The organism is Blastococcus capsensis, assembly GCF_030165005.1.
In the GTDB taxonomy this organism is placed as follows: domain Bacteria; phylum Actinomycetota; class Actinomycetes; order Mycobacteriales; family Geodermatophilaceae; genus Blastococcus; species Blastococcus capsensis.
On record NZ_JASNNW010000021.1, the window covers coordinates 55,868 to 113,538 of the forward strand.

Here is a 57,671-nt window from a genome sequence, read left to right on the forward strand (position 1 = left end):
GCCAGGGCATCTTCGGTCGCTGACCTCCTGATGACCGACAACGGCACCCCGCGTCTGCCGCTGGCCGCCGAGGACGGCGCCGTCGCCGACCTCATGCGCGCTCGGCGCGGCGGGCGGCTCAGCGCACTCGACCGGCTGCTGCTGCACAGCCCGCCCGTGGCCGAGGGGTGGAACGCGCTCCTCGGCGCGCTGCGCTCCTCGACGCTGCCCGGCGACCTGCGGGAGCTGGTCATCCTGCGGGTGGCGGTCCTGAACGACGCCGACTTCGAGTGGGCGGCTCACGAGCCGATCGGCCGGCGTGCCGGTCTCACCGACGTCCAGCTCGAGCTGCTGCGCCGGCCGGACGCAGCCGGAGACGCCTGGTCCGCGATGCAGGCCGCCGTCCTCGCGTTCGCCGATGCCTCCACCCGGTCCGTGGCCGTTCCCGACGCCGTGTTCGCCGCGGTGCGCGAACACCTCGACGACCGGCAGGTCGTCGAGCTGACGGCCACCGTCGCGGGCTACGCCATGGTGTCGCGGTTCCTCGTCGCGCTCGAGATCCCGCCGCCCACCGGTGAGGTCGCCGGCTAGAGGGCCACGCCCGGCAACGTGCGCCCTCAAGACGCCTTCAGAAACAGGGCGCCGACGGAACGATGTGCGCGGACGGGCAGTTCTCAATCCAGAAACTGCCCGTCCGCGCACACTGTTCGGCTGCCGGAAGGCCGTTGCGGCCGTCGTCCCTGAATGGGCCGCTCAGGGACACCCCAAGGCCGCTGCCCGCGCCGCATCGGCAGGGGGAACGTTGGCGGCCGGGGTACTAGGTCCCCGCCCGGCCCTCACCCGTGTGGGCGGCGACACGTCCGGGGCACGGCGGGGGGCGTGGGACCATGGACGACGGCCGTGGCGCGAGGTGGCGGCCGGACCGGGAGGAGGACGCGGTGCGCAGCGAGCCTCCGAGTACCGATGCCGAGGTCCTCACGGCCTGACGAAGGATCCCCTGCCTCCGCCGCTCACATGCTCGCGGCGGGACATCCAGGGGGCCGAGACCCGGCTCAGGCGTGCGAGGACCGCTCCGGTGTCCACCGCCGTCCCCTCGCCCCGGGAGCCCGTCATGTCCGAGCGCCGTCTCGCGCCGTTGACCGCCCTCTCCGCCCTCACCCGCCGCCCGCGGGCGGAGCTGTTCCCGCCTGCCCGCCGCCCGGTCGAACCGGCACCCGAGCGGCCCTCCCCGCTCATCGACAATGCCGTCTACTCCGACGGCCGCCGGGTGGCGACCCCGGAATCGGCCGAGGAGAGCCGGCGGGAGCTGACCGAGGGCGAGGGCCGGCTGGCGTGGCTGGGGCTCTACCGGCCCGAGCCCGGCGACCTGGGATCGGTGGCGGAGCTGTTCGACCTGCCCGAGCTGGCGGTCGAGGACGCGATCAAGGCCCACCAGCGGCCGAAGTTCGAGCGCTACGGCAGCACGCTGTTCGTCGTCCTCAAGGCCGCGCGGTACGTGGACGCGCGGGAGGAAGTCGAGTTCGGCGAGCTGCACCTGTTCCTCGGGCCGGATTTCGCGATCACCGTCCGACACAGCGAGTCGCCCGACCTCTCCCGGGTGCGCCGGCGGCTGGAGAGCGACCCGGCGCTGCTGGCCAAGGGCAGCGAGGCTGTGCTCTACGCGACGCTGGATGCGGTCGTCGACGGGTACCGGCCGGTGGTCGACGGGCTGGCCAACGACATCGACGAGATCGAGACCCAGGTCTTCGGTGGCGACCCGGGGGTCTCCCGGCGCATCTACGAGCTCTCCCAGGAGGTGCTGGAGTTCCAGCGCGCCGCGCAGCCGCTGACCGGCATCCTCGCCGCCATCACCGCCGGCTTCGACAAGTACGGCGTGGATGAGGAGCTGCGCAGCTACCTGCGCGACGTGGCCGACCACGTGGTGCAGGTGAACGAGCGGGTGGAGGGGTTCCGGCTGCAGCTGCGCGACATCCTCACCGTGAACGCGACACTGGTCGCGCAGCGCCAGAACGAGGAGATCCGGGAGCTGACCGAGACGAGCATCGCCCAGGGCGAGGAGGTCAAGAAGATCTCCGCCTGGGCGGCCATCCTGTTCGCGCCCAGTCTGGTGGGCGGCGTCTACGGCATGAACTTCGACCACATGCCCGAGCTGGACGAGTGGTGGGGCTACCCGTTCGCCCTGGTGCTGATGTTCGGGGTCAGCCTGACGCTGTACCTGGTCTTCAAGCGCCGCGACTGGATCTGACCGCGCCGGCGCCGGGGTCCGTGCGCTGCACGGTTCTGTCACCGGCGTCAGGTAGACAGACCGGGTGCTGCACGTCCACCGAGCCGAACGGACGGCGCGCCTCGCGGACGGCCTGGCCGGCCTGCTGGCGACGCCGCTGTCCGACCCGTTCGCGGCCGAGGTCGTCGCGGTGCCGGCGAAGGGCGTGGAGCGGTGGCTGGCACAGCGCCTGTCGACGGTGCTGGGTGCGGGCCCCGCCGGCGACGGCATCTGCTCGGGCATCGTCTTCCCGCCGGTCGGCCGGCTGGTCGGCGAGGCGCTGGCGGCGGCCCGCGAGTCGGGCGTCGGTGACGATCCCTGGGCCGACCCCGTGTGGCCGCTGCTCGAGGTCATCGACGCCTCGCTCGGTGAGTCGTGGTGCGCGGTGCTGGCGCAGCACCTCGGGCACGGTGCCGACGACCACCGTCGCGGCCGCCGGTGGGCCGCTGCTGCCCACCTGGCCGCGCTCTTCCGCTCCTACGGGGCACACCGCCCGCACATGCTGCGCGACTGGGCCGCCGGCCGGGACACCGACGGGCAGACCCCGCTGCCGGCCGACCTGACGTGGCAGGCGGAGCTGTGGCGCCGGCTGCGCGAGCGCCTCGGTGCCAGCCCGGCGGAGCGGCTGGAGGCCGACTGCGCGGCACTGCGCGCCGACCCGGCGCTGTCCGGGCTGCCGGAGCGGATCAGCTTCTTCGGGCCCACCCGGCTGCCCGCCGACGGCCTCGCGGTCCTCGACGCCCTGGCCGCCCACCGCGACATCCACCTCTGGCTGCCGCACCCCAGCCCCGTGCTGTGGCAGCGCCTGGATGGCCGGACCGCCGGCCGGCGCCGGGACGACGACACCGTGACGCTGCCGTGCCATCCGCTGCTGCGCAGCCTCGCGCGCGACGTCCGGGAGCTGCAGCTGCGATTGCCCCAGCACCGGGGCGAGCACCACCCGGACGCCGCGCGTCCCGCGACGCTCCTGGGCCGCCTGCAGGCGGACCTGCGCGACGACGTGCTCCCGGGCGCAGCAGAGCTGGACGACAGCCTGCAGGTGCACGCCTGCCACGGCCCGGCCAGGCAGGTGGAGGTGCTCCGGGAGCTGCTGCTGCGGCTGTTCGAGGACGATCCGACCCTCGAGCCGCGGGACGTGCTCGTCATGTGCCCCGACGTCGAGACCTTCGCGCCCCTGGTGTCGGCGACCTTCGGCCTGGGTCCCGACCTGCCGCACCCCGGCGGTGCGCTGCGGGTCCGGCTGGCCGACCGGAGCCTGCGTGCGACGAACCCGCTGCTCGACACCGTCGCCGCGCTGCTCGAGCTCGCGCAGGGCCGGGTCACCGCCAGCCAGGTGCTCGACCTCGCCGCCACCCCGGGGGTGCGGCGCCGGTTCGGGTTCACCGACGAGGAGCTGGAGCGCATCCGGAGCTGGGTGGCGCAGTCGGGCGTGCGGTGGGGCATCGACCCCGGCACCCGACGGCCCTACGGGCTGGAACGGATCGTCCAGAACACCTGGCAGGCCGGCCTGGATCGCGTGCTCCTGGGGGTGACCACGTCCGAGGACGAGCCGGTGTGGCTGGACCGGGCGCTGCCGCTCGACGACGTCGACAGCAGCGACATCGACCTCGCCGGGCGGCTCGCCGAACTGCTCGACCGGCTGGCCGACGTGCTCACGGCACTGGACGGCGAGCACCCGGTCGGGCACTGGGTCGACGCGCTGGCGGCCGCGCTGGACTCGCTCACCGACACCGACCCCGCCGAGGCCTGGCAGCTGGCCCAGGCCCGCCGGGAGCTCGCCGACGCGGGAGACGGCGGAGGCGCACCGATCCGGTCGGCCGACGTCCGCGCTCTGCTCGCCGACCGCCTCCGAGGGCGGCCGACCCGGGCCAACTTCCGCACCGGCAACCTGACGGTCTGCACCCTGGTGCCGATGCGGTCGGTGCCGCACCGCGTCGTCGTGCTGCTCGGCCTGGACGACGGGGTCTTCCCGCGCACGGCGGGGATGGACGGCGACGACGTGCTGGCCCGCGACCCCCGCGTCGGGGAGCGCGACGTGCGCAGCGAGGACCGTCAGCTGCTGCTCGACGCGCTGATGGCCGCAGGCGATCGGGTGGTCGTCCTCTACACCGGTGCCGACCCGGTCAGCGGTGCCCTCCGCCCGCCCGCCGTCCCGGTCGGCGAGCTGCTCGACGTGCTCGACGCGATGGTGCCCGGCGCCCGGTCCGACGTCGTCACGCGGCACCCGCTGCAGCCCTACGACGTCCGCTGCTTCACCGGCCCCCGGCCGGCCAGCTTCGACCCGGTGAGCCTGGCCGGTGCCCGGCGTTCGGTGCAGCCGCGCGAGCCCGAGCCCGACCGCCGGCCGCTCGGCCCGCGCACCGGTCCGGTCGCCCTGGACGACCTGGTCGCGTTCGTCGAGCACCCGGTCCGGGCCTACCTGCGGCAGCGGCTCCGGATCACCCTGCCCGGCGAGGACGACGAGGTGGACGACGCCCTGGCTGCCACCCTCGACCCCCTGCAGGAATGGGCGGTGGGCGAGCGGCTGCTCGCCGCCGGGCTGCGGGGCGCCTCGCCGGAGGAGGCCCGGCGGGCCGAGTGGCTGCGCGGCACGCTGCCACCGCGCGGGCTGGGTGAGCACGTGCTGCGGCGGGTCGGCGGCCGGGTCGACGCACTCGTCGCGGCCGGGCTGCCGGCCGTCGCAGCGAGCCCCCGCACGGTCGACGTGCGCCTCGATCTGGGTGGCCGGGAGCTCTCCGGCACGGTCAACGGGGTGCGCGACGGCGCGGTCGTGACCGTGACCTACTCGAGCCTGTCGGCCAAGCACCGGGCGCGGGCGTGGGTGCTCGCGCTGGCGCTCGCGGCCGCGGAAGGCACCGGCCGGGCGGTCACCGTCGGCCGGTTGGGCAACCGGGCGCGGACGTCGACGATCACCGCCCCCGCCGACCCGGTGACGGCGCTGGCAGACCTCGTCGACCTGTACGACCGCGGGATGTGCGAGCCGCTGCCGCTCCCGGTGAAGACCTCCTGGGCCTACGCCGGGGGGCGGCTGGGCGGGAACTCCCCGGAGCAGGCACTGGACGCCGCGCGGAAGGAGTGGAACCGCGAACCCGGCGGCGAGCGGGACGACCGCTCCCACCAGCACCTGTGGGGCGACCGCCCGGCGTTCGACGGGCTGATCGCCGCGGTTCCCGCCGACGGGGAGCACCGGGCGGGGGAGACCACGCGGTTCGGCGCGCTGGCCTGCCGGCTGTGGGCCCCGGTCCGGAACGCCGAGCAGAACTCGTGAACGCCTTCGACGTCTGCGGCCCGCTGCCCACGGGCACCACCGTCCTGGAGGCCAGCGCCGGCACCGGAAAGACCTTCACCATCGCCGCGCTCACCGCGCGCTACGTGGCCGAGGGCGCGGCCGAGCTGTCGCAGATCATGCTGGTCACGTTCGGCAACGCCGCCTCCCGCGAACTGCGTGACCGGGTGCGCGAGAGGCTGGTCTCCGCGGAACGCGGCCTGCGCGACCCGGCAGCGGCGCGCGCGGACGAGCGCGACCCGGTGCTGCAGCTGCTGGCGGACGCGACCCCGGAGGAGGTGGCGCGACGCCGGGAGCGGCTGGCCCGGGCCCTGGCCGGATTCGACGAGGCGACGATCGCCACCACGCACTCGTTCTGCTCGCAGATGCTGGCCGGGCTCGGCATGGCCGCCGACTCCGACCCCACGGCCGCCTTCGTCGAGGACATCGACGACCTCGTGCGGGAAGTGGTCGACGACCTGTACGTGCGCACCTTCGCCGGCGCACCCGATCCGCCGTTCCTCACCCATGCCGAGCTGCTCGAGCTCGGCCGGCGGGCCGTGGGCAGCGACCGGCAGGCGGAGCTGTGGCCGCTGCCGGACGGCGGTGACGCCGGTCGGCGGCGCCGCGCCGCGCAGGCGGTCCGGCGCGAGGTGGAGCGGCGCAAGCGCCTGGCCGGGCTGGTCGACTACGACGACTGGCTGTCGCTGCTGCGCGACGCCCTGGCCGACCCGGCGTCGGGTGCGGTGGCCTGCGAGCGGGTGGCCGCCCGCTACCGGGTGGTCATGGTCGACGAGTTCCAGGACACCGACCCCGTGCAGTGGGAGATCCTCGACCGCGCCTTCCACGGCCGCACGACCCTCGTCCTGATCGGTGACCCCAAGCAGGCCATCTACGCCTTCCGCGGCGGTGACGTGACCACCTACCTCGCCGCGGCCGCGGAGGCGACGACCGAGGCGACCCTGGGCACCAACTGGCGCAGCGACGCCCCGCTGCTCGGGGCGCTGGACCTGGTGTTCGGCGGTGCGGCGCTCGGCCACGAGCGCATCCTCGTGCGGCCGGTCCAGGCCGCCCATCAGCGGTCGCGGCTGACCGGCGCGGGCGCGCCCCTGCGGCTGCGCCGGCTGCCGCGCACCGGTCACGGCCGGCTGTGGCGGGGGATGCCGGCGGTCGGCCGGCTGCGGGACGCCGTCGCCTGCGACGTGGCCGCGGACGTCGTCGACCTGCTGTCGGGGGCGGCCGAGTACGCGGGGCGGCCGGTCCAGCCGGGGGACGTCGCGGTCCTGGTGCGCACCAACGCCCAGGGCCACCTGGTGCGCGAGACACTCGGCCGCGCCGGGGTGCCGGCGGTGTTCGCCGGGGGCGGCAGCGTCTTCGCCACGCCGAGCGCGCGATCGTGGCTCCGGCTGCTGGAGGCCATGGAGCAGCCGCACCGCGCCGGGCGGGTGCGCTCGGCCGCGCTCTCGGTGTTCCTCGGCCACGACGAGCAGACCGTGGACGAGGCCGGTGACGAGCTCGCCGACCGGCTGGGTCCGCGGCTGCGCCGGTGGGCCGACCTGCTGGCCGACCGCGGTGTGGCGGCCTTCCTCGAGGTGCTCACCGCCGAGGAGGGCCTGCCGGAGCGGGTGCTCGCGCGACCGGACGGCGAACGGGTGCTGACCGACCTCCGGCACATCGGCCAGGTTCTGCACGCCGCCGCGCAGCGCGAGTCGCTGGGCTTGACCGCACTGGTCGAGTGGCTGCGCCGGCGCATCGCCCAGTCGTCGGTGGAGGGCACCGACGAACGCAGCCGGCGCCTGGAGTCCGACGCCGCGGCGGTGCAGATCATGACCGTGCACGTCAGCAAGGGGCTGGAGTTCCCGGTCGTCTACGTGCCCTTCGCCTGGGACCGCTGGGTGCCCGACGAGCCGCAGGTGCTCCGGCTGCACGACGAGCAGGGCCGGCGGGTGCTCGACGTCGGCGGACCGGGCGGCGCCGGGTACGCGCCGGCGCGGGCACAGCACGAGGCCGAAGAGTCCGGTGAGGACCTGCGCCTGCTCTACGTGGCGCTGACCCGAGCCCGCTGCCAGGTGGTCGCGCACTGGGCACCCAGCGGCAACACCGCCGCCGCGCCCCTGCACCGGCTGCTGTTCGGTGCCGCGGGTGCCGGCGTCGAGCCGCCCGCACGGGTGCCGCCCCCGGATGACGACGACGTGGCGGCCGCCCTCGCCGCGCTGGCCGCACGCTCGGACGGGGGGATCGAGGTCGCCGAGGTGGGCCGGCGCCCCGTGCCCCGCTGGCAGCCGCCGGCACCACCGGCGCCGGAGCTCTCGGTCAGCCGGTTCACCCGCACGCTCGACGACGACTGGCGGCGCACCTCCTACAGCGCACTCACCCGCAGCGCCCACGACGCGGCGCACGAGCAGCACCTGGCCAGCGAACCCGACGATCCCGTCACCGACGACGAGCGCGACGCGGAGGTGCCCGTCCCGGAGGCGCCGCCCGCCGACGCGCTGCCGTCGCCGTTGAGCGCCCTGCCCGGTGGCGCGGCGTTCGGCACGCTGGTGCACGCCGTCCTGGAGGACCTCGACCCCGGCGCCCTGGACGAGCGGTGCGCCGAGGCGGTCGCCCGCCACATGGTGCCCGGCGTGGCGGCCGAGGCGCTCGCCGACGGCCTGCGCCCGGTGCTCACCACCCCGCTCGGCGAGCTCGGGCTGTCGCTGTCCGCCGTGGCGGTGAGCGACCGGCTCGCCGAGCTGGACTTCGAACTGCCGCTGGCCGGTGGCGACGATGCCGTGCCGCACGCCACGCTGGCGGACGTCGTCGCGCTGCTCCGGCGGTACGACCTGGGTTCGCTCGCCGGATACCCGGACCTGCTCGCCGGCCTGGAACCGCAGGCCCTGCGCGGGTTCCTCACCGGCAGCATCGACGCCGTCCTGCGGCTCCCCGGCCCGGTCTTCGCCGTCGTCGACTACAAGACCAACCGGCTCGGCACCGAGCCGCTCAGCACCTGGCACTACCGGCCCGCGGCGATGGCCGAGGAGATGCAGCGCGCCCACTACGTGCTGCAGGCGCTGCTCTACTGCGTCGCCCTGCACCGCTACCTGCGCTGGCGGCTGCCCGGCTACGACCCCGAGCGGCACATCGGGCCGGTGCTCTACCTGTTCGTGCGCGGCATGGCCGGCCAGGCGACCCCCGCCGGGCCCGGGGTGTTCTCCTGGACGCCGCCACCCGGGCTGGTCCCGGAGCTGTCCGACCTGCTGGCAGGGCGGCCGTGATCCCGGTCCGGGCTGAAGGGCTGCTGCGGGAGTTCGCCGAGGCCGGCGTGCTGTCGGCCGCCGACGTGCACGTCGCCCTGCGGCTCGCACGGCTGGGCGGGGAGCAGCGGGAGACCGTGCTGCTGGCCGCGGCGCTGGCGGTGCGTGGCGTGCGCGCCGGCTCGGTGTGCGTGGAGCTGGCCACCGTCGCCGAGTCGGTGGTGCCCGACGAGGACGCACCTCCGGTCGACCTGGCCTGGCCGCAGGACTGGACGGCGCTCACCGACAGCCCCGTGGTCGCCGTCGGCACCGACGCGCCGTGGCGGCCGCTGCGCCTGGTCGACGGCCTGCTCTACCTGGACCGCTACTGGCAGCAGGAGCAGCTGGTCCGCCGGGAGCTCGACGAGCGCGCGGCCCGGCCGGCGCCGCCGGTGGACCTCGCCGCGCTGCCGGCGCTGTTCGGCGGCGCGGCGCCGGACCTGCAGCGGCTGGCCACCGCGGTGGCCGCCGGCCGGTGGGTCAGCGTGATCACCGGTGGCCCGGGCACCGGCAAGACGCACACCGTCGCCCGGCTGCTCAAACTGCTGCTCGACCAGCCCGGCCCGCGGCCCCGCATCGCGCTGGCCGCGCCCACCGGCAAGGCCGCCGCCCGGCTGCAGGAGTCGGTGCTGGAGCAGGCGGCCGCGGTGGGCCTGCCGCTGGACCTCACCGCGTCCACGCTGCACCGGCTGCTGGGCTGGCGGCCCGACAGCCGCAGCCGCTTCCGGCACGACGCCACCAACCGGCTGCCCTTCGACGTGGTGGTCGTGGACGAGTCGTCGATGGTCTCGCTGACCATGATGGCGCGGCTGCTGGAGGCGCTGCGGCCGACGACGCGGCTGGTGCTGGTCGGTGACCCCGACCAGCTCACCCCGGTCGACGCCGGTGCGGTCCTGAGCGACCTCGTCCACCGCCCGGCGCCAGTGGGCACCGAGGCGGTGGTCCCGCGGGAGGCGGCCGACGACGGCGCCGGGCTGGACGACCCGGCGCGCCGGCAGCTGCGCAACGGCGTCGTCCGGCTGCGGGTGTCGCAGCGCTACGGCCCCGCCATCGCGGGGCTGGCGGAGGCGGTGCGGGCAGGGGACGCCGATCGCGTCCTCGACCTGCTCGACACCGGGGAGGGGCTCGCGCTCGAGGCCGGGCCCGGCGCGCTGGAGGAGCGGATCGTCGCGGTGGCCGGTGAGATGCGCGCGGCGGCGGAGCGCGGGGATGCCGCGGAGTGCCTGGCGCTGCTCGGGCGGCACCGGCTGCTGTGCGCCCACCGGCACGGCCCGTTCGGCGTCTCGGCGTGGAACGACCGGATCGGCCGGCTGACCGGCGCGATGCCGGGGGAGTGGGCTCCGGGCCTCCCGTTGCTGGTCACCGCGAACGACCACGAGAACGAGCTGTGGAACGGCGACACGGGCGTCGTCGTCCGGACGTCCGACGGGCCCCGGGCGGCGTTCCTCCGGGGGACGGGTCCGGATCTCGTGCCGCTGTCCCGGCTGTCCGCGGTGAGCCCGGCGCACGCGCTCACCGTGCACCGGAGCCAGGGCAGCCAGTTCGAGGAGGTGGCCGTGCTGCTGCCGCCGGAGTCCTCGCCGTTGCTCACCCGGGAGCTGCTCTACACGGCGGTCACGAGGGCCCGGCGTCAGGTGCGGGTCGTGGGATCGGAGGAGTCGGTGCGGGCGGCGGTCGGCCGGCAGGTGGTGCGCGCCAGCGGTCTGCGCCGGAGGCCCGGACCCGACCGGGGGAGCGGCGGGAACACCTGAGCCCCGGATGCCGTTAGGCTGTCCGTACAACTACACAGGGGGTGAATGGTCTCGACTTCGGTCGCTTGACCAGGGGAAGCGAGCCGAGGAAGGCGACGATGATCTCGTTAACCACCCGTCGCAAACCACAAATGCCGACGCTAAGCGCGGCGACTTCGCTCTCGCTGCCTGACGGTAGCTGAGCGAGTCTGTCAGCCCGGGTTCGTCATCGACCCGGATCCTGGCATCAGCTAGATGACTCACCGTGCGTGCCGGTCGCGGGTACGCGTGGGACAACCAACAGCGGCTGGGCCCGTCACACCGAACATGTCCGCGTGGACGGTGGGGCCGAGTAGAGGCAGTAGCGGACTGCGCTCGGAGAAGCCCTGGCCATACGTCGAAGGACGCGGGTTCGATTCCCGCCACCTCCACCCCTGTGCGAGAGCCCCGGTCGGGTGTCCGACCGGGGCTCCCGTGCGTCCGGGCGCGCTGCGCCAGGTGCCTTCCGGCCCACGCCACGGGCACCGCCGCCCGTTGTGTACGGTCGTTCTTATGACTTCCCAGGTGAACGACGGCCGCACCATGCGCGAGCGCATGCTCGCCGGCGACCTGTACGTCGCCGACGACCCCGAGCTGGCAGAGGCCAGTGCGCGGGCGTTGGACCTGGCCGACGCCTACAACGCGACCACCGTTCGCCAGGGCCCGCTGCGCCGGCAGCTGCTGGAGGAGCTGCTCGGCGCGATCGGGGAGGGCACCGAGATCCGGCCGCCGTTCCGGGTCGACTACGGCAGTTCCATCCGCATCGGTGCCCGGTGCTTCGCGAACTTCGGCCTCGTCGCCCTGGACGTCGCTCCGATCACCATCGGCGACGACGTCCAGATCGGACCGAACGTCCAGCTGCTCACCCCGACCCACCCGGTCGCGCCGGAGCCGCGGCGGGACAAGTGGGAGGCGGCCGAGCCGATCACGATCGGCGACAACGTCTGGCTCGGCGGTGGCGCCATCGTGCTGCCCGGCGTGACGATCGGCGCGAACACCGTCGTGGGCGCCGGCGCGGTGGTCACCCGCGACCTACCGGCGGACGTGGTGGCGGTGGGGAATCCGGCCCGCGTCGTCCGGACGCTGGACGAGCCCGGCCGGTGAGCGCCGCTCCCGCCCCGGCGCGGCGGGCTCGCCGCTACGACCCCGAGCGCCGGGACCGGCTGGTGGACACCACCCTCGACGTCATCGCCGCCCACGGCGTCGCCGCCGCCTCGCACCGCTCGATCGCGCGCGCGGCCGACGTCCCGCTCGGGTCGCTGACCTATCACTTCGGCTCGCTGACCGACCTGCTCGCCGCGGCGTTCACCCGGCACGTCGACACCGTCGCGGCCCGCTTCGACGAGCGCATGGCCGGCGCACCCGATCGCGCCGCCGCACTCGAGGTGCTGGTCGAGCACCTCACCGGCGACCTGCTCGGTTCCCCGCGCGACCTGGTGCTGGCCGTCGAGCTGTACGTCGCCGCAGCCCGCGACCCGGCGCTGCGCGCGGTGACCCAGGACTGGATGTCCCGCAGCCGGCGCAGCCTCGAGCGCCACCTCGACCCGGTGACGGCGCGTGAGGTCGACGCGCTGGTGGAGGGGCTGGTCCTGCACAGCGCGCTGTCCACCGACCCGATGGACGCCGCCGCGATCCGTTCCGCCCTCTCCCGGCTCGCCGGCTGAAGAGCAGCACCGGCCCATGTCCTCCGCTCTCGCTGCCCTCGACCCCGCGCGGCTGCGCCGTGCCCGGTCCTCGGTGGCCGCCTGCTTCTTCCTCAACGCCGTGTTCTACGCCGGCCTGGTGCCCCGGCTACCGACGGTCAAGGCCGATCTGGAGCTGAGCAGCACCGCGCTGGGCGCCGCACTGGCGGCCGTGCCGCTGGGGGCCCTGCTCGCTGGGCTGTCGTCGGCGGCGCTCAACCGCCGGTTCGGCTCGGGCCGGGTCGCCTCCTACGGTCTGGCGCTGCTCGGCATGACCGTGTGGACGGTCTCCGTGGCGCCGAACTGGCTGGGCCTGGCCGCCGCCTTCCTGGTGGTCGGCGCGCTGGACGCGATCATCGACGTCGCGCAGAACGCGCACGGCCTGCGCGTGCAGCGGCTCTACGGCCGCTCGATCATCAACTCGCTGCACGGGATCTGGAGCATCGGCGCGGTCACCGGTGGGCTGCTCGGCTCCGCCGCGGCCGGGCTCGGCATTCCGCTGACCGTGCACCTCGGCGCCTCGGCTGTCGTGTTCGGAGCGGTCGCCCTGGTCATCTCCCGCAGGATGCTGCCCGGCCCCGACGAGCCGGAACCGGTCGTCGAGGAGGTGCCGCAGGAGCGCCCGCGCCGTCGGGCCGCCGTCCCGGCGCTCGCGGTGCTCGGGCTGCTGGCCGGCTGCGGCGCGCTGATCGAGGACGCCGGCGCCTCGTGGAGCGCGCTCTACCTGCGCACCGAGCTCGGGGCGGGCGCGGCCACCGCCGGACTGGGCTTCGTCGCGCTGTCGGCGGCGATGACCGTGGGCCGGCTGACCGGTGACCGCGTCGTCGACCGGTTCGGCGGGCGCCGGGTCGCGCGGGCCGGGGGTGCGCTCGCCGCGGCGGGCCTCGGCCTGGCTCTGGCCCTGCCGTCGGTGCCCAGCACCCTGGCCGGGTTCGCCCTCGCCGGGCTCGGCGTCGCCACTCTCATCCCGGCCGTCTACCACGCCGCCGACCAGCTGCCCGGCCTGCCGCACGGTCAGGGACTGATGGTGATCAACTGGCTGCTCCGGATCGGCTTCCTGGTCTCCCCCCTCGTGATCGGGGTCGTGGCCGATGCCCTGAGCCTGCGGGCCGCGCTGATCGGGGTGGTGCTCGCCGGCATCGGCGCGCTGGTGCTCGGGCGAGCACTGCCGGGGCGGCCGCCCGCCGGGCTGCGTCCGGCGCCCGGCGGGTGACCGGACGGCGCGCACCTGCGGGTGGCGGCGCGCGGCCCGGGTGACGATCCTGGCCCGGACGTCGCCGCGCACCCGACCAGACGTGCGGCACCTCCACCGCCGTCCGCCGAAGGGAAGCCGATGCCCGACCGCACCGCGCAGGACGTGGCCGAACGATCCGTCCGGGAGTTCCTCGTTGCCGACACCGCGGCGCGGGCGCTGGGCATCACCGTGTCCCACGTCGCCCCCGGTGCGGTGACCGCGCACATGGCGATCGCTCCGGAGATGCTCAACGGCCACGGCAGCGCGCACGGCGCCGCGCTGTTCGCGGTCGCCGACATCGCCTTCGCGATGGCGTGCAACTCGCACGGCGCGCCGGCGGTCGGGCGCTCCTGCAACATCGAGTACCTGGCCCCCGCCTTCGCCGGCGAAGCCGTCACCGCGACCGCGACCGAGCGCGCCGTCGTCGGCAGGGGCGGCATCTACGACGTCGCCGTCACCGGGGATGCCGACGGCCGGCTGCTCGCGGAGCTGCGCGGGCACAGCCGGCTCCTCCCGAGCGCGCCCGCGACCGCCTGAGCGGCGGACTCCTACCCGGGCGGGCGGGCGACCACGGCCCGGCACGAGCAGGTGATCATGTCCGGGTGAACCGCACCGACGCCCGATCGGACGAACGGCCGTCTCCGGTCCCCGGTGCGCTCGTTGAGCCGAGCGTGACCACGGCCAGCACCGGAGGGGGCGTCCGCCGGCCGGCCGGCTGGGCGGAGTGGGCGCCGAGCGGTCGGCTGGCGGTGCCGGTCATCGTGCTGCTGGTCATCGGGGCCAACCTCGTCGGCGTGGGCACCGTCGTCCTGCTGCTCATCGGGGTCGACGACGGCAGTGGGCGCGCCGGCCGCGCGGACGTGCTGGGGGCCGCCGCCGCCTACCTCGCGATCGCACTGCCGGTGGCCACGGTCGCCGGACTGCGCCGGCAGCGGATCACCAACCGGTGGCTGATTGCGGGCCGCCACCCCACCCGCGACGAGGCGGCCCACGCGCTGCGGCTCCCGCTGGACACCGCGCTGATCGCCGGGCTGGTCTGGCTGCTGGGCGCGGTGCTGATGGGGGCCGTCTCCGCCGCCGCGTTCCCCGACGCACGGGTGGGCGCCCGCGTCGGCGTCGCGGTGGTGCTCGGTGGGATCGTCACCGCCGGTGTCACCTACCTGCTCGTCGCCCGCGTGGCCCGGGCGGTCACCGCCCGCGCCCTGGCCGCACACCCGCCCGCCGGCGCGCTCGCCCTCGGCGTCCGCATCCGCCTGCTGCTCAACTGGGGTCTCACCAGCGGCGTCCCGATGCTCGGCGTCGTCCTGCTGCACCTCGACCCGAGCAACCCGCGCGGGCCGGGGAGGGCCGCCGTCGTATTCCTGGCCGTCGTCGCCCTCCTGGTCGGTGCGCTGGCCACCCTGCTCATCGCCCGCGCCGTCGGCCAGCCGCTGCGCGAGCTGCGCCGTGCGGTGCAGCAGGTCGGCTCCGGCGACTACGACGTCGACGTGGTCGTGGACGACGCCGGGGAGATCGGCCTGCTGCAGGAGGGCGTCAACTCCATGGCCGCCGGCCTGGCCGAGCGGGAGCGGCTGCGCGACCTGTTCGGCCGGCACGTCGGGACGACGGTCGCCCAGCGGGCGCTGGCCACCGGCGTCGCGCTGGGCGGGGAGGAACGCACGGTCGCTGCCCTGTTCGTCGACATCGCCGGCTCCACGTCACTGGTGCGGCGCACCGGTCCGGAGCAGATGGTCGGCCTGCTCAACCGGTTCTTCGCCGTCGTGGTCGACACGATCGAGGGCGAGGGCGGGCTGGTGAACAAGCTCCAGGGCGACGCCGCGCTATGCATCTTCGGTGCCCCCGCCGACCACCCCGATCCGGCCGGCGCCGCGCTGCGGGCCGCCCGGCGGATCTGCGACGCGGTGGCGGACGCCGGGGAGGTCGACGTCGGCGTCGGGGTGGCGTGCGGCCGGGTGTGGGCCGGCCAGGTGGGTGCGGCGAGCCGGCTGGAGTACACGGTGATCGGTGACGCGGTGAACGAGGCGGCCCGTCTCACCGAGCTCGCCAAGGAGCACCCGGGTCGCGCGGTGACCAGCGAGCCGACGGTGCTCGCCACGGACCCGGGCGAGCGGGCGCACTGGCAGACCGGCCGGCAGGTGTCGCTGCGCGGCCGCGACGAGCCGACGACCACCTGGGTCCTCGCGAAGTAGGTCGTGCCGAGCGGGGCCCGCAGGGTCCCCAGGCATGGCCTGGTCTCCGCGGAGCGGGTCCTGACGACGGGGGCCGGAGGCTCCCCGTGCCATCGCCTTGTCGTGCCGAGTGGGCCCCCGGAGGGGGTCCGCGCAGGCACGACGCAGCGGCTCAGCCCGTCAGGGGGACGGCACCTGGCCGCGGTGCGATCCGGAGGATCGCAATGTCATTGCGTCGGGGGGCGGATTGCCTTGCCCACCTCGTGCGCCTTCACCACGACGAGGACGTCCTCCGGCTGCAGCGTCCCGATCAGCGGGTCGTCGAAGCGCAGCGTGCGCCCGCCGCGGGTCACCGACAGCACGATGTCGCGCAGCTGGCGGGGACCCAGGCCCACCTCGTCGGTGGTGACGGTGCGCTGGTGCAGGTCCAGCCCCTGCCCGCCGGTGACCAGGTCCTCGACCACCGCCACCACCCGTGGGGCGTCGGTGGACAGGCCCAGCAGCCGCCCGGAGGTGGCCGACGTGGTGATGACCGTGTCGGCGCCGGACTGCCGCAGCAGGTTGGCGTTCTCCTCTTCCCGGACACTCGTGGTGATCGGCACGCTCGGGTTGAGCTGCCGCACCGTCAGGGTGATGAGCACGGAGGCGTCGTCGCGGTTGGCGGCGACGATCACCGACCGGGCCCGCTCCACGGCTGCCCGGCGCAGCACGTCCGTGCGGCCGGCGTCGCCGACGATGCCGGTGAGCCCGGCGGCGTTGGCCTCGTCGATCGCGCGGGGCTCGGGGTCGACGACGACGATCTTCTCCAGCGGCGTCCCGTTGGCCTGCAGCGAGCGGATCGCGCTGCGGCCCTTGGTTCCGTAGCCGCACACGATGACGTGCTGGCGCACGCGGGACCTCCAGCGGTTGATGCGGAACTCCTCGCGCGAGCGGGCGGTCAGCGCCTCGAGGGTCGTTCCGATGAGGACGATCAGGAACATGATGCGCAGCGGCGTGATCAGCAGGACGTTGACCAGCCGCGCCTCGGGGGTGACCGGGGTGATGTCGCCGTACCCGGTCGTGGAGAGGCTGACCGTCGCGTAGTAGGTGGCGTCGAGGACCGAGATCGGGCCGCCCTTGCTGTCCTCGTAGCCGTCCCGGTCCAGGTAGACCACGAGGACCACGATGGCCAGGACGACCGCGGCGATGAGCACCCGGCGCCACACCTGGCGGACCGGTGACTGCTCGACGTGGGCGATCCGCACGCCGGTGTGCTCGGTCTCCAGACCGTTCCGCTCCTCGTCCACCCCGCGGACGATAGTGAGCGGCGGGCAGGGTTGCGCGCCGCCGCACCCGAACGGGGTGCGGCGGCGGGCGGTCGATCAGCTCTCGACGGCCTCGCGCTCCCGCGCGGCGAGCTCCCGCTTGAGCACCTTGCCGGCCGCCGACACCGGGATCGCGTCGATGAACCGCACGTCGCGCAGCCGCTTGTACGGCGTCACCCTGTCGTTGACCGCGGCCATGACCGACCCGACGGTCAGCGCCGCGCCGTCGGCGTCGTCCTTGCGCACCACGTAGGCCACCGGCAGCTCGCCGGCCTCCTCGTCGGGCCGGCCGACCACCGCGGCGCCGCCGACGCCGGGCACGCCGAAGAGGATCTCCTCGAGCTCGCGCGGGAACACGTTGTAGCCCTTGTAGAGCAGCATGTCCTTGGTGCGGTCGACGATCGACAGGTAGCCGTCCTCGTCGAGCACGCCCACGTCGCCGGAGTGGAACCAGCCGTCGGCGTCGATCGCGTCGGCGGTGGCCTCGGGCCGGTGCGCGTAGCCCCGCATCACCTGCGGACCCCGGATGCACACCTCGCCCCGCTCGCCGGCCGGCAGCGGGTCGCCGCCGCCGAGCGGGCGGATGGTGATCTCGGTGTCGAAGATCGGCACCCCCACGGTGCCGGGCTTGCGCGTGCCCGAGCGGAACGACGGGTTGCCGGTGGCCATCATCGTCACTTCGGTGAGGCCGTAGCCCTCGCCGATCGTGGCGTTGGGCATCAGCGCCTGCATCTTCTCGATCAGCGGCACCGGCAGCGGGGCCGCGCCGCTGGAGACGCCCCGGACGTGCGAGAGATCGGCGTCGGCGAACCCGGGCACCTGCAGCAGGGCCACGAAGACCGGCGGCGCGCCGCCGATCGAGGTGACCTCGTGCTTGATCATTTCCTCGACGTACGTGGCCGGGTCGAAGCGCATGTGGATGACCGTCATGGTGCCGCCCATCACCATGCCGTTGAGGTAGCCGATGGCGCCCATCGCGTGGAACCACGGGGTGAGGTTGATGATGCGGGCCTCGCCGAGCCGGGTGGGGCACTCGTCCTCGCCCAGCCGCTGCTCCAAGGTCACGTCGCCGTGCCCGTCGAGCACCGGCAGCGAGCCCGACGTCCAGCAGCCGGACTGCAGCACGTTGGTGACCACCTGGCGGTGCGGCAGCTCCACGCCCTTGCTCACGCCGGTCGTCCCGCCGGTGTAGGCCAGGTGTGCCAGATCGGCGTCCACGTCGATGCCCGCATCCAGGTGCCGGTCGGTGGGGTCGCCGGCGAGCAGCTCGGCGAGGTCGACGTCGCTGTCCTCGAGCCTGTCCAGGCGCGCGGCGAAGTCGAGGATGTGCGCATCCCCGGTGACGACGACGGTCCGCACCGGGGTCTGGGCGAGCGCCCCTCGGACGAAGGGCAGCACCTGGTCCCAGGTGACGAGGACCTTCGCGCCGGCGTCGGAGAGCTGGGCGGCGAGGTCGGCCGCCGGGAGCAGTGGGTTGGTAGGGGAGAAGGTGGCGCCGGCCAGCATGATCCCGTAGTAGATCGACGGGTACTGGCGGCAGTTGGGGATGTGCACCGCGACGACGTCGCCCCGCCCGATGCCGTGGTCGGCCAGCCACCCGGCGACCGCGTGCGCGCGGGCGCCCAGCTCGGTGAAGGTCAGCGGCACGTCGTGGTCGAGGAACGCCGTCCGGTCACCCCACCGGCGCACGGCCGCCCGCATGATCGAGCCCACCGGCACCTGCGGGTAGTCCAGTGACCGGGGCAGCCCGGGCGGCCAGCTCGCCGTCGTGGGTGCCGGGGCGGACTGCACGGTCGTCATGCGTTTCCTCTCGTCGGTGACCTCGAGCCATAGGGTGGCCCAGCTCACAGCCCCTGTCGAGGGTTCTGTGAGGATGGGTGACATGAGCAACCAGCGCACCGCCCTCGTCCTGGGCGGCGGGGGCATCACCGGCATCGCGTGGGAGATCGGCGTGCTCGCCGGGCTGGCGGAGGCCGGGGTCGACCTGGGCGCGGCCGACCTCGTCGTCGGCACGTCGGCCGGGTCCGTCGTCGGTGCGCAGCTCACCTGCGGGGCCCCGCTGGAGGAGATGTACGCCCGCCAACTGGAGCCGCCGACACGGGAGAAGGTCGCGCGGATGACCCGCAGCAACCTGGCGCGGTACGCCTGGGCGATGCTGGTCAGCCGGGGCCGGGACGTGGAGTTCCGCCGGCGGGTGGGGGCGCTCGCGCTGGCTGCGGAGCAGGCCGGGCTCACCCCGACCGAGCAGGAGCGGCTCGAGGTCATCGGCTCGCGGCTGATCGCCCGCGAATGGCCCGACCGCGATCTCATCATCACCGCGGTGGACGCCGCCACCGGTGAGTTCCACCCCTTCGACCGGAAGTCCGGCGTCCCCCTGCTGCAGGCGGTGGCCGCCAGCTGCGCGGTGCCCGGCGTCTACCCGCCGGTCAGCATCGACGACCGCCGGTACGTCGACGGCGGCATGCGCTCGGCGGCCAACGCCGATCTCGCGCAGGGGTACGACCGGCTCGTCGTCCTCGCCCCCATCCCGCGCGGCGTGGGGCCGATGGCCAGCGTCGACGCCCAGGTCACCGGCATGCTGGCGCGGGTGGCCGTCGTCGCCCCGGACGAGGGCAGCCGGACGGCGATCGGCCGCAACGTCCTCGACCCCGCCGCCCGGGAACCCGCCGCGCGGGCCGGTCGCGCCCAGGCGGCGACGGTCGCGGAGCGGGTCGCCGAGGTCTGGAACGACTGACCTGCCTTTGCGGTGATCATGAAGTGCGGGGAGCGACACGCCGGTCCCGCGCGGCGTGTCGCTCCCGAGACTTCATGATCGCGGAGTGGTCCGGCGTCAGACGACAGGTTCGGCGCGCCAGCCGGGAGACCCGCTCGTCGAGCTGGGCGTAGCTGCGCCCCGCCCCCTCGAAGCGGAGCGCGGCAGCATCCGGCCGAGTGCGGCTCCACCGGGCGAGCTGGTCGCTCATCGTCATGCCCCGGCCGCGCAGGACGGGGATCGCGGTGCTCATGGGCGCTCCTCGGGCGGCGTTGTGACCTGCGTCATGCTGGCGGCCGTGGACATGGCGGTCAACCCTGACTGTCGAGGGCGAGCATCCGGGCGGCGACCCGCTTCCAGCGCGAGAGGTGCGGGTCGGTGGCGGCCGGGCGGTCCTCGAAGGCGTAGACCAGTGCCACGCCGCGCATGCTGGTGAACAGCAGCTCGGTCAGGTCGGCGTAGCCGGGCGCGCCCGCGATGTCCGGCCCCCAGATCTCGTCGGCCACCGCCGCGATGGCCGCGCGCAGCCGGCGTTCCTCCCCGCGCAGCGCCGTTCGCAGGTCGGGGTCGGTCCGGGCCGCCGTCCACAGCTCCATCGCCGCCCAGAAGGGCGGCTCCTGGAACGTCGTCCACATCAGGTCGATCGCGCGGTCGACGCGCTCCCGCCCGGTCGGCTCGTCGTGCATGAGGGCCGCCGCCCGGCTGCGGACCTCCGCGAGCTGCGTCGTCGACAGGTGCTCGGCGGCAGCCGCCAGGAGTTCGGCGCGGGACGGGAAGTGGTGCAGGAGCCGGCCGCGGGACACCCCGGCCCGGGCCTGGACGGCGAGCGTGGAGGCGCCCGCGTACCCGTCCTCCACCAGGCAGGCGACCGCCGCGTCCAGGATGAGCAGCCGGCTGTCGGCGGTCTTCTCCGACCGGGATCGGGCGCGCGCGACGCCGTCGGGCGAGGCAGGCTCGACGACCATCCGCCGGAGCGTAGGGCGGCTGCGGCCCCGGCGACAGTCATCGTTGACCGTTTCGGGTGACCGGTGTCACGCTGCGCCGGTCCGCTCATCGACGAGAGGTGCCGCCCGTGGACTTCGATGACAGCCCGGACGAGGCCACCTACCGCGCCCGCGTTCGCGACCTCCTCGAGCAGCACGCCGGCGAGCTGCTCCACCTGGCCCCGGGCCAGGAGGGCGTCGACGCGCGCCGGCACGAACCGGAGATGCGCCGCACCCAGCGCGTGCTCGCCGAGGCCGGGCTGGTCGGTGTCACGTGGCCGCGCGAGTACGGGGGGCGGGGTGGCACGCTCGTGCAGCAGGCGATCGTCGCCCAGGAGTTGGCCCGCGCCCGGGTGCCGGGGCTGATCAACCACATCGGCATCGGCATGTGCGGGCCCACGGTGATCGCGCACGGCAGCCAGGACCAGCGCGACCGCTACCTCGCCCGGCTGCTGCGGGCGGACGACGTCTGGTGCCAGCTGTTCAGCGAACCCGCGTCGGGCTCCGACCTGGCGGCGCTGCGCACCACGGCCGTCCGCGACGGCGAGGACTGGGTGGTCAACGGCCAGAAGGTCTGGACGACGCTGGCACACGTCGCCGACTTCGGCATCCTGCTCACCCGCACCGACCCCGAACGGCCCAAGCACGCGGGGCTGACGATGTTCGTCGTCGACATGCACGCCCCTGGTGTGAGCGTGCGGCCGCTGCGGCAGATGGGCGGGCAGGCCGACTTCAACGAGGTCTTCTTCGACGACGTCCGCATCCCCGACAGCGAACGGCTGGGGGAGCCCGGCGAGGGCTGGCGGGTCGCGCTCACCACCCTGATGAACGAGCGGGTGGCCATCGGCGGTGCCGGCGGCGACATCGGGCTGCCGGTCGAGGCACTGGTGGAGCACGCGCGGGACCGGCTGCCCGCCCTCGACGGCGACCGCCAGGTGCTGGCCCGGCAGGCGGTGGGCCGGGCCGTGGTCGCGGCGCTCGCCGCCCGCTACACCGGCTACCGGCGGCTCACGGTGCTCAGCCAGGGCGGGATCCCCGGACCGGAGGCCAGTGCGGGCAAGCTCGCCGCCACCGAGGCCGCGCGGCTGGTCGCCGACGCCGGCGTCCGGCTGCTCGGCGACGAGGCGGTCTACGCCGCGACCTCCGGCGGGGACGACCGCTGGCAGCGCACCCAGGCGTGGCTCCCCGGGATCGCCATCGCCGGCGGCACCGACCAGGTGCTGCGCAACATCCTCGGCGAGCGGGTGCTCGGGTTGCCGCCGGAGCCGCGCAGCGACAAGACGGCTCCCTTCTCGGGAGGACGGCGGTGAACTTCGACCTCGACACCGACCAGCGAGACATCGCCGCCGGCGCGCGGGAGTTCTTCACCGGCTCCGCCTCACCGGCAGCGGCCCGGGCCGGGCTGGAGGGCGGGGCGCCGGCGCCCGGCCGCAAGGCGCTGGCCGACATCGGTTTCCTGGGCATCACCGTGCCCGAGGTGGCCGGCGGCTCCGGCCGACCGCTGCTGGACCTGGCGGTGGTCGCCGAGCAGGGCGGCGCGGTGCTGGCCGCGCCGTCCCTGGTGACGGCGGCGCGTGCGGCGGTGCTGCTCGCCGACGTCCCCGAACTCGCCGCACAGCTGGCCGACGGGACGACGGCCTTCGCGGTCCTCGACGGCTCCGTCGACGGGTCCGCGCCCTCGATCGACGCCGCTGACGCGACGCTGTTCCTCGGCCTGGACGGCGGCGACCTCGTGGTGGGAGAGGGCGAGATCGTTCCCGGTCGCCCGCTGGACGCCACCCGTGGCCTGGCCTCGGTCCGGCTGACCTCCCGCCGGGTGATCGCCTCCGACGCCGCGGAGCTGTGGGCCCGGGCACGGCAGGTGGCGGCCGTGGTGATGGCCGCCGAGGATCTCGGAGGCGCCGACCGGGCGGTGGCGCTCGGCGTCGCCTACGCCCAGGAGCGGGAGGCCTTCGGGCGGCGGATCGGCTCGTACCAGGCGGTCAAGCACATGCTGGTCGACGCCTGGGCCGGCGTGGAACAGCTCCGCTCGCTGGTCTGGTGGGCGGCGTGGGCCGCCGACTCCGCGCCCGCCGAGCTGCCGCTCGCCTCCTCGGCCGCCAAGGCATGCGCGGCGAGCACCTTCGAGCGGGCCGCCGGCACGCTGATCCAGGTGCACGGCGGGATCGGCTTCACCTGGGAGCACGACGCGCACCTTTTCTGGCGGCGGGCCAAGGTCGACCGGCTGCTGCTCGGCGACGAGGCCGAGCACCTCGACGCCGTCGCCCGGCTCGCGGTCGCCGGCGCCCTCTGAGCCGCGGCACCCCAGGCAAAGGAGGCTATGCATGCGGTTCAAGCCCCGAAACCGTATGCATAGCCTCCATTGCCTAGGGAGTCAGGTAACGGCTGACCCCCGGGAACTTCCGGTACCGGAAACCCACCGCCCACGAGACGGGAGAAGACCACGGACCTGACCGAGCTCCGCTACGAGGTGGCCGACGGCGTGGCCACCGTGACGCTGCACCGGCCGGAGCGGCTCAACGCCTTCACGCTGACGATGGCCGACGAGCTGGCCCGCGCGGCCGCCGCCGCCGACGCCGACGAGGACGTCCGCGTCGTGGTGGTGACCGGCGCCGGCCGGGCGTTCTGCGCCGGCGCCGACCTCGCGGGCGGGCCGGACACCTTCGGCGACCGGCGAACCCGCGTGCGCCCGCCCGGCCCGCTGAGCGAGGAGATCGCCGGCTTCCCCCGCGACGCCGGCGGGGTCGCGTCGCTGCCGTTCGCGGCGCTGCGCAAACCGGTGATCGCTGCCGTGAACGGCCCTGCGGTCGGCATCGGCGCGACCATGATCCTGCCGATGGACATCCGGATCGCCGCGGAGTCCGCCCGGTTCGGGTACGTCTTCGGCCGGGTCGGGATCGTGCCGGAGGCCGCGTCGTCGTGGTTCCTGCCGCGGGTGGTCGGCATCAGCCAGGCGATGGAGTGGGTGGCCACCGGCCGGGTGTTCGACGCCGCCGAGGCGCTGCGCGGCCGGCTGGTGTCCCGGGTGGTCCCGGACGCCGAGCTCCTGCCCGCTGCCTACGCGCTGGCGCGGGAGATCGCCGACAACACCAGTGCGGTGGCCGTCGCTGCCTCGCGCCAGCTGCTGTGGTCGATGCTCGGCGCCGCCTCGCCGTGGGACGCGCATCGCGCGGAGTCCCGGGCGCTCGTGGAGCTGGGGGAGGGGCCCGACCCGGCCGAGGGGGTGGCGGCCTTCCTGGAGAAGCGCCGACCGCGGTTCCCGGCGCGGCTGCCCGACGGTGCCGTCGCCGGCGTTCCGCGCTGGCCCGCGTCCCCGGACGACGCCGGACCTCGTCAGGCGCCGCCGGGTCGGACGAGCCCGGACTCGTAGGCGGTCACGACGGCGGAGACCCGGTCGCGGAGACCGAGCTTGGTCAGGACGCGGCCGAGATGGGTCTTGACCGTCGCTTCTCCGAGGCAGGAGGAAGCCGCACGCCCCTGCCTGCATGGCCTCGTACAGGTACTCGTCGGCGTCGTAGGTGGTCAGGACGAGCACCCGGGCCGGGCACCCGGCCCGGGTCAGCGCCCGCGTGGCCGCCAGCCCGTCGAGCACCGGCATGCGGATGTCCATCAGAACCACGTCGGGCCGGAGCAGCCGCGCCTGCGCCGCCGCCTGCTCGCCGTTCCCGGCCTCCCCGACGACCTCGATGTCGGGCTCGAGATCCAGGAGCACCCGGAAGCTGTCCCGGATGAGGGCCTGGTCGTCGGCCACCAGGACGCTGATCACGGCTCGTCCGGGGGGCCGGGAGGCGGGCGTGCACCGCGAACCCGCCGTCGGTGGACCGGCCGGTCTCGAGCGTCCCGGCGAACAGCGCCACGCGTTCCCGCATGCCGAGCAGCCCGCGGCCGCCGCCGGGCACGTCGTCGCGCGCCACACCGCCGTCGTCGACGACGGCGACGTCGACCGCATCGGGTTCGTAGCGGAGGCTGACGCCGACCCGCGAGCCGGCGGCGTACCGCGCCGCGTTGGTGAGCGCCTCCTGGACGATCCGGTAGACCGTCAGCCCGAGGCCGGCCGGCAGGGGGCGTGGATCCCCGGACACGGCCAGGCCGACGGACAGGCCGGCGTCGCGGGCCGAGTCGACCAGGGCCGCGACGTCCGCCGTGCCCGGTCGACGGCTCAGCGCCTGCTGGGCGTCCTCCTCCCGGAGCACCCCCAGGAGACGGCGCATCTCGGCGAGGGCCTCCCGGCCGCTGCGCTCGATGACCCGCAGCGGCTCCCGCACACCCTCCGGGCCGCGGTCGAGTTCTCCCGACGCCACCATCGCCTGCAGCACCACCACGTTCACGTGCGAGGTGACGACGTCGTGCAGCTCGCGGGCGATCCGCGCCCGTTCCTCGGCCAGGGCGCGGGCCCGCCGGGACCCGGCCACGAGGCCCCCGACCAGGGGGGCCACGAAGAGCAGCAGGTCCCACCACGCCGCCGACCACGCGGCCTCGGCCCCGGACCGCCAGGCGTCCTGGTCGTGCCAGTCGTGGACGGCGAGCGAGGCGACGGCGATACCGAGACCGGCCGGCAACTGCCGGCGGGTGCCGTACGCCGCGAGGGCGTACAGGCTCACGAGGGCCGGCAGCACGGGGTAGAGACCCTCCCCGCCGTCCCCGGAGAAGGCGGCGTGCAGCCCCGCCGGGACCCAGACCCCGGCCGTCGTCGTGAGGGGCCGGCTGCGCCGCCAGAGGAGGGCCGCCGACGGCACGAGCAGGAGCGGCGCGACCCACCAGAGGCTGCCGGCGACGGTCTCGTCGCTCGCCGCCCAAGTGCCCTTTCCGAGCAGGACCGCACAGGTCACGGCGGCCGATGCGGCGGCGAGGTCGCGCACAGCATGGGGGTGATCGTCATCCAGTCGCAGGCGGCCCAGCGGGCGATGGAGGGCCGCCCCGACCTGGCCCGCAGCGCCCTGTCGTCCATCGAGACCGCGGGCCGCCAGGGCATGGCCGGGATGCGCCGGCTGCTGGGCCTGCTCACCGGAGGGGACGACGGCACGGTGGCGCCGCAACCGAGCCTCCAGGACCTCGACGACCTGGTCGACCGGGTACGGCGAGCGGGCACGCCGGTCGAGCTGACCGTGACCGGTGACCTCGCCGCACTGCCGGCAGGTGTCGACCTCGCGGCCTACCGGATCGTGCAGGAGGCACTGACCAACGTGCTCAGGCACGCCGGACCGGCCACCGTGCAGGTCGTCGTCCGCGCGGCCGGCGGGGTGGTGGACGTCGAGGTGTGCGACGACGGCCAGGGGGGTGCCGGGGAGCCGGGGACGGGCACCGGCCACGGCCTGGTGGGCATGCGGGAACGCGTGGCCCTCTACGGCGGCACCGTGGAGGCGGGCGGCCTGCCGGACGGCGGCTACCGGGTGCGGGCGCGGCTCGCGGTCGACGGGACGCCGGCATGACCATCCGCGTGCTGGTCGTCGACGACGAGGAGCTGGTCCGCACCGGCCTGCGGCTGATCCTCGAGGCCGAGCCGGACCTGACCGTCGTCGGCACCGCCTCGGACGGCGCCTCGGGGGTGACCGCGGCCCGGCGGTTCCGGCCGGACGTCGTCCTCATGGACATCCGCATGCCGGGGACCGACGGGCTGGCCGCCACCTGCCAGCTCCTCGGGGACCCGGCCGGCGTCCCGTGCAAGGTCGTCGTCCTGACCACCTTCGACGTCGACGAGCACGTCTACGAGGCGCTCCGCGCGGGGGCCAGCGGCTTCCTGCTCAATGACGTCCCGGCCGACCAGCTCGTGCACGCGATCCGGGTCGCGGCGGCGGGGGAGGCGCTGCTCGCACCGTCGGTGACCCGGCGGCTGATCTCCGCGTTCGCCCGCCGTGCGCCGGTCCCGACCGGGTTGCCGACGGCCGGACTGGCCGACCTGACCTCCCGAGAGGTCGAGGTGCTGGAGCTACTCGCGGAAGGGCTGTCCAACGCCGAGATCGGCAGCCGGCTGTTCGTCGGCGAGGCCACCGTGAAGACCCACGTCGCGCGCACCCTCACCAAGCTCGGCGTGCGCGACCGCGTTCAGGCCGTGATCGTCGCGTTCCGGGCGGGGCTGGTGCCGGTCGACCGCGACCTCCCGCCGTGACCGCGCGTCAGGGCACGCGGGTGGCGTCGAGGTGGCGCAGGAGCGTCTCCCCGAAGTCACGCATGGCGGCCACCTGCTCCGGCGTGAGCTGGTCGAACAGCTCACGGCGAACGCCCTCCACGTGGATCGGGGCGGCGTCCTCCAGCGCGGCGAACCCGTCGTCGGTCAGCACGGCGAGCTGTCCGCGCCCGTCCTCGGTGCAGACCTGGCGCCGCACCCAGCCGCGCTCCTCGAGCCGGGAGACCGCATGGGACAGGCGGCTGCGGGACGACAGGCACCGGTCGGCGAGCTCGCTCATCCGCATCATCCGCTCGGGAGCTTCCGACAGGGCCACGAGGATCTCGTAGTAGGCGTGCGAGATCCCGGTGCGGTGGGTCAGCTCCCGGTCCAGCCGGTCCTGCAGCAGCTGCGCGCTGTAGAGCCAGGCGCGCCAGGCCTTCTGTTCCTCGGCGTCGAGCCAGCGAGGATCACCCGTGGGGAGGAACTCCGAGGACGGCGACGCGCTCATGGGCACAGGATACCGGGGGAATAGTCAAGCGCTCAACTACGCTAGCCTCCAGCGAGAAGGTCACACGCTCAACCACTGGGAGACTCCATGACCGCCAACACCGTCCAGATCCCCGGCTACGTCGCCGGCACCTGGGACATCGACGCCAGCCACTCCACCGTCGGCTTCTCCGTCCGCCACATGATGGTCAGCAAGGTCCGCGGCTACTTCCGCGAGTTCTCCGGCGAGATCACGACCGCCGAGGACCCGACGCGGTCCACCGTGAACGCGACGATCGACATGGACTCGATCGACACCCGCCAGGAGCAGCGCGACGCGCACATCAAGTCCGCCGATTTCTTCGACGTCGGCAACCACACGGTGATGACCTTCCGGTCCACCGCGGTGAAGACCGACGGCGCCGACTGGACCGTCGAAGGACAGCTCACGCTCAAGGGCATCACCAAGCCGGTCACCCTGGACCTGGAGGTCAACGGCTTCGGCCCGGACGCCTACGGCGGCACGCGCGCCGGCTTCTCCGCGAAGACGGAGATCTCCCGCAAGGAGTTCGGCGTGGACATCGACATGCCGATGGACGGCGGCGGCGTCGTCGTCGGCGACAAGATCACCGTCGAGCTCGAGATCGAGGCCGTGCTCCGCACCGCCTGAAACCGTTGATCATCGTCGGGTGGTCGTCCCTGCCGGCGTGTCGACCAGCCGTTCGACGATGATCAACAGCTGAACAGCCTGCGAGGCCCCGGACGCATCCCGCGTCCGGGGCCTCGCGACTTCAGCGCAGGGACCAGTGCCCGTCGCGCACCGAGGTGTCGGCCAGCTCGAAACTGGTCGCGTACGGATCGAAGTCGACGTCGCGGTTGACCGCGTACAGCACCTTCGGCGCGACCAGGAAGAGCGCCAGCGCCTGCTCGGTGACGTACCGGTCGATGCGGTTGGCGGCTACCACCTGCCGCAGCTGCGAGGTCTGCGCGACCAGATCGGCGAAGAGCCGCTCGAACGTCGGGTCCACCGGGCCGGCCCGGAATTCGCCCGAACGGCCGACGAACGCACGATGCAGTTCGAGCGGCGGCACGTCGACCGACTGGCTGCCCTGCTCGAGCAGCAGGACGTCCCACTCCCGCGGCTCCTTGGCGGCCAGCCGCCGGCGGGTCTCCCGCTCCCGGTCGACCGGAACGACCGACACCTGTACCTCGATCCCCAGGGCCTCGCGCCACTGCGCGGCGACGAACGTGGCGACCGCCGCCCATGGCTCGAGCGCGGCGAGCCGGACGGGTCGGGAAGACCCGCCGGTCAGCCGCCACAGTCTTGCCGCCTCCGCCGGATCGTGCTGGTACGGCCGCAGCCGGCCCGGCGCCCGGTGCGCGACCGTCAGCAGGGTCGGCGGTGTCAGCCCGGCCAGCGGTCGGGCCAGCCCGCCGAACGCGTCGCGGACGAGCGCGGCCCGGTCGACGGCGAGGTTGAGCGCCCGCCGGGCGCGGACGTCGGCCAGCGGGAGGCCGTCGGCATCCCGGTCGATGACACCGGCCAGGGCACGTACGGCGTCGACCGTGACGAGCCGGGCATGCCGCGACCGGCGTACCCGCTCGGCCTGAGCGTGCGGCACCTCCGTGACGATGTCGACCTCACCGACGGAGTCGCAGACCATGTCCAGGGCACGGTCCCGGTCGAGGTCGTTGCGGAACTCGACCTCGGCGAGGCGTGGGCCCCGCCTCCGGTCCCAGTAGTGCCGATTGGCGTGCAGCCGGACGGTGGGGGAGCGGTCCTCGGTCTGCAGCCAGGTGCGGTCCTCGCCGTCGATGACCACCGGCTCGGTGTCGATGCGCGAATGACCCTCGACGAGGGTGAAGGCTCCCGAGGCCCACGGCCCCGGCGCATCGATCACCTACCAGTGCCCCTCGCCCGACTCGTCGCGGGCGTAGCCGAACCCGAGGTCGCGCCAGAACCGCTCGCTCATCACGTGCGTCGCCCGTAGCTTGCCGAGAGCCAACCCGTCCACGGCCGGGAGGTGCAGCCGCACGGTCCGGTCGTCGACCACCTCGACCCGGCTGCGCCGGTCGATGTTGAAGTGGGTTCCCGGCGGGTGCGGCGACTCCCACCGGAACTGCTCCTCCGCGGCCCGGCGCACCGAGTCGGCGGTCAGCGGCGTGCCGTCGGCGAACCGGTTGTCGCTGCGGACCTTGATCTCCAGCGTCGTGGAGTCCCGCCATCGGTACCGGCTCATCGCGGCGGGGCGGACCTTGCCCCGCCGCGTGACCCGCACGGGTTCCTCGACGGTGTTGTACGTGATGTAGAGCCAGTTGAGCGGGCTCGGGTCGACCACCCGGACGGTGCCGCGGGGCTCTCGTCGAGGCCCGGGGAGAACGCTCACCGCAGTCTCACCGGCCCGGCCTCGATGGACGGCCGCCTCATGCCAGCGTCCCGGGACGCAGCAGGACCTTGGTCCAGCCGTCCTCGCGGTTGTCGAACCGCTCGTAGCCGTCGACCGCCTCGTCCAGGGCCAGCTCGTGGGACACGATCAGCGACGGGTTGGCGCGTCCGGTGATGATCAGGTCCCGCAGCTGCCGGTTGTACTTCTTGACCGGGGCCTGGCCGGTGCCCATGGACTGGCCCTTGGTGAAGAACTGGCCGTACTGGAACGGGATGCGTCCCTCCTTGGCCAGGTCGCTGTTCGCGCCGGGGTCCTGGGGCACGTAGACGCCGATGACACCGATCCCGCCGGTGGCGCGGACGACCTGTACGAGATTGTCGAGCACCAGCTCCGGGTGCTCCTCGCCGGAGGGGTCGTGCGCCTGGTAGCCGACTGCCTCGACGCCGCGGTCGACGCCGTTCCCGTCCGTGGCCTCCATCAGCTGCTCGACCGGGTCGCCCGCGCTGAAGTCCACGGCGGTGGCGCCGTACTTCTGCGCCAGTGCCAGCCGGTCGGGCTCCTTGTCGACGACGAAGACCTGCGAGGCGCCGCGGATCATCGCGCTGTGCGCTGCCATCAGCCCGACCGGTCCGGCGCCGAAGACGGCCACGCGGTCACCCGGCTGCATCCCGGAGAGCTCCACCCCGTGCCAGCCGGTCGGGAAGATGTCCGACAGCATCGTGAAGTCGTTCTCGTGCTCGGTACCCGGCGGGAGGTGCAGCGCGTTGAAGTCCGCCCACGGCACCCGCAGGAACTCCGCCTGCCCGCCGTCGTAGGGACCCATGTTGGCGTAGCCGTAGGCCGCGCCGTCCATGCCCTCGGTCGGGTTGGCGCGCAGGCAGAACGACGTCCAGCCCTGGGTGCAGTTGCGGCAGGTGCCGCACGCGATGTTGAACGGCAGCGACACCCGGTCGCCCACCTCGAGCCGGTCGACGCCGGCGCCGACCTCCTCGACGACGCCCATGTTCTCGTGGCCGAGGACCTTGCCCTCCTCGACGCTGGTCCGCCCCTCGTACATGTGCAGGTCCGAGCCGCAGATGTTGGTCGTGGTGATCCGGACGATCGCGTCGGTGGGCGACTGGATGGTCGGGTCGGGAACCTCTTCGACGGCGACGTTCTTCTCGCCGCGGTAGACGACGGCCTTCATGGCTGTGCCTCCTCGGTGGTGTGGCTGGTCAGCGGGCGGCGAAGGCGCGGGTGAAGTGCTGTGCAGCCTCCTGCTGGGCCTGCTCGGCCTTGTCGAGCACCGCAGCGGCGCCGAAGAACTCGTGCATCACGCCCTGGTAACGGGTGCCCGTCGTCGGGACGCCTGCTGCTTCCAGCTTGCGGGCGAACTCCTCGCCCTGGCTGCGCAGCGGATCACGCTCGTCGGTGATGACCAGCGTCGGCGGCATGCTCGCCAGCTGGTCGGTCGACCAGCCGAGCAGGTCGATCCGCGGGTCCTTGGCGGCGTCCGGCTTGCCCTCGAACGCATGCATCGCCATCCAGCTCAGCAGTGCCCGGTTCAGGGGCCGGCCGTCGGCGGCGTCCTCCATGGACTCGCCGAACTGCTCGCCGGTGGTCAGGGGGTAGACGCAGACCTGTGCCACGGGACGGGGATCGCGGTCGGTGAGCTGCAGGATCGTCGCCGGGGCCATGTTCCCGCCGACGGACTCCCCGCCGATCCCGATGCGGGTCGGATCGCCACCCAGGGACGCAGCGTTGGCCACGACCCAGCGGTAGGCGGTCAGGACGTCGTCGTGCGAGGCGGGGAAGACGGCCTCGGGGGCGCGACGGTAGTCAGGCGACACGACGATCGCGCCGGTCTTGTTGGTCAGGCCCCGGCAGGAGGCGTCGTAGGTGTCGATGTCGAAGAGCACCCAGCCGCCGCCGTGGATCCACATGATGATCGGCAGCGGGGCGGAACCGGTGTTCGCCGGCTTGTAGACCCGCAGCTTCTGCCGGCCGCCGGCGGCGTCGGGGATCTCGATGTCCTCGACGGAACCGACCTCCTCCGGGCCTTCGATGCCACGGGCGGCCATGACCTTCTTGACCGCGTCGTCCGGGCCCGGCTGCTTGCGGGCCTCCTTCGGCGTCAGCGTCTCGAACGGCAGCGGGCCCATCGACGAGAAGGCGTCGACGATCGCCTGCGCCTGCGGGTCGAGCAGCCCGGACGGGTCGGTGGCCAGCTCCTTGTTGGTGCCGGACACGGCGTCGCGCGCCAGGTCCAGCGGAGCGGCCACGGCGCCGGCGACCTTCTCCTTGATGCCGCCGGACGGCGCCTTCGGGTGCGGCCGCGTCGGGCCGCGGCGCTTGGCGGTGATGAAGTCCTTGCCCAGGGCCGCCATGCGCTCGGCGCCGACCTTGGCGCGGAACTCGGGGAGTTCCTCCTGCTCCTCGTCCTGCACGTGGTGGCGGACGTCCGCGATGAGCTCCGAGAGGGCGCTCTCGAACTTCTCCTCGCCCGGCTCGGTGCGCCCCAGGACGACCAGCAGCTCCTTCATCTTCTGGTGCTCCTGCGTGGCGTCGTCCAGCTCGCCCTCCATCCCGACCTCCTTCCAGATCGGGTAGATCACCGTCTCCTCCGCGAAGGCGTGCATCGACAGTTCGGCGCTGATCTGGTCGACCAGGACGCGGCGGTTGCCGCGCCCGGCCTCCAGGTGCTGGAACTGCCGCTCGACGATCGCGTGGTCGTCGGCGATCAGGTGGTCGATGTCGCCGGGCAGGGTCTCGTAGGGCAACGGCATGTCTCTGCTCCTCGATCCGCGGGGAAGCGTCGGCCGGACTTTTCACCGACGCAGGATCGACCGCTCCTACCCGACGGGGCGCCGCCTATTCGACCGGTGCACGCCTTCATGCAGCCGTAACGCCCTTGGAACCGGTCACGGCCGCCCTGGTTGCGGGAGAGGAGACTGGTCGACATGTCGACCTCGACCTTCGCCCGCACCCGGTTCCCCTCCGCCGTCCTGGTGGCCGTCGGCCTGGCCGCCGGCTTCGGCATCGCGCAGGGCACCGGTGTCCGAGCGCTCGGGGGTGCCGTCTTCGCCGCGGCGGGCCTGGCAGCCGGGACGCTGTGGCTCCGCCGCCGCGGCCCGGGGACGGCCGTCGCGCTCGCGGCGCTGTACGTCGGCGCCTTCGTGCTGGCCCACGTCCTGGCCATCGGCGTCGGGATGCCGGCCTGGCTGGCGGTGAGTCTGGTCACCCTCACCGCCGCAGGAGTGACGTTCGGGGTGGCTGACGGCTCGGGCCCGGACGCTCGGGAGCGCTGAGCGACTACTCTGGGAAGGTCGCCGACCAGGCGGCTGTTGCACGAGATGCCGCGCGCTGACGCAGCGGCATCCCCGAATCCTCCTGAGGTGCCCTTCCGCATGCCCACCCGCGACGACCTGCGCAACGTGGCGATCATCGCCCATGTCGACCACGGCAAGACCACCCTGGTCGACGCCCTCCTCCGCCAGGCCGGCGCACTCGGCCGCGCCAAGGGGGAGGGGACGGACAACGACTCCACGCAGGACCGCGTGATGGACTCGATGGATCTCGAGCGTGAGCGCGGCATCACCATCCTCGCGAAGAACACCGCCATCCGGCTGGCCGACGACAACGGCAACCCGGTGGTCGTGAACATCGTCGACACCCCCGGCCACGCCGACTTCGGTGGTGAGGTCGAGCGCGGCCTGTCGATGGTCGACGGCGTCGTCCTGCTCGTGGACGCGTCCGAGGGTCCGCTCCCGCAGACCCGTTTCGTCCTGCGCAAGGCGCTGGGCAAGGGGATGCCCGTCATCCTCGCGGTGAACAAGACCGACCGCGGTGACGCCCGGATCGCCGAGGTTGTCGACGAGTGCTACGAGCTGTTCATGGAGCTCATGGAGGACGCCGGCATGGACGCCGACGCCCTCGAGTTCCCGATCGTCTACTGCAACGGCCGCACCGGCCAGGCGTCCCTGAACCGTCCGGAGAACGGCACCGTGCCGGACAGCGCGGACCTCGGTCCGCTGGTGAAGACGCTGCTGGAGACCGTTCCGGCGCCGACCTACGACGCCGAGGAGCCGCTGCGCGCGCAGGTCACCAACCTCGACGCCTCCCCGTTCCTCGGCCGGCTGGCCCTGCTGCGCGTGCACTCCGGTGAGATGAAGCGCGGCCAGCAGGTGGCCTGGTGCAAGATCGACGGCACCATCAAGAACGTCAAGATCACCGAGCTGCTCGTCACCGAGGGCCTCACCCGCACCCCGGCCGAGAGCGCCGGCCCGGGTGATCTGGTGGCCATCGCCGGCATCGAGGACATCATGATCGGCGACACCCTCGCCGACCCGAACGACCCGCGGCCGCTGCCGCCGCTCACCGTCGACGAGCCCTCGATCTCGATCACCATCGGCATCAACACCTCGCCGATCTCCGGCAAGTCGGGCAAGAAGCTGACCGCCCGGCTGATCAAGAACCGTCTCGACCAGGAGCTGGTCGGCAACGTGTCGGTGCGGATGCTGCCGACCGACCGCCCCGACACCTGGGAGATGCAGGGCCGCGGCGAGCTGGCGCTCGCGATCCTCGTCGAGCAGCTGCGCCGCGAGGAGTTCGAGCTCACCGTCGGGCGCCCGACCGTCGTCACCAAGATGGTCGACGGCACGCTCCACGAGCCGGTCGAACGGGTCACCATCGACACTCCGGGCGAGTACGTCGGCACGCTGACCCAGGCGCTCGCGGTCCGCCGCGCGCGGCTGGAGAACCTGGTGCACCACGACACCGGCTGGGCGCGGATGGAGTACATCGTCCCGTCCCGCGGGCTCATCGGCTTCCGCACCGAGTTCCTCACCGAGACCCGCGGCACCGGCGTCCTGAACCACAACCTCGAGGGGTACGAGCCCTGGCTGGGCGACATGCGCGCCCGGCCGACCGGCTCGCTGGTCGCCGACCGCCAGGGCGTGGCGACGACGTACTCGATGTTCTCGCTGCAGGAGCGCGGCTCGCTCATGGTCGAGCCGGGCACCGAGGTCTACGAGGGCATGATCGTCGGTGAGAACTCCCGTCCGGACGACATGGACGTGAACATCACCAAGGAGAAGAAGCTCACCAACATGCGGAAGTCCACCTCCGAGGAGCTGGAGCGCCTGATCCCGCCGCGCATCCTGAACCTCGAGCAGGCGCTGGAGTTCTGCGCCGAGGACGAGTGCGTCGAGGTGACCCCGGGCAGCGTCCGCATCCGCAAGGTGGTGCTGGACCAGACCGAGCGCGGCAAGGCCAAGAACCGCAAGCCCAAGCCCGTCTGAGCCGCTCTCCGGCCCGACCGGAGACGTCATCGCGCACGCTCTGCCTCTGAGTGCACCTGCACTCGGAGGCAGAGTGCTGTCCGACGCTGTCCCCTGCAGCGGGGGATAGGGCGTGCTCGGCAGGTCACGATTCGTGATGACCGGCCGTACGGCGGCGACCCGCCCATCCGGTGCACCAGGAGCACCGCGGGCCACGCGGCCTAGGTTCGTCTCGGAGGCATCTGTCCGGTGCCGAGCGATGAACGACGAGAGGCGGCCGAGCGCTGATGGCGACGACCACGGTTCCGGTGTCCGAGGGCTTCCGGGGTGGGATCGACGTCCGGCTGAGCCTGCGGGCCGACGCCGGGTCCGGTGGCTCGGCGTTCGACGGTGCCTGGTTCCCGCGCAGCCGTGATCTCGCCGCCGAGCTGCCCGAGCTGATCGCGGCGCTCGACCGGCGCGGTGTGCGGGTGGAGCGGTTCACCTACGCGCTCGACGCCTGGGAGCCGGCGCCCCGCAAGGTCGAGGTGCTGGGCCGTACGGTGCGGGCCGGCGGGTTCCGCAGCATGGATCCGCAGGTCGTCTGCCTCACCTGGGCCGGCGGCAACCGGCGTGCGGACCTGCTCGTCGTTCCGCCGGACACCGACGTCCTGACCGGGGCCCGTGCCCTGCGGCTGTGCACCCGCCGTGGCCTTCCGCCTTCCCCGCAGATGGTGCTCGCCGCGGCGCGCTCCACCCCGCTGCCGCAGGTGCCGGAGTACCCCCGCGCCGGGTAGCCCGGCGCGGAGGCCGCCCTCCTGTCGAAGCGAAGATCAGGGTCCCTGATCATCGAGCGTCCTCCCTCACGTTCTGCGGTGAGGGAGGACGCTGCACGGATCAGGTCACCTGATCCCGGCTCCGGGCGGGTCAGTCGCGGGGGGCGCTCGGGCGCCCCGCGCCGACGGGCTTCTCGCCGGCGTGCGCCGGGGCGTCGACGTCGGCGACCACGTTCGGTTCGGCCAGCTCGGCGACCGCGTCGGCGGACTCCGCGGCCCGGTCCTTGCGGTACTCGCGGTAGGAGTGCACGACGGCAGCGATCCACACCACGGCCAGGATGACGTAGACGACGGTGCGCGTGGTGTCGCCGGCGTCGACCCAGTCGCTGCGGAGCAGCGTGCGGACGTTGGTCAGCACGATCATGCCGCCGACGAGGGAGCCCAGCAGTCGCGGCGGGATGTGCCGCACCAGCCACGCGGCGATCGGGGCCGCGATCAGGCCACCGGCGAGCAGCCCGGCCACCCACAGCGGGTCGATGCCCTGCGAGCCGAGCGCCACCAGGAAGCCGAGACTGGCGGCCAGGGCCACGAGGAACTCCGAGGTGTCGATGGAGCCGATCACCTTGCGCGGCTCCATCCGGCCGCTGGCCAGCAGCGCCGGCGTGCCGACCGGGCCCCAGCCGCCGCCACCCGTCGCGTCGACGAACCCGGCGACCAGGCCCAGCGGCCCCAGGAAGCGCTTCCGGACGGGCTTGCCCATGTTGCGCCGGTCGATGCCCCGGAGCGTGAACCGCACCAGGATGTAGACGCCCAGCGAGACCAGGATCAGCGACATGACCGGCGCCGCGGCCTCCGTGGAGAGGGCGGACAGGAAGTGCGCGCCGGCGAATGCCCCCACCGCACCCGGCAGGCCCACCTTCGCGACGACCTTCCAGTCCACGTTGCCGAACTTCCAGTGCGACAGCCCCGAGGCCAGCGTGGTGCCGATCTCGGCGAGGTGGATGGTGGCCGAGGCGGCCGCCGGGTTGGTGCCGATCGCCAGCAGCAGCGTCGTCGAGGTGACGCCGTAGGCCATGCCCAGGCTGCCGTCGACGAGCTGGGCGCCCAGCCCGGCGAGGGCGAGCAGGATGAGGGTCTTCACGGTTTCTGACTCCGGGTCTCAGAGCGCGGGCGCGCAGCAGCGCGCACGGGGAGGACGAGCGAGACGGGGGAGCGCCGGGACGGCGCGGGGAATCAGCAGGCCGGACAGGCGGCGGTGCAGACGCGCAGCAGATCGACGTGCCGGCGGCTCACCAGGAGCAGCATCGTCGTCCGCATCACGGGCCAATGTCTACCAGATCGATGCACTTATGCGCATATCGGGGCGACCGATGGGGTGAACCCACTCTGGACGTCAGCTGTGTGTCCCACCGCGCTCGGCGGCACGTTCCTCCCTCTCGCCGAGCGAGCTGACGAGGTCGGCGCGGGCCCGCGCGACGCGGGAGCGGATCGTCCCCACGGGGCAGCCGGCGACGTCGGCGGCCTCGGCGTAGGACAGCCCGAGCAGCTGGGTGAGGACGAAGGCCTCGCGCCGGTCCGGGGCCAGGCGGCCCAGCAGGTCGGTGACGGCGGCGCCCTCGGCGACCGCGTCCCCGGCGCCGTCGGGCGCCAGCAGCTCCAGGTCGGCGGCCTCGCGGACCAGCGTCAGCCGGCGTCGGCCGCGCGACCGCAGCGCGTCGGCGCAGACCCGCCGCGCGATGGTGAGCAGCCAGGTCCCGACCGACGATCGACCCTCGAAGCGGTGCAGCGAGCCGAACGCCCGCAGGTACGTCTCCTGGGTGAGATCGTCGGCGGCGTCCCGGTCGCCGAGGGCCGCGCACAGCCGCCAGACGTCGGACTGGGTGGCCCGCACGAGGGCGGCCGCGGCCAGCGGATCGCCGTCGGCGGCGTCCGCGGCGAGGCGGGCCAGGTCGTCCATGTCCTCGGAAGTGATCGGCGTCACCGGGAGCCCCGGGAACCGGACGGCGCCCGGATGCGACTAATGAACCATGTCGTGCCTGACCTTCCGCGAGGCGCTGTCCGCCCGTCTGGACGGTGAGCCGCTCGGGATGCCCGCCTGCGAGCTCGACGAGCACCTCGCCGCGTGCCCCGGCTGCGCCGCCTGGGCGGGCGCAGCCGAACGGGTCACCCGGCGTGCTCGGCTGGCCCCGGCGCCGCCCGTGCCGGACCTGACCGCGACGGTGCTGGCCGCGCTTCCCCGGGAGCTCCCCGGGGCGCACGCGGCCGCCCGGGCCAGGCTGGTGGACACCGCCCTGCGCCTGGTGCTGCTGGCCGTCGGTGTCGCGCAGGCGGCGCTGGCCTGGCCGGTGCTCGTGTCCGGCGCCGGAGCCATGAGCGCACCGGTCCACATGGCCCGCGAGAGCGGCGCGTGGAACCTCGCGGTGGCCGCCGCCTTCCTCGCCGTCGCGGCGGCCCCGTGGCTGGCCGCGGGGGCGCTGCCCTTCCTGGGGACCTTCGTCGCCCTGCTGCTGCCGGTGACGGTGGCCGATCTGCGCGCCGGTCACGTGCACGCCGACCGCGCGGTGGCCCATCTGCTGCTCCTGGCGGGGGTGACGCTGGTCGCGACGCTGGCGTGGCGCGGGCGGCTGCGAGGGGGCGTGCGCCCCGTCGCCGACCGGCCGGTCGCTGCGTGAGGCGCGCGGCCGCCCTCCTGGTCCTGCTCGTGGCCGGCTGGCTGGCCGTGGGGGTCGGTACGGCCGGCCTGGCCGCGGCGCACGCCACCCTGGTCGCCACCGACCCGGGGGAGGGAGCACGGCTGGAGGAGGCGCCCGACGAGGTCACCCTGCGGTTCACCGAGGGGATCGCGCTGGGCGCCGGCTACGCCCGGGTGCTGGGCGCCGACCAGCAGCGGGTCGACGCCGGCACCGCAGCCGTCGACGGCGACGTCCTGACCATCCCGCTGCGCGGCGACCTGCCCGACGGCGGGTACCTCGTGACGTACCGGGTGATCTCCGCCGACTCCCACCCGGTGTCGGGCGCGTTCTCCTTCGTCGTCGGCGACGGCGAGCTGCTGGCCGCCGGAGCCGGCGACCAGGTGGGCGCGACCGACCCCTTGGTCGCGCTGCTGCTGCCGGTGGCCCGCTGGGTCGGGTACGCCGGGCTGGCTCTCGCGATCGGCGTGCCGGTCCTCGCCGCGACGTGCTGGCCGGGCGGCTGGCGGTCCGCTCGGCTGGGCCGGATGGCGGGCGGGGGCGCGGTCGCCGTCGCCGTGGCCGCCCTCGCGACCTTCCTGCTGCAGGGGTCCTACGCCGCCGGCGCGGGGCTGGGCGCGGCGGTCGATCCGGCGCTGCTGGGCGCCACCGTGAGCTCGGGCGCCGGCTGGGCGGCGCTGGCGCGGGTGGCCCTCGCGCTGGCGCTGCTGGCGGCGCTCCGTCCGGTGTGGCGGCGGGGCGGTCCGGGATCGCCGGGCCGGCTGGTGGCGCCCGGGGTGCTCGCCGGGGGCCTGGTGCTGGCCACCGCGGCCGTGGGGCACCCGGTCGCCGGGCCGTGGCCGGCGCTGGCGGTCCTGGTCGCCGCCGTCCACGTCGGGGCGATGTCGGTCTGGCTCGGTGGGCTCGCCGCGCTGCTGGCCACGGCGCTGCGGCCGGAGACGGGACCGACCGACGCCGCCGCGGTGCTGCCGCGGTTCTCCCGGCTGGCGTTCGGCTCGGTGGTCGCCCTCGTCGTGTCCGGCATCGTGCAGTCGGTACGCGAGGTCGGGTCCCCGACGGCGCTGGTCGAGACCGCCTACGGCCAGCTGCTCGCCGGGAAGGTCCTGCTCGTCGTCCTCCTGCTCGCCGCCGCCGGCGTCTCGCGCGTGTGGGTCCAGCAGCGCCTGGGCATCCGCCGCTCCCGCCCCGGCCGGACGGTTTCCGTGCACGCATTCGCCACCGCGGCCGCGCCGACGGCCGGCCCGCTCGAGCCCGGCCCCGAGGAGGTGGCCGCTGCCGCCGACCGGGACCGGCTGCAGGCCGAGTCCGCCGACGAGCACCTGCCGTCGCTGCGCCGGTCGGTGCTCGTAGAGGCCGGCCTGACCGCCGTCGTGCTGGCCGTGTCCGCCGTCCTGGTCGCCACCCCGCCGGCCCGGACCGCGCTGGCCCAGCCCGTCGACGTCGTGCTGCCGCTGCAGGGCAGCTCCGGGGCCTCGGGCAGCGTGCAGGTCTCGGTCGATCCGGCCCGACCCGGCCCGAACGCCCTGCACGTCTACCTCTTCGACGACGTCGGCCGGCTCACCCAGCCCGCGGAGATCCAGGTGACGCTCACCGAGCGGAGCCAGGAGATCGGCCCGCTCGACGTGGACCTGGAGCCCGCTGGGCCGGGCCACTACGTCGGTGACGGGATGAGGATCCCGGGCGCCGGCACCTGGACCCTCACCGTCGACGTCCGCCTCGACGAGTTCACCGCCCTGACCGCGGCCACCGACGTCCCGGTCCGCTGACCTTCCCCCGGCGGTCGCCCCAGGCCGTCGACCACCCGATCATGAGGAGTTCCGTGTCCCTGCCCCGCCCGCTCGCCCGGGTCGCCGTCCTGCTGCTGGCCTTGTGTGCGGCCCTGGTGGCCGGCGTGGCCGTCGCCTCCGTCGCCTCCGCGCACGTCACCGTCTCCTCCGACGACGCCGCGCCCGGCGGCTACGGGAAGCTCACCTTCCGCGTGCCCAACGAGAGCGACACCGCCGGCACCGTCGCGCTGCGGATCCAGATCCCGGAGGAGGCCGCGATGGGGTCGCTGCGCGCCCAGCCGGTACCGGGCTGGACGGTGACGACGACGACCACCGACCTCGCCGAGCCGATCGACGTCCACGGGCAGGAGATCAGCTCCTACGTCTCGCTCGTCGAGTACCGCGCCGACGAGGGTGCCGGTATCGCGCCGGGCCAGTTCCAGGAGTTCGCCCTCTCCGGGGGCCCCTTCCCGGACGTCGAGCAGCTGAGCTTCCCCACGGTGCAGAGTTACAGCGACGGTGACGAGTCGGCGTGGATCGAGCCGACGGTCGCCGGCCAGGCGGAGCCCGAGCGACCCGCTCCGGTGCTGTCGCTGACCGCCGCGGACGGTGCCGAGCCGGCCGCGGCGCCGACGGACCCGGCCGCCGACGCCCACGCCGACGGGCACACCGACGACCCCGGCGCTCTGGCGCTGTTCTTCTCGATCCTCGCGCTGCTGGTGGCGCTCGCCGGTGTCGTCCTCGGCGTGCGGGCCAACCGACGTACCGTGTCGTCGTGAGCTCCGCAGCCCGCCGCCGATCCCGTTCCTGCCTGCCGGCGCTGCTGTTCACCGCGACGGTGCTGGTGGCCGGCTGCGGCGGCGCGGCGGACGGCAGCACCGGGGAGCACGACCACTCCGCCGGCGCACCGGCGGTGGTCGAGGCACCGGAGGACGAGTACGCCGGGCTGGACCTGACCGAGCCCTACCGCCGGCCGTCGTTCACCCTCACCGACACCACCGGGGCCCCGTACGACTTCGAGGCGGCCACCGGCGGCGAGCCCACGCTGCTGTTCTTCGGGTACACGAACTGCCCCGACATCTGCCCCACCACGATGGCCGACGTCGCGGTGGCGCTGCGCGGGCTGGAGCCGGAGCTGGCCGAGCAGGTCCAGGTGGTCTTCGTGACGACCGATCCGGCCACCGACACCCCGGAGGTGCTGGGGGAGTACCTCGACCGGTTCGACGCCGACCTGCCCACGTCCTTCGTCGGGCTCACCGGTGACCAAGCGGCCATCGACAAGGCCCAGCTGGCAGCCGGGGTGCCCCAGGCGGAGGACAACGGTCGGCTGCACTCGACGTTGCTGCTGCTGTACGGCGCCGACGACGCGGCGCACGTGGCCTTCGACGCCGGGAACACCGCCCGCGACATCGCCGACGACCTCCGCGTGGTGGCGGGCGGGTGAGCGAGCTTGCGAGCTCACGCATGGGCACAGCAGCGGCGCGAACGCGGCCGACGAGCGCCGGCGAGGAGGTCCAGTGACCCGCGTGCTGGGCCGGCTACTCACCGTCCTGGGCGGTCTGCTGGCGCTGCTGGCGGTGGCCGGCCCGGCGTCGGCGCACGCCGGCGGTGAAGCGGCCGGGAGCGACTTCGACGGCCGGCTGGCCGCGGTGACCCCCGAGCTGACCGGGGTGACCGTGCGGGTGCTGCAGTTCGGGGACGAGCTCGAGCTGGTGAACGGCTCCGGTACCGAGGTCCTGGTACCGGGCTACTCCGGCGAGCCCTACCTGCGCATCGGGCCCGATGGCGTCTGGCGCAACGCGCACAGCCCGGCCACCTACATCAATCTCGACCGCTACGGGCGGACGACGCTGCCCGAGCACGCCGATCCGGTCGCCGATCCCCGGTGGGAGCAGGTCTCGACGGAGCCGGAGTACGTCTGGCACGACCACCGCACGCACTGGATGAGCGAGGACGTCCTGCCACCGCAGGTGGCCGCCGACCCGACGCGGGAACACGTGATCTCCGAGTGGATCGTCCCGCTCCGGCACGGGGAGGTCGAGGCCGAGATCGCGGGGGTGCTCACCTGGAGCCCGCCGCCCTCGCCGTGGCTGGTCTGGCCGCTGGTCGCGGGGCTGCTCGCGGTGGCGGTCGCCGCCGGGCTGGTGGCCCGGACACCGCGGCTGCTGGGCGCCCTGCTCGGCGTCGGTGCGCTGGGCGCACTGTGGCACGCCCTGGCGACGCCGGAGCCCTCGGTGACCACCGGCTCCCACCTCGGCGCGGTCGTCTCCGCGCTGCTCCCGGCCGGCGCCACGCTGCTGTGCGCGGTCCTTGGCGCGCGAGCGGCATGGCGCGGCAAGGGTGCGATGACCGGCCTGCTGGCCGTCGTCACCGGCTGGCTGCTGCTGGTGCAGGGGTTGCCCGACGTCGACGTCCTGTGGTCGGCCAACGTGCTCTCCGCCGGGCCGCAGTCGGTCGCCCGGGTCGCGGTGGGGCTGCTGGCGACCCTGGGCATCGGGCTCGTGATCGGCGGGATCGCCGCCGTGCGCCGGTTCCGCGAGGGCCGTGCCGTACCCGCGGGAACCGGCGCCGACCGACCGGTGCCGGTGGCCTGACGGCGGTTCCCGCGGGGTGGGATCAGGCGATCTCGGCGACGATGTTCGGTGCCTGGCCGCCGAGCAGGGTGTTGGCCCGGGCCAGGTCCCCCTCGAAGTCGACCTCGACGGCGTCGTAACCGGAGATGTCCACCGCCCGCACCCGCAGGCCGCGCTCGGCGATCGCCGTCTCGATGCCCCGCTCGAAGTAGTCCTCGTGCGAGCAGGCGTCCAGGTGCGCGACGAGGGTCGCCTTGTCGGCGGCGGACACGTAGTTGATGCCCACCGCCTCGCCGAGCCCCCCGCGCACGGCCTTCGACAGCTCCCGGATGTAGCCGTCGCCGTCGAGGGTGTACTTGACCTCCTCCTCGGCGACGGTGTTGGTGTCGACGCAGACGAAGCTCTGGTCGGCCGCGAGCTGGGGCAGCGTCTGCCCGAGCACCGCCGGGTCGAACACGACGTCTCCGTTGAGCCACAGGACGCCGCCCTCGCGGGTGCTGCGCAGCCCGCGGAGGAGGCTCTTCGAGGTGTTGGTCACGGCGAAGTCGGGGTTGTAGGCGAACAGCAGGTCGGGGGCGGCCTGCATCACCAGGTCGCTGCGGTAGCCGACCACCGCGGTGATCGACACGTCGGCACCGAGGACGGTGCGCAGCCCGTCGAGCTGACGCTGCAGGATGCTGCGCCCGTCGTTGAGCCGGGTCAGCGGCTTGGGCTCCTGCCGGCCCAGCCGGGTGCCCATCCCGGCGGCGAGGATGACGACCTGCACCGACGAGGCCGACCGACGGACCGCCGGCGTGCGGGTCAGATAGGGGAACAGACCCCGGCGGACGGGGTCGAACACGCGGTCACCGGTCCGCACGGACATCATCTCCCTCAGGGGTGGTGGTGCTGGTCTGCCCGGGCGCGGTCGCGGCCGGGAGGATCAGGTCGAGGACGCGCCGGGTGGCGGCGCCGTCCTCCAGGTGGCAGAACGTCTCGCGGAACCGGGCGTAGCGCTCGGCGTGCGCGGCGGTGACCGCGTCGATCCCGGCGATCGCGTCGATGACCTCGGCGCTGGTGGAGAGCAGGGGGCCGGGGGCGACGTCGGCGAAGTCGAAGTAGAAGCCGCGCAGCTGGTCGCGGTAGCGCTCCAGATCGTAGGTGAAGAAGACCAGCGGCTTGCCGGTGATCGCGAAGTCGAACATCGCCGACGAGTAGTCGGTGACCATCAGGTCGGCCGCGAGGTAGAGCTCGGTGACGTCCGGATGGCGCGAGACGTCCAGGGCGTGGCTCGACTCCACGGCCGTCAGCCGGTCGGACACCATGTGGTGGAGGCGGAGCAGGAGGACGTGGTCGGGGCCGAGCCGGCGGCGGAAGTCAGCCAGGTCGACGGCGAGCTGGAAGTCGCGCGCCGACCGGTCGAACACCAGGTCGTCCCGCCACGTCGGGGTGTAGAGCACGACGGTCTGGTGATCGGCGATGCCCAGCGCCGCGCGGACCTGCGCGCGCACGACGTCGCGCGCGGGGGAGCTCAGCAGGTCGTTCCGCGGCAAGCCGGTCTCGTGCACCGGCCCGCGGAAGCCGAACGCCCGGCGCAGCCGTTCCGACGAGGCCGCGTTGGGCGACAGCAGGTGGTCCCACCGCGCGACGTCCAGGTCGGGCAGCGTGAGCCAGCCTTCCGGCGCGTCGGGCACGTCGTGGTGGATGCGCTTGAGCGGGGTCCCGTGCCACGTCTGGACGTACGTGGCGCCCGGCTTCTTGCTCCACGGCATGGAGATGCAGTCGTTGGCGATCACCAGGTCGGCTGCCTCGAGTGCACCGATCGCGTCGTCGGTGCGTGCGCGGACGGTCCGGACGTCCGCGGGGAACAGGTGCCGCGTCTCCTCGGTGCACAACCAGGTGTGCTCCACGTCGCCGGTCAGACGCGTCGCGAGTGCCTCGTAGATCGCCCGGGGGCTGTCGGCGAACTGGCCGCGGAAGGTGTAGTAGGCGATCCTCACTGCGGAGTTCCTGCGACGGTGAGGTTCCCGCATCTCCACGGCGTCAACGCATCCCTCTTCTCCAGTGTCGTCGCGACGGATCGCGGATCGGGCAGGGCACGGCGTGAAGTGGCGTGGCGACCACGAGCAACGGCGTCGTGCGGATGTCCGACGTCATTTCGGTGGACCCGGGCAGGCCCCAACTGTTGTCGTCGGAGGAGTCATCATGCCCGATCGTGACCCGGAGGAAACGGAGCCCCTCCGGCCCGCAACGGCAGCCTCCACGACCCGCAGGTTCCCGCAGGAATCACATCGCTGTCAGTAGTTCCTGCCACGGGTGGGACGGAAGCGTCCTGTGGTGCGGTTCACGACGGCATGTCGCGAGCGACGCGCCGTACACCCGGTTACGAACGGGTCACGGAATGTTTCGATGTGTGCAGCCCGATCGGGCTGTACGTCGGGATCGCGAGACGGGCAGGTGCATGGAGTCAGCGTTCGGCCAGGTGCCCCCGACGGAGCTGCTCGGCGCGGTGCAGGCCCCGTCGGGTCGCGCCGCAGCCCGGCGGGCTCGCCGCCCCGCCCGGACGCAGGCGCGCCGCAGCCCGGCGATGCTCCTGGGGGCGCTGCTCCTCGGCGGGGTCCTGGCCGCCGGCATCGGCCTGCCCGGCGCCCCGGTGGCCTCGGCCGAGGCCACCTCCGTGCTCGACGCCCAGGATGCCCTGCTCACCACCGAGGAAGGCGTCGAGGTCCACCCACAGGCGTCCATCTCCGTCGCCGAGGCCCAGGCCCGCCTCCAGGAGGTGGCCGCCTCCCGCGCCGCCCGGGCCCAGCGGCAGGCCGCGGAAGCCGCCGCCGCGGCCGAGGCCGCCCGCCCGAAGGCGGTGCTGCCGGTCACCGGCGCGCGTCTCACCAGTGGCTACGGCAGCCGCTGGGGCACATTCCACTACGGCATCGACCTCGCCGCGCCCATGCGAACGCCGGAGTACGCCGCCATGGACGGAGTGGTCCTGCGGGCCGGATCGGCCAGCGGCTTCGGGCTGGTGATCCAGATCCTGCACGAGAACGGCGACGTCACCGTCTACGGCCACATGGACAAGATCCTGGTCGAGCCCGGGCAGTACGTGGAGGCGGGGGAGACCATCGCCCTGCTCGGCAACCGTGGTCAGTCGACCGGCCCGCACCTGCACTTCGAGGTGCACCAGGGCGGGCTCGACGGGAAACGGGTCGATCCGGTCCGGTGGCTGGCTGCCCGCGGCGTGGAGGTCTGACCGAGGGGCATGGCCGGGCGGCGACACCCGGCCACCCCTGTGCGGGGCCGTAGGGATGGCCCTGTACAGTCGTTCCCGGCTCGGACGCACCAGATCGGGCCGGGTTCGGGGCTGTGGCGCAGCTGGTAGCGCACCACACTGGCAGTGTGGGGGTCAGGGGTTCGAGTCCCCTCAGCTCCACCCCGATGACCAGGCCGTTCTCCATCTGGAGAGCGGCCTGAGTCGTCTCTGGTTGCAGTTGTGGTTGCAGTTTGCCCACCCTTACCCGGCAGCAGCAGGGCGCTCATCCGGTCGGCGGCCTCACGGGCCAGTGCCGGCATGACGTGGCTGTAGATGTCCATGGTCGTGCGCATCTGGCTGTGGCCGAGCAGCTCCATGACCACCCTCGGGTGCACGTTCTCGCTCAGCAGCAAGGTGGCCGCGGTGTGCCGGCCGTCGTGCAGACGGACGTGCCGGACGCCGGCGGCCTGGAGTAGCCGGGTCCAGTCGTCATGGTCGGTCTTCTTGTCGATCGGCCGGCCGTTGGGCTGGGCGAAGACCAGGTCCTCGTCGTGCCACTCGGAGCCGGCCAGCATCTGCTCGCCGAGCTGCGCGGCCTTGTGCCGGTGCAGCTCGCCGACGAGAGGCATCGGCAGGGCGAGCGTGCGTTGGCTGCGGCGGGTCTTGGGCTCCTCGTAGATCAGCCCGCCGCCGCGGACCCGGTGGATGCTCCGCCGGACCGTCAGCGTGCCCGTGAGCAGGTCGATGTCTTTCCACTGCAGCGCCAAGGCCTCGGACTGCCGCAGGCCGAGGGCGAGGGCGACGGTCCAGCGAGCGGAGTTGCGGACGTGCGTCGCGGCTTCGAGGACGGCGCGGGCCTCGCCGAGGTCGAGGGCGGTGGCGATGTCGCTGGCGCGCTGGGCGGGCGGGTCGACGAGGGCGGCGACGTTGCGGGGGACGTGTCCGCGCTGGACCGCAACCGTGAGCGCCCGGGACAGGATCCGGTGGTGGCGCAGCACGGTGGCGGGGGAGTAGCCGGCGTCGAGGAGCGCGGTGTAGAGCTGGTCGAGATGCTCGGGGCGCAGCCGGTCCATTCGGTGGCGGCCGATGCCGGGGATCAGGTGCCGGCGGACGGCGGACTCATAGCTCTCCAGCGTTCGCTGTCGCACCCGGCGTGGCGCGATGGTGGTCAGCCAGTGCTCGAGCCACCAGGCAACGGTCGGGGTCGACGTCTCGCCGACCGTCCCGGCGTCGCGCTTGCGCTCGAGGTCTCGGACCTTTGCGACCACGACGCCGCGGTTCTTGCTGCTGACGTGCCTGCGGTCGAGCTTTCCGTCGAGCGTGAAACCGACGGAGACGTAGCCGTGCCAGCGCCCGTCGGCGCCCTTGTAGATCGTCGACTCGCCGTTCGAGGCGCGTCCCGCCATTGGTCACCCCTGGGTCGTGGGCTGGAGTGTCAGTCTGGCCGAGCGATTGAGACCGGCGGAGCGGTTGTGGACTCACGCGGCATCGGGCGACGTCGGGCCGAGTTCGAAGAGTTCACGCTGGTCCGTGGTGGTCCGGGCCCGGCGCAGCGTGCGGGGGGCTTCCAGGCCGCGAACGTAGCGTTCGAGCTCGCTGCGGGAGAGGCGGCAGCTCCGGCCGATGTGGACGGGGCGCAGGTCGCCAGCCTTCATCAGCGCGTAGACCGTCGTGCGCCCGAGGCGGAGCACCGTGGCGGCCTCCTCGGGTGTGAGGAGCAGCGGGTCGCTGGAGACCGGCTCCTGAGGTCGCTGCGCGTCGCTCATATCGCCCTCCTCGTCGCGTGGCCTCGTGCGCCGGCGACGGCCGGCGCCGCACGCCTACCTGGAGAAGGCGCCATTCCCGGCCCATTGGTGACAGTGCCGGGCCAAGCTCCTGTTTTTCTCCAGTCCCTGCTGTCCGAGCTCCTGGTCACCTGGGGCCGACGGTCGTCGAGTTGCTCGGTCTCCTGACCTGCTCCGGCGCGTCTCCGGTTTTCCTCCAGTACGTCAAGCAGTTCGGGCGGTGTCATGCGGTCGCAGCGCAGGCATCGAGGGTCCCGCTCGACGAGGTCCGCACGATCCGGGGCTCGGCGTGCTAGGCGTAGATCGCGGGCGCGGGCAGACCGTGCGCATGGGACTGTTCGGTAGCCACACCCACAGGCCTGGACGTAAGCGGTACGGGGCTTGAGGAAGACAGCTAGTAGGCCGTCTCAACGCTCGCTCCTGCACCGAACAGGCTGATCGGCACCGTCGTCTCGTCGACGATGTTCCAGCCCGTCCCCGACAAGAGGCGGAAGTCGGGACTGCTCTTAACTCGGTGCTCCCATCGCCTCTCCTGCTCCTCGCTGAGGGGTCCGCTCCTGGAGACCAGGAGCACGGCGTCGAAGACCTTGCCGATGGCATCAGCAACGGCTTGGCCGTCGTCGACTGCTGCGAAGGTGAACTCGACGCGCCAGGGGTTGTCGGCGAGCATGTGCACAAGCAGGGGACGCACCTCGACCATGTAGTCGTAGTGCCAGAGCTGTCGCGCATCGACGTGGCGGCCTCGCAGGATGAAGTCGGCATGCCAGAACTGCCCGGGCCGCGCCGGCACGTCGAGATCCTCACGGCTCCACGGGCGACGACTCTTGCGCAGTAGGAGCGAGGTGTCGTACTGACCGCGGGCATGGCCAATCAGGCGTCGCGCGTCGTCGTGTTGGCCGCCAAGCCAGCCGACTGCTACTGGGTCGCTGGGGTCAATCCGGCCGGGGGTGCGCTTGTCGTTGTAGGAGGCAAGCGCCAGGAACGAGCCTCGTTCCAAGTCTCGCAGCGTCTGCTCTAAGCGACTCAGGTCGTCCGGGTGTGAGCGGCGCATGTGGCTGATTCGATGCCGGATACGGGTTAGCTCCTCCTGGTGGGCCTCCCAGGAGGGCCGTCGGATGAGCGCGTAGCCGAACTGATCCCAATGTGCCGCGATCACCTGCAGCAGCTGGCTGTAGTCGAGATAGGCCAGAGGGTTGTTGCTGTCCGCGCTCGCCATGTGGGTGAAGGCTGCGTCCTGAGTCTGGCGCCCCGTCGCCACTTTGACCGCGTCGCCCCATGAGCTGCCGTACAGCGCGCGCAACTCGACATAGATCAGCTCCCGGAGCCACGTCTCGAGCTGCCACCACCGCGCGTATAGGGCGACAGACCTAGCAGGTAGGACCCCGGCCCCAACCGTGGCCGCGCGCAGAGCGCGATCACTAGCTGAGTCGCTGGTCCAGGATGGCTCTGGGTCTTCGTCAACCACTGCCTCGTTGTACGACACTTCACCGCGCTGCGCGCCCCGGCGCTGAGACTCCCGTGCGCCAGGGAGTGCGGTGCGCTAGGGAGCCAGCCAGCTCCACGGGGTAGCGCCCGGGAGTCTGGGAGGTCTCCTCACCCCCCGTATCGATTCTCGAAGGCCGGTGCGGCCTCCTCGAACAACTCGGCGCTACCGTCACAGAACCCCTTGCTCAGCAGCGGGTGCCCGTCCCCGGCCAGTTGCCCGCTCCCCTCGCAGCTACCCGATCGCACACGATCGCGAGCCGACACAGACCCGTGAATAGGTGAGTTGCAGGCGCGCGTCAGCGCGGGGCGGGCGGAGCCCGTCCTCCGGTACTTCTGCAGTTAGGTCAGGCAGCCGGGTCGAGGACGACCGTGTGGCCGAGCTTCTCCAGCTGGGCGACCAGCCGGCGGGTGTGGGCCTCGGTGTTTCGCCGGGCCAGCCAGTCCGGTCCCAGGTCGCGGTAGGGCTCGTCGTTCTTGAGCATGTAGTAGGCCGAGACGAGGATGGAGTGGGCGACCGCGACCTGGGCGCGGCCCGTCCCGCGCCGGGCGGTGAGCCGGGCATGCTGGGTCGATAGGTAGTTGGTGCCCTTCATCCGGGCGGTCGCCGCGGCCGCTTCAACCAGCATGGTGGTCAGCCACTTGTTGCCGTGCCGGGCTCCCGTAGGACTGCGTTTGCCGGCCGACTCGTAGACCGCCGGCGCCACTCCGGCCCAGGCGGCCAGGTGCGCCGCGGAGGGGAAGCGAGACATGTCCCCGCCAGTCTCGGCGAGGATCACCTGGGCGACCTTGGGCCCCACGCCGGGAATGGTCTGCAGCAGCTCCAGGTGGTGCGCCCAGGGCTGGCAGGCGGCGGCGATCACCGCGTCCAGCTCGGCGAGGTCGGCCTCGACCGCGTCCAGTCGGCCCAGGATGGAGCGGGCCAGCTGCGCGTGGCCGGCGTCGAAGTGACCGATCAGCGCCTCGGTCAGCTCCGGGATCTTGGCGCGCATCTTGCCCTTGGCCAGGTCGGCAAGCACCCGAGGATCGCGTTCGCCGTCGATCAGCGCCGCGAGCATCGCCCGCGCCGAGACGGTGGTCAGGCTCGAGGCGACGACGGACAGCTTGATCGACGCGTCCTCCAGCATGCCCTCCAGTCGGGTTGCCTCCCGGGTGCGGTCGCCCATCAGCTGCACCCGGTAGCGGGTCAGCATCCGTAGCCGGCGGATGTCCGGGGGCGGCACGAACGACGGGCGCAGCAGCCCGTGCTCGAGCAGCTGGGCGATCCATTCGGCGTCCTTGACGTCGGTCTTGCGCCCCGGGACGGCCTTCATGTGCGCGGCGTTGAGCAACCACACCTCCATGACCTCCTCCAGGCAGTAGAACGACGCCTTCCAGTAAGTCGAGGTCGACTCCATCGCCGCGATCGTCACCCCGCGCTCGAGTAGCCAGTCCCGCATCACCCCCAGCGCCCGCGTCGTCGTCTTGAACGTCCGCGTCTCACTCACCCGCCGGCCGCCCGGGCCGGGGATGCGCACGCAGACGGTCACCGACGCCTTGCCGATGTCCAGCCCGGCGACCCGCTCGAACAGGACCTCCACCCTGATCACCTCCCATAGACAACAGGGGTCGGCGTCGCCCGGAGGGTTCTCTACCTGGACACAGACCCACGCGCTCTTCGGCAGCAATCAGAGGCACCCGAGAACCCCGCGCCATACACCTCAACGGGCTCGCCCGCACCAATGTGTCGCGACGTCGCCGGACGACAGGAGCATTCTCATCCCCAGGGCCAGCGATTCAAGATCGCAAGCCGTTACACCTCATGCATCCAGGGCTGCGCAATCCGTTGTGACGCGAAGGCGACGACGCGGGTGACAGGGGTGTGGTCAGCTGCCGACCGGCAAGCCCTCGGGGGCGTCACCGGCGCGCGCTACCCCTCGAACCGATCGGTGCACCTCTCCGCGTGGCGTGCCTCGCGGGCAAAGGGCCCTGCCGTCCGACAGGGCCGGGAGTCATGTCGATAGCGAGGGCCAGTGGCGCGGCGGTTGGGGTGACGTCGGCCGGTCGGGTCGCCACCGCCCCGTCACCCCCGCTCCACGACGAACTGTCCGGACGTCACCGTCGGCGCCGGTGCCTCACAGGAGCAATACGGGAGCTCCGCCTTCGGGCGCTCAGGTGAGGTCAGGTGCGCCGCTCTAGCGCGCCCGCCGCCGGTAGGACCGCAGGACGGGCTCCAGCGCCCGGCCAAGGGCGGGCAGATCCCGGTCGTAGACGTGGCCGTCATCCAAGTGACCGGCGAGTTCGCCGAGCAACCTCGGCCAGTCCCGGCGGGTCGGTTCGAGGGGGACACGAATCTCGACCCGCCGCTCGACCACCTGCACCGCCGCCCTGCCGGAGGTCGCGGCGCGGCTCTGCTCCCAGGCCCGGTGGCGGCAGGTGGCCGAGCACCACTTGGGGATCGGACCGCGGCTGCGCGGGGTGATCGGTCCACCGCACCACCCGCAGGTCGTCGCGGCAGTGCGTCGTTCCGGCCCGTCCGCCGCGGGGGCGGCCCGCTCCGGACGAGGGTGTTCCTCCGGGGTGCGACGTTGACGCTCGCGGCGTTGTTGCTCGCGCGCCCGCCGTCGGGCGCGGTACTCAGGGGCGCCGCTGGTTCCCATGTCCTCAGTCTGCTGGCGATCCTCCTGTAATCCGTCACCACGAGATCTCAGCCCGAGATGCAAGACGTGTGTCGGCTCGTGATCTTGGTGAGACCGGCGAGAGAGCATTGGCGCTGGAGGGCTCGGCCCAGGAGATCGAGTCGAACATGCGCTTGCTCTTGCCGCTGTCGCGGCGTCTCGATAGGCCCGTGGACAAGCGTTGCTGCGCCGTCCTGTCGGTGGGCACGCATAGGGTCGCTGCGTGTAGCCCCGCCGGGACCGTCCGTGGATCCGGCAGGACCTCCGTCCGCTACCTGGGAGGACGAGCAGTCTGATGTCGTTCTGGTCCGTGCTAATGCCGAAGGATGTCGGCGCCTTGTGCCGTTCGCTCCAGGTTGAGCGACTCGTCGAGGGGAGCGCGAGCTGATGGCGCGGTTGACGCTGCCCCAGTTGGAGCGGCACCTTTTCGCCGCGGCCGACGTGCTGCGGGGCTCGATGGAGGCCTCCGCGTACAAGGAATACATCTTCGGCATGCTGTTCCTGAAGTACGCCTCGGATCAGTTCGAGGACGAGCGACAGCAGGTGGTCGCCGAGCAGTTGGCCCGCGGCCGCTCGCAGGCCGAGGCCGAACAGCGCGCCGAGTCGCCGTCGTTCTACAAGACCTTCTACGTCCCTGGCCGCGCCCGCTGGGCGCAGATCCGCGATCACGCACACCACGGGGTCGGCAGCGAGCTCAACAAGGCGCTTCAAGCGCTGGAGCACGAGAACCGGTCGCTGGACGGCGTCTTGCAGCACATCGACTTCACCCGCAAGGTCGGGCAGTCGTCGATGTCAGACAAGAAGCTGCGTGAACTGATCATGCACTTCAACAAGGTCCTGCTGCGCCAGAAGGACTTCGAGTTCCCGGACCTGCTCGGTGCCGCCTACGAATACCTGATCCGCGACTTCGCTGACTCGGCCGGCAAGAAGGGCGGCGAGTTCTACACGCCCCGCGACGTCGTGCGGCTCATGGTTCAGATCGCTGATCCCCACGAGGGCATGAGCGTTTACGACCCGTGTACGGGTTCGGGCGGCATGCTGATCCTGTCCAAGGAGTATGTCGAGGAGAGCGGTGGCGACGGCCGCAACCTGGCCCTCGCCGGCCAAGAGCGCGACGGCAGCGTCTGGGCCATCTCCAAGATGAACATGCTCCTGCACGGCATCCCGGACGCCGACCTTCGCAACAACGACGACGGAACCCTGGAGGACCCGGCGCACATCAGCGGTGGAGAGCTTCAGCGGTTCGACCGTGTGATCACCAACCCGCCGTTCTCCATGAACTACTCCGCCGACGGGATGCCCTTCCCCGAGCGGTTCCGCTACGGCTACACGCCCGAGAAGGGCAAGAAGGCCGACCTGATGTTTGTCCAGCACATGCTGGCGGTCACGCGGCCTGGCGGCATGGTCACGACCGTCATGCCGCACGGGGTGCTCTTCCGCGGCGGCGACGAGGGCAAGATCCGCACGGGCCTACTCAACGACGACATGGTTGAGGCGGTGATCGGCCTCGGACCGCAGCTCTTCTACGGCACAGGCATCCCGGCCTGCATCCTGGTGCTGCGTCCCGTTGGGTCGAAGCCGGCCGAGCGCAAGGACAAGGTGCTCTTCATCAACGCCGACCGCGACTACCGCGAAGGCAGGGCGCAGAACTACCTCGAGCCGGAGCATGTCGAGAAGATCGTCTCTGCCTTCCGTGCTTTCGAGGACGTTCCCGGGTTCGCTCGCGTGGTCAGCCGCAAGGAGCTGGCTGAGAACGACGACAACCTCAACATTCGTCGTTACGTCGACACCACGCCTGAACCTGAGCCGCAGGATGTCCGGGCCCACCTGCACGGCGGCATCCCGATCCGGGAGGTCGAGGCCAAGGCCGACCTGTTCGCCGCACACGGCATAAAGCCGGAGCACCTACTCGTCCCCAAGACAGCGGGATACCTGCAGTACGCCGACGTGGTGGCTGACCGGAGGGACCTGCGTCGGCTCGTCCAAGGCGACCCGGGTATCGTCGCTGCCGAGGCCGCTGTGCAGGCGGCGATCGAGCGGTGGTGGAAGTACGAGGAGCCACGCTTCGACAAACTGGAGACCGTCGCAGATCTTGTTGAGCTCCGTAAGGACCTCATTGGAACGTTCCGGTCGGCCCTACAGGCGACGCCTCTTCTCGACCACTTCGCAGTCAGCGGCATCGTTGCCTCCTGGTGGGGTGCCAGCCTGCCCGACCTCAAGGCGCTCGCAACCCTTGGCTACAAGGGCCTCGTCGAGGCTTGGGTGGCCACTGTGCTTGATGCTCTGGAGGAAGAGAAGTCCACCGTCGACCCACTTGACCACAAGGTGGCTAAGGCACTCCTTCCTGAGTACCTCGAAAAGCTCGCTGGCCTGGAAGCAGAGGTGGCCGAGCTCGACACGACGATCAAGGCGGCTACCGCCTCGGATGATGACGAAGAGACGGAGTCCACCGAGGACGCGCTCCCGCCGGCCGAACTCAAGAAGTTGAAGAGCAAGCTGACGGCCGTAAGGAAGCAATTCAAGTCGGAGAAGGGCGCTTTCGCCGATCGTCTCGCGGCAGGGAGCGCGGCGCTCGATGACACGGCCGCGCGTCAGATCGTGCTTGACGGTATGGAAAATGACCTGTTGGCCGAGGCCCAGGACCGCATCACCCGGCATCGCCTGGCGGTGATCGCGGCCTTCGAGACCTGGTGGGACAAGTACCGGACGCCGCTCTCGACGCTGGAACACGAGCGTGACGCTGCCGCAACAGGCTTGGCCGGGATGCTCAAGGAACTCGGCTATGCGTGAGCTTCCTCCTGACTGGGAACTAACAACGGTAAGCGGAATCGCAACCGCGATCATCAGCGGCGGCACCCCGTCCCGCGACGTGGCTCAATACTGGGGCGGCGATATCCCATGGGTGACGCCGGGTGAGCTAACTAATCTCAAGGGCAAGTATCTGGCCGACACGGCAGAAGCAATAACGAGCGCTGGGCTGGCAGGCTCGGGCGCGCGGCTACTTCCGCCGAATGCCCTTCTGGTAACGACGCGAGCGACTCTTGGTTCAGTAGCCCTTACTGCGGGCTCGATGACGACAAACCAAGGCTTTAAGTCGATCGCCTTCACTCATCGTGCCGACCCAGATTTCTACTATCACCTATTTGCTACGCTTAAGCGCGAGCTCATACGCCGTGCGTCGGGTACGACCTTCCTCGAGATCTCCGGACGTCAATTCGCTCAGATTGAGGTTCCTCTTCCGCCGCTTGCGGAGCAGCGAAAGATCGCGGAGGTTCTGGACCTAATCGACGAGCAAATCCGCACAACGCGCGCAATGCTCTCCAAATATGCTTCTCAAGCTGAAGGGGTCCTCGACACTCTCGTGTCCGAAGCCTCGGATGTGCCGCAGGAGTCTCTAGGCGCTTTATGTGCTGCCGACATATGTTACGGCATCGTGCAATCTGGAGAGTTCGTAGCCGGCGGCATCCCAGTTCTGTCAATCCGAGATGTTGGCGGGGATTTTGAGACCGGTCTACATCGAACGGATCCGGCGATCGACGCACAGTATCGTAGGAGTCGAGTTGCTCCGGGTGATGTCCTTCTGTCAATCAAAGGAACCATCGGGCGCGTAGGCGTCGCGCCAGAGCACTATGTGGGAAACATTAGCCGGGAGCTCGCGAGGCTCCGGTTCGGACGGAAGATACTGCCGGAGTTCGCGCGTGTGTACTTCCTGAGCCGTGAAGCTCAGCGACGCCTCGACCTCGCTGTCGTGGGCACGACGCGAGCGGAAGTTTCCATCCATGCGTTGAAGCGGTTCAGCGTCCCGGTGCCGAGCCTTGTGCGCCAACGGCGAATGGTCGATGCCTACCGATGTGTCGAGGAGCGAATCCTCGCTGAGGAGCGGGAGCTCCTGAAGCTTCAGGCCTTGAAACTTGGGCTCGCGGATGACCTCCTTATGGGGCGCGTACGGGTGCCAGCCGGGGCGGTCTCATGACCCCGGGTCCGGAATACGCCGAGGTCGAGAAGCCGCTGCTGGACCAGCTGGCGGGTCTCGGCTGGCAGCTCGTCGAGGGTTCGAAGTCGGATCCGTCGGTGACCGAGCGCGACTCGTTTCGTGGCTCGCTACTTGAGGAGCGGCTGCGTGCAGCCCTGCGCAAGATCAACCCTGGCCCTGACGGCTGGCCATGGCTCGATGAGTCCCGGCTCTCCGAGGCGGTCTCATCACTGACCCGGTCTGAAGTAGGCAAGCTCATCGAACTCAACGAGCGGATGACTGAGCGCCTTCTTGAGGGCGTGTCTGTGGCAGGGCTTCCCGACTGGGACCAGGGGCGGACGCAGCGCGTCAGGTTCATCGACTTCGACGAGCCCTCCAACAACGACTTCCTGGCGATCAGCCAGTTCCGGGTCGACGAGCCGGGCGGCCAGGCAAAGAAGTTTGTCGTCCCTGACGTCGTGCTCTTCGTCAATGGCGTCCCGCTGGTCGTGATCGAGTGCAAGAGCCCCTACGTCACCGACCCCATGGCCGAGGGCATCAACCAGCTCCGCCGGTATGCCAACCAGCGCGACCTGGGCGCACCTGAGGGCAACGAGCAGCTGTTTTGGACCAACCACTTCGTCGTCTCCACGTACGGGGACAGGGCGCGGGTCGGCACCTTCACGGCAGGGGCCGAGCACTACCTGGAGTGGCGAGATCCCGCCCCCTTGTCGCGTGACGAGCTTGCCCAGTCGCTTGGCAAGTCGGCGTCGCAGTTGTCGGGTCAGGAGCTACTCGTCGCCGGCATGCTCAGCCCCGCGAACCTGCTGGACATTGTTCGGCACTTCACGCTGTTCACGGAGGCCGGCGGCAAGCGCGTCAAGATCGTGGCGCGGTATCAGCAGTACCGCGCGGTCGGCCGGGCACTGCGGCGACTGCGCACGGGCAAGACCCGGCAGCAGGACGGTGAGAGCGACCGCCGCGGCGGTCTGATCTGGCACACGCAAGGTTCGGGCAAGTCGCTCACCATGGTCTTTCTGGTCCGGGCTATGCGCTCGGATCCGGTGCTGCGGGCCTTCAAGGTCGTGGTCGTCACCGACCGCACCGACCTGGAGAAGCAGCTCGCCGAGACCGCGAAGCTCTCGGGCGAGGGTGTGGAGCGCGCGCGAAAGGCAAGCAAGCTCCGCAAGGTGCTGGCCGAGAAGGGGCCGGCCCTGGTGTTCGCCATGATCCAGAAGTACCGCGACACCGACGCGCAGCAGGCCGAAGACAAAGACGGGCGGCTGGCCGACGACGAGTCGCCGGAGTCCTTCGGCGTCCTGAACACTGACGAGACGATCGTGATCCTGGTCGATGAGGCGCATCGCTCTCAGACCTCGACCCTGCACGCCAACCTGATGGCCGCGCTGCCCAACGCCGCCAAGATCGGCTTCACCGGCACGCCGATCATGCGTGAGGGCAAGAAACGCACCACGGCGATCTTCGGCGAGTTCATCGACAAGTACACGATCCGTCAGGCCGAGAGCGACGGCGCCGTCGTCCCCATCTTCTACGAGGGGCGCACGGCGAAGGGAGCCGTGGCCGGCGGCAGCGACCTCGATGAGCTCTTCGAGGACATGTTCGACGAGCACACACCAGATGAGCTGGAGAAGCTCAAGACGCGGTACGCCACGACGGGCGCGATCCTGGAAGCGCCGAAGCTAATCGCCGCCAAGGCCCGATCCATGCTGTGGCACTACGTCTCCACCGTCCTGCCGGGCGGCTTCAAGGCCCAGCTCGCCTCGACCAGCCGCGTGGCGACTGTCCGGTACCGCACAGCACTGCTCGAGGCACGTGACGACCTCGTCGGTCAGATCAGCGCGCTACCCGACCATC

At 72.6% G+C, this 57,671-nt stretch carries 46 protein-coding genes, 1 tRNA gene, 1 other RNA gene and 3 pseudogenes (2 of these 51 running past the window's edge); 32 read left to right on the forward strand and 19 right to left on the reverse strand.

Annotated features, from left to right (window positions below; translation table 11 throughout):
* From QOZ86_RS16590 to QOZ86_RS16645, 12 genes are all read left to right on the forward strand, one after another.
* On the forward strand, positions 1-23 hold the 3' portion of the coding sequence (locus QOZ86_RS16590) for an SCO6745 family protein (RefSeq protein ID WP_284493080.1). Its footprint begins 856 nt before the window's first position; 23 of the gene's 879 nt are visible here — the last part of the coding sequence; its start codon lies off the left edge, out of view; its stop codon occupies positions 21-23.
* A gap of 7 nt (positions 24-30) precedes the next feature.
* Positions 31-570 (forward strand): carboxymuconolactone decarboxylase family protein, encoded by a 540-nt coding sequence (locus QOZ86_RS16595; RefSeq protein WP_284493081.1) that lies wholly within the window; start codon positions 31-33, stop codon positions 568-570.
* A gap of 520 nt (positions 571-1,090) precedes the next feature.
* Positions 1,091-2,224, forward strand: a complete 1,134-nt coding sequence (locus QOZ86_RS16600) for a magnesium and cobalt transport protein CorA (RefSeq protein WP_284493082.1) — start codon at positions 1,091-1,093, stop codon at positions 2,222-2,224.
* Between the two features lie 64 nt (positions 2,225-2,288).
* A complete protein-coding gene (gene recC, locus QOZ86_RS16605; RefSeq protein ID WP_284493083.1) occupies positions 2,289-5,510 on the forward strand; it encodes an exodeoxyribonuclease V subunit gamma in 3,222 nt (1,073 codons plus the stop codon).
* Positions 5,507-8,764: a UvrD-helicase domain-containing protein gene (locus QOZ86_RS16610; protein ID WP_284493084.1), complete on the forward strand. Its 3,258-nt coding sequence runs from the start codon at positions 5,507-5,509 to the stop codon at positions 8,762-8,764. The genes recC and QOZ86_RS16610 overlap by 4 nt, the downstream gene beginning before the upstream one ends.
* A complete protein-coding gene (gene recD, locus QOZ86_RS16615) occupies positions 8,761-10,533 on the forward strand; it encodes an exodeoxyribonuclease V subunit alpha (RefSeq protein WP_284493085.1) in 1,773 nt (590 codons plus the stop codon). Before QOZ86_RS16610 ends, recD begins: the two co-directional genes overlap by 4 nt.
* Positions 10,534-10,570: 37 nt before the next feature.
* Positions 10,571-10,946, forward strand: a transfer-messenger RNA (tmRNA) gene (gene ssrA, locus QOZ86_RS16620).
* Between the two features lie 118 nt (positions 10,947-11,064).
* Entirely contained in the window at positions 11,065-11,655 is a 591-nt protein-coding gene (locus QOZ86_RS16625; protein ID WP_284493086.1) for a sugar O-acetyltransferase, read from the forward strand.
* Positions 11,652-12,215: a TetR/AcrR family transcriptional regulator gene (locus tag QOZ86_RS16630; RefSeq protein ID WP_284493087.1), complete on the forward strand. Its 564-nt coding sequence runs from the start codon at positions 11,652-11,654 to the stop codon at positions 12,213-12,215. The genes QOZ86_RS16625 and QOZ86_RS16630 overlap by 4 nt, the downstream gene beginning before the upstream one ends.
* A 16-nt stretch (positions 12,216-12,231) precedes the next feature.
* Entirely contained in the window at positions 12,232-13,446 is a 1,215-nt protein-coding gene (locus QOZ86_RS16635) for an MFS transporter (RefSeq protein WP_284493088.1), read from the forward strand.
* Between the two features lie 120 nt (positions 13,447-13,566).
* A complete protein-coding gene (gene paaI, locus QOZ86_RS16640) occupies positions 13,567-14,004 on the forward strand; it encodes a hydroxyphenylacetyl-CoA thioesterase PaaI (RefSeq protein WP_284493089.1) in 438 nt (145 codons plus the stop codon).
* Between the two features lie 134 nt (positions 14,005-14,138).
* Positions 14,139-15,656 (forward strand): adenylate/guanylate cyclase domain-containing protein, encoded by a 1,518-nt coding sequence (locus tag QOZ86_RS16645; RefSeq protein WP_284493090.1) that lies wholly within the window; start codon positions 14,139-14,141, stop codon positions 15,654-15,656.
* A gap of 206 nt (positions 15,657-15,862) precedes the next feature.
* Here the strand turns inward: QOZ86_RS16645 and QOZ86_RS16650 are convergent, their stop codons facing one another.
* Both QOZ86_RS16650 and QOZ86_RS16655 read right to left on the reverse strand, forming a co-directional pair.
* Positions 15,863-16,921, reverse strand: coding sequence for a potassium channel family protein (locus QOZ86_RS16650; protein WP_284493091.1), 1,059 nt, complete (start codon positions 16,919-16,921; stop codon positions 15,863-15,865).
* 75 nt (positions 16,922-16,996) lie between these two features.
* Positions 16,997-18,739 (reverse strand): class I adenylate-forming enzyme family protein, encoded by a 1,743-nt coding sequence (locus tag QOZ86_RS16655; protein WP_284493092.1) that lies wholly within the window; start codon positions 18,737-18,739, stop codon positions 16,997-16,999.
* Positions 18,740-18,821: 82 nt separating this feature from the next.
* Between QOZ86_RS16655 and QOZ86_RS16660 the strand changes: the two genes are divergently transcribed.
* Complete coding sequence (locus QOZ86_RS16660; RefSeq protein ID WP_284493093.1) at positions 18,822-19,673, forward strand: patatin-like phospholipase family protein; 852 nt, start codon at positions 18,822-18,824, stop codon at positions 19,671-19,673.
* Between the two features lie 16 nt (positions 19,674-19,689).
* Here QOZ86_RS16660 and QOZ86_RS16665 read toward each other — a convergent pair whose 3' ends face one another.
* Together QOZ86_RS16665 and QOZ86_RS16670 are read right to left on the reverse strand one after the other, a co-directional pair.
* Positions 19,690-19,944, reverse strand: coding sequence for a hypothetical protein (locus tag QOZ86_RS16665; protein ID WP_284493094.1), 255 nt, complete (start codon positions 19,942-19,944; stop codon positions 19,690-19,692).
* Between the two features lie 58 nt (positions 19,945-20,002).
* The gene (locus QOZ86_RS16670) at positions 20,003-20,656 is read right to left on the reverse strand and encodes a TetR/AcrR family transcriptional regulator (protein ID WP_284493095.1); all 654 of its coding nucleotides are present in this window, start codon (positions 20,654-20,656) and stop codon (positions 20,003-20,005) included.
* 107 nt (positions 20,657-20,763) lie between these two features.
* Between QOZ86_RS16670 and QOZ86_RS16675 the strand changes: the two genes are divergently transcribed.
* The 3 genes from QOZ86_RS16675 to QOZ86_RS16685 all read left to right on the forward strand — a co-directional run bounded on the left by QOZ86_RS16675 (position 20,764) and on the right by QOZ86_RS16685 (position 24,044).
* Entirely contained in the window at positions 20,764-21,984 is a 1,221-nt protein-coding gene (locus tag QOZ86_RS16675) for an acyl-CoA dehydrogenase family protein (protein ID WP_284493096.1), read from the forward strand.
* Positions 21,981-22,967 carry an acyl-CoA dehydrogenase family protein gene (locus tag QOZ86_RS16680; protein WP_284493097.1) on the forward strand — a complete coding sequence of 329 codons (987 nt, stop codon included), beginning with the start codon at positions 21,981-21,983 and terminating at the stop codon, positions 22,965-22,967. The genes QOZ86_RS16675 and QOZ86_RS16680 overlap by 4 nt, the downstream gene beginning before the upstream one ends.
* 156 nt (positions 22,968-23,123) lie before the next feature.
* Positions 23,124-24,044: an enoyl-CoA hydratase-related protein gene (locus QOZ86_RS16685; RefSeq protein WP_284493129.1), complete on the forward strand. Its 921-nt coding sequence runs from the start codon at positions 23,124-23,126 to the stop codon at positions 24,042-24,044.
* Here the strand turns inward: QOZ86_RS16685 and QOZ86_RS21260 are convergent.
* The 3 genes and pseudogenes from QOZ86_RS21260 to QOZ86_RS21050 all read right to left on the reverse strand — a co-directional run.
* A complete protein-coding gene (locus tag QOZ86_RS21260) occupies positions 24,008-24,091 on the reverse strand; it encodes a hypothetical protein (protein ID WP_431521229.1) in 84 nt (27 codons plus the stop codon). The genes QOZ86_RS16685 and QOZ86_RS21260 overlap by 37 nt on opposite strands.
* 103 nt (positions 24,092-24,194) lie before the next feature.
* A pseudogene (locus QOZ86_RS21265) lies at positions 24,195-24,440 on the reverse strand (response regulator); the annotation flags it as partial.
* 22 nt (positions 24,441-24,462) lie between these two features.
* Positions 24,463-25,533 (reverse strand): annotated as a pseudogene (locus tag QOZ86_RS21050) (sensor histidine kinase); the annotation flags it as partial.
* Between the two features lie 3 nt (positions 25,534-25,536).
* Here QOZ86_RS21050 and QOZ86_RS16700 point away from each other — a divergent pair.
* Positions 25,537-26,103: a sensor histidine kinase gene (locus QOZ86_RS16700; protein ID WP_284493098.1), complete on the forward strand. Its 567-nt coding sequence runs from the start codon at positions 25,537-25,539 to the stop codon at positions 26,101-26,103.
* Positions 26,100-26,780, forward strand: a complete 681-nt coding sequence (locus tag QOZ86_RS16705; RefSeq protein ID WP_284493099.1) for a response regulator — start codon at positions 26,100-26,102, stop codon at positions 26,778-26,780. The genes QOZ86_RS16700 and QOZ86_RS16705 overlap by 4 nt, the downstream gene beginning before the upstream one ends.
* 7 nt (positions 26,781-26,787) lie before the next feature.
* Here the strand turns inward: QOZ86_RS16705 and QOZ86_RS16710 are convergent, their stop codons facing one another.
* Positions 26,788-27,288, reverse strand: a complete 501-nt coding sequence (locus QOZ86_RS16710) for a MarR family winged helix-turn-helix transcriptional regulator (protein WP_284493100.1) — start codon at positions 27,286-27,288, stop codon at positions 26,788-26,790.
* A gap of 87 nt (positions 27,289-27,375) precedes the next feature.
* On the opposite strand from QOZ86_RS16710, the gene QOZ86_RS16715 reads away from it, so the two are divergent.
* Positions 27,376-27,936: a YceI family protein gene (locus QOZ86_RS16715; RefSeq protein WP_284493101.1), complete on the forward strand. Its 561-nt coding sequence runs from the start codon at positions 27,376-27,378 to the stop codon at positions 27,934-27,936.
* A 121-nt stretch (positions 27,937-28,057) separates the two neighbouring features.
* Here QOZ86_RS16715 and QOZ86_RS16720 read toward each other — a convergent pair whose 3' ends face one another.
* From QOZ86_RS16720 to QOZ86_RS16735, 4 genes are read right to left on the reverse strand one after another with little or no spacing between them, the layout of a single operon-like run.
* A complete protein-coding gene (locus QOZ86_RS16720; RefSeq protein WP_284493102.1) occupies positions 28,058-29,167 on the reverse strand; it encodes an ABC transporter substrate-binding protein in 1,110 nt (369 codons plus the stop codon).
* Positions 29,168-29,653: an ABC transporter substrate-binding protein gene (locus tag QOZ86_RS16725; protein ID WP_284493103.1), complete on the reverse strand. Its 486-nt coding sequence runs from the start codon at positions 29,651-29,653 to the stop codon at positions 29,168-29,170.
* 37 nt (positions 29,654-29,690) lie between these two features.
* Complete coding sequence (locus QOZ86_RS16730; RefSeq protein WP_284493104.1) at positions 29,691-30,839, reverse strand: glutathione-independent formaldehyde dehydrogenase; 1,149 nt, start codon at positions 30,837-30,839, stop codon at positions 29,691-29,693.
* Between the two features lie 28 nt (positions 30,840-30,867).
* Complete coding sequence (locus QOZ86_RS16735; protein ID WP_284493105.1) at positions 30,868-32,418, reverse strand: alpha/beta hydrolase fold domain-containing protein; 1,551 nt, start codon at positions 32,416-32,418, stop codon at positions 30,868-30,870.
* A 174-nt stretch (positions 32,419-32,592) separates the two neighbouring features.
* Between QOZ86_RS16735 and QOZ86_RS16740 the strand changes: the two genes are divergently transcribed.
* The 3 genes from QOZ86_RS16740 to QOZ86_RS16750 all read left to right on the forward strand — a co-directional run bounded on the left by QOZ86_RS16740 (position 32,593) and on the right by QOZ86_RS16750 (position 35,687).
* Positions 32,593-32,940 carry a hypothetical protein gene (locus QOZ86_RS16740; RefSeq protein ID WP_284493106.1) on the forward strand — a complete coding sequence of 116 codons (348 nt, stop codon included), beginning with the start codon at positions 32,593-32,595 and terminating at the stop codon, positions 32,938-32,940.
* A gap of 99 nt (positions 32,941-33,039) precedes the next feature.
* Positions 33,040-34,932 carry a translational GTPase TypA gene (gene typA, locus QOZ86_RS16745; protein ID WP_284493107.1) on the forward strand — a complete coding sequence of 631 codons (1,893 nt, stop codon included), beginning with the start codon at positions 33,040-33,042 and terminating at the stop codon, positions 34,930-34,932.
* Positions 34,933-35,198: 266 nt separating this feature from the next.
* Complete coding sequence (locus tag QOZ86_RS16750; RefSeq protein WP_284493108.1) at positions 35,199-35,687, forward strand: DUF5994 family protein; 489 nt, start codon at positions 35,199-35,201, stop codon at positions 35,685-35,687.
* A gap of 130 nt (positions 35,688-35,817) precedes the next feature.
* Here the strand turns inward: QOZ86_RS16750 and QOZ86_RS16755 are convergent, their stop codons facing one another.
* Together QOZ86_RS16755 and QOZ86_RS16760 are read right to left on the reverse strand one after the other, a co-directional pair.
* Entirely contained in the window at positions 35,818-36,807 is a 990-nt protein-coding gene (locus tag QOZ86_RS16755) for a sulfite exporter TauE/SafE family protein (RefSeq protein WP_284493109.1), read from the reverse strand.
* Positions 36,808-37,059: 252 nt separating this feature from the next.
* Complete coding sequence (locus QOZ86_RS16760) at positions 37,060-37,647, reverse strand: sigma-70 family RNA polymerase sigma factor (protein WP_284493110.1); 588 nt, start codon at positions 37,645-37,647, stop codon at positions 37,060-37,062.
* A 46-nt stretch (positions 37,648-37,693) separates the two neighbouring features.
* Here QOZ86_RS16760 and QOZ86_RS16765 point away from each other — a divergent pair, with 46 nt between their 5' ends.
* From QOZ86_RS16765 to QOZ86_RS16785, 5 genes are all read left to right on the forward strand, one after another.
* A complete protein-coding gene (locus QOZ86_RS16765; protein ID WP_284493111.1) occupies positions 37,694-38,338 on the forward strand; it encodes a zf-HC2 domain-containing protein in 645 nt (214 codons plus the stop codon).
* Positions 38,335-40,122, forward strand: coding sequence for a copper resistance CopC/CopD family protein (locus QOZ86_RS16770; RefSeq protein WP_284493112.1), 1,788 nt, complete (start codon positions 38,335-38,337; stop codon positions 40,120-40,122). The genes QOZ86_RS16765 and QOZ86_RS16770 overlap by 4 nt, the downstream gene beginning before the upstream one ends.
* A gap of 53 nt (positions 40,123-40,175) precedes the next feature.
* The gene (locus QOZ86_RS16775) at positions 40,176-40,901 is read left to right on the forward strand and encodes a YcnI family protein (RefSeq protein ID WP_284493113.1); all 726 of its coding nucleotides are present in this window, start codon (positions 40,176-40,178) and stop codon (positions 40,899-40,901) included.
* Positions 40,898-41,566 carry an SCO family protein gene (locus QOZ86_RS16780; protein WP_284493114.1) on the forward strand — a complete coding sequence of 223 codons (669 nt, stop codon included), beginning with the start codon at positions 40,898-40,900 and terminating at the stop codon, positions 41,564-41,566. The genes QOZ86_RS16775 and QOZ86_RS16780 overlap by 4 nt, the downstream gene beginning before the upstream one ends.
* A 73-nt stretch (positions 41,567-41,639) precedes the next feature.
* A complete protein-coding gene (locus QOZ86_RS16785; RefSeq protein WP_284493115.1) occupies positions 41,640-42,716 on the forward strand; it encodes a hypothetical protein in 1,077 nt (358 codons plus the stop codon).
* A gap of 22 nt (positions 42,717-42,738) precedes the next feature.
* Here the strand turns inward: QOZ86_RS16785 and QOZ86_RS16790 are convergent, their stop codons facing one another.
* Both QOZ86_RS16790 and QOZ86_RS16795 read right to left on the reverse strand, forming a co-directional pair.
* Complete coding sequence (locus QOZ86_RS16790) at positions 42,739-43,536, reverse strand: phosphocholine cytidylyltransferase family protein (RefSeq protein ID WP_284493116.1); 798 nt, start codon at positions 43,534-43,536, stop codon at positions 42,739-42,741.
* 4 nt (positions 43,537-43,540) lie between these two features.
* Positions 43,541-44,674: a CDP-glycerol glycerophosphotransferase family protein gene (locus tag QOZ86_RS16795; protein WP_284493117.1), complete on the reverse strand. Its 1,134-nt coding sequence runs from the start codon at positions 44,672-44,674 to the stop codon at positions 43,541-43,543.
* Between the two features lie 461 nt (positions 44,675-45,135).
* Here QOZ86_RS16795 and QOZ86_RS16800 point away from each other — a divergent pair, with 461 nt between their 5' ends.
* Together QOZ86_RS16800 and QOZ86_RS16805 are read left to right on the forward strand one after the other, a co-directional pair.
* Positions 45,136-45,921 carry a M23 family metallopeptidase gene (locus QOZ86_RS16800; RefSeq protein ID WP_284493118.1) on the forward strand — a complete coding sequence of 262 codons (786 nt, stop codon included), beginning with the start codon at positions 45,136-45,138 and terminating at the stop codon, positions 45,919-45,921.
* Between the two features lie 107 nt (positions 45,922-46,028).
* Positions 46,029-46,101, forward strand: a tRNA-Ala gene (locus QOZ86_RS16805).
* Positions 46,102-46,301: 200 nt separating this feature from the next.
* Here the strand turns inward: QOZ86_RS16805 and QOZ86_RS21270 are convergent.
* The 3 genes and pseudogenes from QOZ86_RS21270 to QOZ86_RS16820 all read right to left on the reverse strand — a co-directional run.
* Positions 46,302-47,327: pseudogene (locus QOZ86_RS21270) on the reverse strand (tyrosine-type recombinase/integrase); the annotation flags it as partial.
* A 772-nt stretch (positions 47,328-48,099) separates the two neighbouring features.
* Positions 48,100-49,188, reverse strand: a complete 1,089-nt coding sequence (locus QOZ86_RS16815) for a Swt1 family HEPN domain-containing protein (RefSeq protein ID WP_348637986.1) — start codon at positions 49,186-49,188, stop codon at positions 48,100-48,102.
* Positions 49,189-49,534: 346 nt separating this feature from the next.
* On the reverse strand, positions 49,535-50,767 hold the full coding sequence (locus tag QOZ86_RS16820; RefSeq protein ID WP_284493120.1) for an IS110 family RNA-guided transposase: 1,233 nt from the start codon (positions 50,765-50,767) through the stop codon (positions 49,535-49,537).
* A gap of 1,464 nt (positions 50,768-52,231) precedes the next feature.
* Between QOZ86_RS16820 and QOZ86_RS16825 the strand changes: the two genes are divergently transcribed.
* The 3 genes in view from QOZ86_RS16825 to QOZ86_RS16835 are tightly spaced (each overlapping or abutting the next) and all read left to right on the forward strand, a layout consistent with a single transcriptional unit that may run on beyond the window.
* A complete protein-coding gene (locus QOZ86_RS16825; protein ID WP_284493121.1) occupies positions 52,232-54,634 on the forward strand; it encodes a type I restriction-modification system subunit M in 2,403 nt (800 codons plus the stop codon).
* Positions 54,627-55,817, forward strand: a complete 1,191-nt coding sequence (locus QOZ86_RS16830; protein WP_284493122.1) for a restriction endonuclease subunit S — start codon at positions 54,627-54,629, stop codon at positions 55,815-55,817. The genes QOZ86_RS16825 and QOZ86_RS16830 overlap by 8 nt, the downstream gene beginning before the upstream one ends.
* A protein-coding gene (locus QOZ86_RS16835; RefSeq protein WP_284493123.1) for a type I restriction endonuclease subunit R crosses the window boundary here: on the forward strand, positions 55,814-57,671 show its 5' portion. 1,448 nt of this gene lie beyond the right edge of the window; the window shows 1,858 of its 3,306 coding nt (coding positions 1-1,858); its start codon is at positions 55,814-55,816; its stop codon lies beyond the right edge, outside the window. Before QOZ86_RS16830 ends, QOZ86_RS16835 begins: the two co-directional genes overlap by 4 nt.

Bases quoted from the DNA above. Each gene is read 5' to 3' on its own strand.
- QOZ86_RS16635 (WP_284493088.1), top strand. From the start codon at position 12,232: ATGTCCTCCGCTCTCGCTGCCCTCGACCCCGCGCGGCTGCGCCGTGCC.
- QOZ86_RS16670 (WP_284493095.1), bottom strand. From the start codon at position 20,656: ATGGTCGTCGAGCCTGCCTCGCCCGACGGCGTCGCGCGCGCCCGATCC.
- QOZ86_RS16705 (WP_284493099.1), top strand. From the start codon at position 26,100: ATGACCATCCGCGTGCTGGTCGTCGACGACGAGGAGCTGGTCCGCACC.
- QOZ86_RS16730 (WP_284493104.1), bottom strand. From the start codon at position 30,839: ATGAAGGCCGTCGTCTACCGCGGCGAGAAGAACGTCGCCGTCGAAGAG.
- QOZ86_RS16765 (WP_284493111.1), top strand. From the start codon at position 37,694: ATGTCGTGCCTGACCTTCCGCGAGGCGCTGTCCGCCCGTCTGGACGGT.
- paaI (WP_284493089.1), top strand. From the start codon at position 13,567: ATGCCCGACCGCACCGCGCAGGACGTGGCCGAACGATCCGTCCGGGAG.
- QOZ86_RS16665 (WP_284493094.1), bottom strand. From the start codon at position 19,944: ATGAGCACCGCGATCCCCGTCCTGCGCGGCCGGGGCATGACGATGAGC.
- QOZ86_RS16715 (WP_284493101.1), top strand. From the start codon at position 27,376: ATGACCGCCAACACCGTCCAGATCCCCGGCTACGTCGCCGGCACCTGG.
- QOZ86_RS16740 (WP_284493106.1), top strand. From the start codon at position 32,593: ATGTCGACCTCGACCTTCGCCCGCACCCGGTTCCCCTCCGCCGTCCTG.
- QOZ86_RS16700 (WP_284493098.1), top strand. From the start codon at position 25,537: ATGGGGGTGATCGTCATCCAGTCGCAGGCGGCCCAGCGGGCGATGGAG.
- QOZ86_RS16595 (WP_284493081.1), top strand. From the start codon at position 31: ATGACCGACAACGGCACCCCGCGTCTGCCGCTGGCCGCCGAGGACGGC.
- typA (WP_284493107.1), top strand. From the start codon at position 33,040: ATGCCCACCCGCGACGACCTGCGCAACGTGGCGATCATCGCCCATGTC.
- QOZ86_RS16830 (WP_284493122.1), top strand. From the start codon at position 54,627: ATGCGTGAGCTTCCTCCTGACTGGGAACTAACAACGGTAAGCGGAATC.
- QOZ86_RS16710 (WP_284493100.1), bottom strand. From the start codon at position 27,288: ATGAGCGCGTCGCCGTCCTCGGAGTTCCTCCCCACGGGTGATCCTCGC.
- QOZ86_RS16600 (WP_284493082.1), top strand. From the start codon at position 1,091: ATGTCCGAGCGCCGTCTCGCGCCGTTGACCGCCCTCTCCGCCCTCACC.
- QOZ86_RS16625 (WP_284493086.1), top strand. From the start codon at position 11,065: ATGACTTCCCAGGTGAACGACGGCCGCACCATGCGCGAGCGCATGCTC.
- QOZ86_RS16655 (WP_284493092.1), bottom strand. From the start codon at position 18,739: ATGACGACCGTGCAGTCCGCCCCGGCACCCACGACGGCGAGCTGGCCG.
- QOZ86_RS16750 (WP_284493108.1), top strand. From the start codon at position 35,199: ATGGCGACGACCACGGTTCCGGTGTCCGAGGGCTTCCGGGGTGGGATC.
- QOZ86_RS16800 (WP_284493118.1), top strand. From the start codon at position 45,136: ATGGAGTCAGCGTTCGGCCAGGTGCCCCCGACGGAGCTGCTCGGCGCG.
- QOZ86_RS16735 (WP_284493105.1), bottom strand. From the start codon at position 32,418: ATGCCGTTGCCCTACGAGACCCTGCCCGGCGACATCGACCACCTGATC.
- QOZ86_RS16825 (WP_284493121.1), top strand. From the start codon at position 52,232: ATGGCGCGGTTGACGCTGCCCCAGTTGGAGCGGCACCTTTTCGCCGCG.
- QOZ86_RS16660 (WP_284493093.1), top strand. From the start codon at position 18,822: ATGAGCAACCAGCGCACCGCCCTCGTCCTGGGCGGCGGGGGCATCACC.